Annotated in this window: 47 protein-coding genes and 2 tRNA genes; 15 read left to right on the top strand and 34 right to left on the bottom strand. The window is 35.5% G+C overall.

From position 1 onward, the window contains the following. Positions 1-2: 2 nt before the first annotated feature. The 9 genes from LBU54_RS13505 to LBU54_RS13465 form a co-directional block, all read right to left on the bottom strand. Complete coding sequence (locus tag LBU54_RS13505) at positions 3-1,352, bottom strand: HlyD family secretion protein (protein WP_224530879.1); 1,350 nt, start codon at positions 1,350-1,352, stop codon at positions 3-5. Between the two features lie 12 nt (positions 1,353-1,364). Next, complete coding sequence (locus LBU54_RS13500) at positions 1,365-3,026, bottom strand: peptidase domain-containing ABC transporter (RefSeq protein ID WP_224530876.1); 1,662 nt, start codon at positions 3,024-3,026, stop codon at positions 1,365-1,367. Positions 3,027-3,029: 3 nt separating this feature from the next. Then, entirely contained in the window at positions 3,030-3,704 is a 675-nt protein-coding gene (locus LBU54_RS13495; RefSeq protein WP_224530857.1) for a TetR/AcrR family transcriptional regulator, read from the bottom strand. Positions 3,705-3,818: 114 nt separating this feature from the next. Then, on the bottom strand, positions 3,819-4,772 hold the full coding sequence (locus tag LBU54_RS13490) for a tetratricopeptide repeat protein (protein ID WP_224530852.1): 954 nt from the start codon (positions 4,770-4,772) through the stop codon (positions 3,819-3,821). A gap of 18 nt (positions 4,773-4,790) precedes the next feature. Next, the gene (locus tag LBU54_RS13485; protein ID WP_224530849.1) at positions 4,791-5,312 is read right to left on the bottom strand and encodes a DUF4136 domain-containing protein; all 522 of its coding nucleotides are present in this window, start codon (positions 5,310-5,312) and stop codon (positions 4,791-4,793) included. A 48-nt stretch (positions 5,313-5,360) separates the two neighbouring features. Continuing rightward, positions 5,361-6,074 (bottom strand): ion transporter, encoded by a 714-nt coding sequence (locus LBU54_RS13480; RefSeq protein WP_224530846.1) that lies wholly within the window; start codon positions 6,072-6,074, stop codon positions 5,361-5,363. Between the two features lie 8 nt (positions 6,075-6,082). Continuing rightward, complete coding sequence (gene obgE / locus LBU54_RS13475; protein WP_224530843.1) at positions 6,083-7,081, bottom strand: GTPase ObgE; 999 nt, start codon at positions 7,079-7,081, stop codon at positions 6,083-6,085. 50 nt (positions 7,082-7,131) lie between these two features. Beyond that, a complete protein-coding gene (locus LBU54_RS13470) occupies positions 7,132-7,338 on the bottom strand; it encodes a PLDc N-terminal domain-containing protein (RefSeq protein WP_224530840.1) in 207 nt (68 codons plus the stop codon). Positions 7,339-7,348: 10 nt separating this feature from the next. Continuing rightward, positions 7,349-8,458 (bottom strand): adenylate kinase, encoded by a 1,110-nt coding sequence (locus LBU54_RS13465; protein ID WP_224530820.1) that lies wholly within the window; start codon positions 8,456-8,458, stop codon positions 7,349-7,351. Positions 8,459-8,611: 153 nt separating this feature from the next. Between LBU54_RS13465 and LBU54_RS13460 the strand changes: the two genes are divergently transcribed. The 5 genes from LBU54_RS13460 to LBU54_RS13440 all read left to right on the top strand — a co-directional run bounded on the left by LBU54_RS13460 (position 8,612) and on the right by LBU54_RS13440 (position 13,345). After that, the gene (locus LBU54_RS13460) at positions 8,612-9,766 is read left to right on the top strand and encodes a 5-(carboxyamino)imidazole ribonucleotide synthase (RefSeq protein ID WP_224530817.1); all 1,155 of its coding nucleotides are present in this window, start codon (positions 8,612-8,614) and stop codon (positions 9,764-9,766) included. A 3-nt stretch (positions 9,767-9,769) separates the two neighbouring features. Further along, a complete protein-coding gene (gene purE / locus LBU54_RS13455; protein WP_224531175.1) occupies positions 9,770-10,249 on the top strand; it encodes a 5-(carboxyamino)imidazole ribonucleotide mutase in 480 nt (159 codons plus the stop codon). A 182-nt stretch (positions 10,250-10,431) separates the two neighbouring features. Beyond that, positions 10,432-12,462 carry a M3 family metallopeptidase gene (locus LBU54_RS13450; protein WP_224530814.1) on the top strand — a complete coding sequence of 677 codons (2,031 nt, stop codon included), beginning with the start codon at positions 10,432-10,434 and terminating at the stop codon, positions 12,460-12,462. Positions 12,463-12,525: 63 nt separating this feature from the next. Continuing rightward, complete coding sequence (locus LBU54_RS13445; protein WP_224530810.1) at positions 12,526-13,080, top strand: sigma-70 family RNA polymerase sigma factor; 555 nt, start codon at positions 12,526-12,528, stop codon at positions 13,078-13,080. Positions 13,081-13,084: 4 nt separating this feature from the next. Further along, positions 13,085-13,345, top strand: coding sequence for a hypothetical protein (locus tag LBU54_RS13440; RefSeq protein ID WP_224530808.1), 261 nt, complete (start codon positions 13,085-13,087; stop codon positions 13,343-13,345). On the opposite strand, the gene LBU54_RS13435 is transcribed toward LBU54_RS13440, so the two are convergent. Further along, positions 13,325-14,107 (bottom strand): UbiA prenyltransferase family protein, encoded by a 783-nt coding sequence (locus LBU54_RS13435; protein ID WP_224530807.1) that lies wholly within the window; start codon positions 14,105-14,107, stop codon positions 13,325-13,327. The two genes, LBU54_RS13440 and LBU54_RS13435, sit on opposite strands and share 21 nt — an antisense overlap. Positions 14,108-14,277: 170 nt before the next feature. Here LBU54_RS13435 and gcvP point away from each other — a divergent pair, with 170 nt between their 5' ends. From gcvP to LBU54_RS13410, 5 genes are all read left to right on the top strand, one after another. Then, complete coding sequence (gene gcvP, locus LBU54_RS13430) at positions 14,278-17,127, top strand: aminomethyl-transferring glycine dehydrogenase (protein WP_224530803.1); 2,850 nt, start codon at positions 14,278-14,280, stop codon at positions 17,125-17,127. A 172-nt stretch (positions 17,128-17,299) separates the two neighbouring features. Beyond that, positions 17,300-18,358, top strand: a complete 1,059-nt coding sequence (locus LBU54_RS13425) for a 3-oxoacyl-ACP synthase III family protein (RefSeq protein WP_224530800.1) — start codon at positions 17,300-17,302, stop codon at positions 18,356-18,358. Position 18,359: 1 nt separating this feature from the next. Next, positions 18,360-19,145, top strand: coding sequence for a pyrroline-5-carboxylate reductase (gene proC / locus LBU54_RS13420; RefSeq protein ID WP_224530797.1), 786 nt, complete (start codon positions 18,360-18,362; stop codon positions 19,143-19,145). A 3-nt stretch (positions 19,146-19,148) separates the two neighbouring features. Next, on the top strand, positions 19,149-19,670 hold the full coding sequence (locus LBU54_RS13415; protein ID WP_224530796.1) for a class I SAM-dependent methyltransferase: 522 nt from the start codon (positions 19,149-19,151) through the stop codon (positions 19,668-19,670). Between the two features lie 24 nt (positions 19,671-19,694). Beyond that, positions 19,695-20,543: a glycosyltransferase family 2 protein gene (locus tag LBU54_RS13410; RefSeq protein WP_224530795.1), complete on the top strand. Its 849-nt coding sequence runs from the start codon at positions 19,695-19,697 to the stop codon at positions 20,541-20,543. Here LBU54_RS13410 and pafA read toward each other — a convergent pair. Next, positions 20,540-22,189 (bottom strand): alkaline phosphatase PafA, encoded by a 1,650-nt coding sequence (gene pafA / locus LBU54_RS13405; RefSeq protein WP_224530794.1) that lies wholly within the window; start codon positions 22,187-22,189, stop codon positions 20,540-20,542. The two genes, LBU54_RS13410 and pafA, sit on opposite strands and share 4 nt — an antisense overlap. A gap of 113 nt (positions 22,190-22,302) precedes the next feature. On the opposite strand from pafA, the gene LBU54_RS13400 reads away from it, so the two are divergent. Next, positions 22,303-23,040, top strand: a complete 738-nt coding sequence (locus tag LBU54_RS13400) for an MlaE family ABC transporter permease (RefSeq protein ID WP_224530793.1) — start codon at positions 22,303-22,305, stop codon at positions 23,038-23,040. After that, complete coding sequence (locus LBU54_RS13395) at positions 23,040-23,807, top strand: ABC transporter ATP-binding protein (RefSeq protein ID WP_224530792.1); 768 nt, start codon at positions 23,040-23,042, stop codon at positions 23,805-23,807. Before LBU54_RS13400 ends, LBU54_RS13395 begins: the two co-directional genes overlap by 1 nt. Positions 23,808-23,811: 4 nt before the next feature. On the opposite strand, the gene LBU54_RS13390 is transcribed toward LBU54_RS13395, so the two are convergent. From LBU54_RS13390 to porU, 12 genes are all read right to left on the bottom strand, one after another. After that, the gene (locus LBU54_RS13390; protein WP_224530791.1) at positions 23,812-25,287 is read right to left on the bottom strand and encodes a DUF389 domain-containing protein; all 1,476 of its coding nucleotides are present in this window, start codon (positions 25,285-25,287) and stop codon (positions 23,812-23,814) included. A 6-nt stretch (positions 25,288-25,293) separates the two neighbouring features. Then, positions 25,294-26,376: a mannose-1-phosphate guanylyltransferase gene (locus LBU54_RS13385; protein WP_224530790.1), complete on the bottom strand. Its 1,083-nt coding sequence runs from the start codon at positions 26,374-26,376 to the stop codon at positions 25,294-25,296. Next, entirely contained in the window at positions 26,373-26,972 is a 600-nt protein-coding gene (locus LBU54_RS13380; protein WP_224530789.1) for a SprT-like domain-containing protein, read from the bottom strand. The genes LBU54_RS13385 and LBU54_RS13380 overlap by 4 nt, the downstream gene beginning before the upstream one ends. 29 nt (positions 26,973-27,001) lie before the next feature. Beyond that, entirely contained in the window at positions 27,002-31,039 is a 4,038-nt protein-coding gene (locus LBU54_RS13375; RefSeq protein ID WP_224530788.1) for an FG-GAP-like repeat-containing protein, read from the bottom strand. 39 nt (positions 31,040-31,078) lie between these two features. Beyond that, positions 31,079-31,714: an HAD family hydrolase gene (locus LBU54_RS13370; RefSeq protein WP_224530785.1), complete on the bottom strand. Its 636-nt coding sequence runs from the start codon at positions 31,712-31,714 to the stop codon at positions 31,079-31,081. A gap of 1 nt (position 31,715) precedes the next feature. Next, the gene (locus LBU54_RS13365; RefSeq protein WP_224530782.1) at positions 31,716-32,402 is read right to left on the bottom strand and encodes an SDR family NAD(P)-dependent oxidoreductase; all 687 of its coding nucleotides are present in this window, start codon (positions 32,400-32,402) and stop codon (positions 31,716-31,718) included. Next, the gene (locus LBU54_RS13360) at positions 32,392-33,414 is read right to left on the bottom strand and encodes a M28 family peptidase (RefSeq protein ID WP_224530779.1); all 1,023 of its coding nucleotides are present in this window, start codon (positions 33,412-33,414) and stop codon (positions 32,392-32,394) included. The genes LBU54_RS13365 and LBU54_RS13360 overlap by 11 nt, the downstream gene beginning before the upstream one ends. Positions 33,415-33,497: 83 nt before the next feature. After that, positions 33,498-35,126 carry a pyruvate dehydrogenase complex dihydrolipoamide acetyltransferase gene (locus tag LBU54_RS13355; protein ID WP_224530776.1) on the bottom strand — a complete coding sequence of 543 codons (1,629 nt, stop codon included), beginning with the start codon at positions 35,124-35,126 and terminating at the stop codon, positions 33,498-33,500. Between the two features lie 3 nt (positions 35,127-35,129). Continuing rightward, positions 35,130-36,128 carry a pyruvate dehydrogenase (acetyl-transferring) E1 component subunit alpha gene (pdhA, locus tag LBU54_RS13350; RefSeq protein ID WP_224530773.1) on the bottom strand — a complete coding sequence of 333 codons (999 nt, stop codon included), beginning with the start codon at positions 36,126-36,128 and terminating at the stop codon, positions 35,130-35,132. 112 nt (positions 36,129-36,240) lie between these two features. Beyond that, complete coding sequence (gene cdd, locus LBU54_RS13345; protein ID WP_224530770.1) at positions 36,241-36,723, bottom strand: cytidine deaminase; 483 nt, start codon at positions 36,721-36,723, stop codon at positions 36,241-36,243. Between the two features lie 75 nt (positions 36,724-36,798). Beyond that, positions 36,799-38,028: a type IX secretion system outer membrane channel protein PorV gene (porV, locus tag LBU54_RS13340; RefSeq protein ID WP_224530768.1), complete on the bottom strand. Its 1,230-nt coding sequence runs from the start codon at positions 38,026-38,028 to the stop codon at positions 36,799-36,801. A 62-nt stretch (positions 38,029-38,090) separates the two neighbouring features. Then, positions 38,091-41,948, bottom strand: a complete 3,858-nt coding sequence (porU, locus tag LBU54_RS13335; RefSeq protein WP_224530764.1) for a type IX secretion system sortase PorU — start codon at positions 41,946-41,948, stop codon at positions 38,091-38,093. Between the two features lie 302 nt (positions 41,949-42,250). Between porU and gldJ the strand changes: the two genes are divergently transcribed. Both gldJ and LBU54_RS13325 read left to right on the top strand, forming a co-directional pair. Next, the gene (gldJ, locus tag LBU54_RS13330) at positions 42,251-43,933 is read left to right on the top strand and encodes a gliding motility lipoprotein GldJ (protein ID WP_224530760.1); all 1,683 of its coding nucleotides are present in this window, start codon (positions 42,251-42,253) and stop codon (positions 43,931-43,933) included. A gap of 71 nt (positions 43,934-44,004) precedes the next feature. Beyond that, positions 44,005-45,279 (top strand): UDP-N-acetylmuramoyl-tripeptide--D-alanyl-D-alanine ligase, encoded by a 1,275-nt coding sequence (locus LBU54_RS13325; RefSeq protein WP_317196325.1) that lies wholly within the window; start codon positions 44,005-44,007, stop codon positions 45,277-45,279. Between the two features lie 113 nt (positions 45,280-45,392). On the opposite strand, the gene LBU54_RS13320 is transcribed toward LBU54_RS13325, so the two are convergent. The 9 genes from LBU54_RS13320 to LBU54_RS13280 form a co-directional block, all read right to left on the bottom strand. Then, positions 45,393-45,467: transfer RNA gene (locus LBU54_RS13320), tRNA-Val, on the bottom strand. A gap of 188 nt (positions 45,468-45,655) precedes the next feature. Continuing rightward, positions 45,656-45,730: transfer RNA gene (locus LBU54_RS13315), tRNA-Val, on the bottom strand. A 61-nt stretch (positions 45,731-45,791) separates the two neighbouring features. After that, positions 45,792-47,009 carry a bifunctional folylpolyglutamate synthase/dihydrofolate synthase gene (locus LBU54_RS13310; protein ID WP_224530756.1) on the bottom strand — a complete coding sequence of 406 codons (1,218 nt, stop codon included), beginning with the start codon at positions 47,007-47,009 and terminating at the stop codon, positions 45,792-45,794. A 3-nt stretch (positions 47,010-47,012) separates the two neighbouring features. Continuing rightward, complete coding sequence (locus LBU54_RS13305) at positions 47,013-47,858, bottom strand: energy transducer TonB (protein WP_224530753.1); 846 nt, start codon at positions 47,856-47,858, stop codon at positions 47,013-47,015. Between the two features lie 40 nt (positions 47,859-47,898). Continuing rightward, positions 47,899-48,294, bottom strand: coding sequence for an ExbD/TolR family protein (locus LBU54_RS13300; protein ID WP_224530751.1), 396 nt, complete (start codon positions 48,292-48,294; stop codon positions 47,899-47,901). A 1-nt stretch (position 48,295) separates the two neighbouring features. Beyond that, a complete protein-coding gene (locus LBU54_RS13295) occupies positions 48,296-48,991 on the bottom strand; it encodes a MotA/TolQ/ExbB proton channel family protein (protein WP_224530740.1) in 696 nt (231 codons plus the stop codon). Positions 48,992-49,054: 63 nt separating this feature from the next. Next, a complete protein-coding gene (nhaD, locus tag LBU54_RS13290; RefSeq protein ID WP_224530731.1) occupies positions 49,055-50,449 on the bottom strand; it encodes a sodium:proton antiporter NhaD in 1,395 nt (464 codons plus the stop codon). Between the two features lie 12 nt (positions 50,450-50,461). Next, positions 50,462-51,688 carry a Glu/Leu/Phe/Val dehydrogenase dimerization domain-containing protein gene (locus tag LBU54_RS13285; RefSeq protein WP_224531165.1) on the bottom strand — a complete coding sequence of 409 codons (1,227 nt, stop codon included), beginning with the start codon at positions 51,686-51,688 and terminating at the stop codon, positions 50,462-50,464. A gap of 68 nt (positions 51,689-51,756) precedes the next feature. Beyond that, on the bottom strand, positions 51,757-52,830 hold the full coding sequence (locus LBU54_RS13280) for an anhydro-N-acetylmuramic acid kinase (protein WP_224530729.1): 1,074 nt from the start codon (positions 52,828-52,830) through the stop codon (positions 51,757-51,759). Positions 52,831-52,921: 91 nt separating this feature from the next. On the opposite strand from LBU54_RS13280, the gene LBU54_RS13275 reads away from it, so the two are divergent. Further along, positions 52,922-54,064, top strand: a complete 1,143-nt coding sequence (locus tag LBU54_RS13275) for an acyl-CoA dehydrogenase (RefSeq protein WP_224530727.1) — start codon at positions 52,922-52,924, stop codon at positions 54,062-54,064. Between the two features lie 38 nt (positions 54,065-54,102). Here the strand turns inward: LBU54_RS13275 and LBU54_RS13270 are convergent, their stop codons facing one another. After that, complete coding sequence (locus LBU54_RS13270; RefSeq protein WP_224530725.1) at positions 54,103-55,302, bottom strand: acetate/propionate family kinase; 1,200 nt, start codon at positions 55,300-55,302, stop codon at positions 54,103-54,105. Between the two features lie 10 nt (positions 55,303-55,312). Next, the gene (gene pta / locus LBU54_RS13265; protein ID WP_224530723.1) at positions 55,313-57,403 is read right to left on the bottom strand and encodes a phosphate acetyltransferase; all 2,091 of its coding nucleotides are present in this window, start codon (positions 57,401-57,403) and stop codon (positions 55,313-55,315) included. Between the last annotated feature and the right edge of the window lie 268 nt (positions 57,404-57,671).

Raw genomic sequence — 57,671 nt, 5'->3', positions numbered from 1 at the left:
TTTTATTTCATTTTAGATTTTGTATCCTCAACAGGCTGATAATAGTTTGGAGGGAAACCATTTAGTTGTCGCCATAGCTCGAACCAAATTGGTACATCCTCCAGTAAAGCCATGGTAAAAGCCCCTGAGCCAGCTCTAATTTCCTTTGGCCAAGGGTGATCCTCTGGATCTGGCTTTAACAAGACCCTAAATCTTCCATTTGGACTAATAAAGCGCTCCACCGCAACGACCTCAGCGCCATAGGTACCATAGGATACATTTGGCCATCCACTGAAGATAATTGCAGGCCAACCATCAAACTGAACCCGTACTTTCTCTCCCTTATGAATTAGTGGTAAGTCTATCGGGCGGACAAAGGTTTCTACAGCCAATTCTATATTTTCTGGGATAATTCCCACCAATTTCTCTCCTTCCTTGAACGTTTGGCCAACGCCACCGCGAAAAGCCGTATTTATAAAACCATCATATGGTGCTGTAATAAACAGCATGTCTCTTCTGAGAGAATAATTAGAAACCATGTTTTCTAATTTTTGAACATCAGCTTCAGTACTAAATTGGCTGGATTGGGCTGAAAACTTTTCACTACGCGCTTTAGAAATCTTATCTGCAAATTCTTGCTCTACCCTGTTTATTTCTAGCTTGGCATTTGTAACTTCGGTTTTACTCACCAGTAATTTAGCTTCTTGAGACGTTTCTTTTGCTTGAGTCTCCTGTAGCTTAATCGCCGCATCTTCTACATTTTTTCTTGCTGTGAAGCCATCTTGAAAAAGACTGTCTGCTCGGTTATATTTAATTTGTGCTATTTTCAAATTGGTACGTGCAGCAACCAAATCTATACTATCTGCCTTTACTTTCTGCTTCGCCTGCGCCAACTTGTTTTGTGCCTGCTCCAATTTTAAAACACGTTCAGATTGAAGCGCCTTTATTCTTATCTCTTGTGCTTTTACTTTTTCTTGATAAGATCTCGCTGAAAATTCCTTTGAATTACGTTGTTGTTGAGTACGTTCAACAAGATTAGGATCAAAATACTCACTTTTTATCTCGGAAATTTGCATTATGGTATCACCTTTCTTCACTGTTTGCCCTTCTCTCACATACCATTTCTGTATACTACCAGGAATTGGTGACTGTATGGTTTGTGGTCGCTGTCCTGGTGTAAGTGACGTTACTTGTCCTCTACCAGAGATATTTTGTGTCCACGGCAGAAACAAAATTATTATACCAACTATCGCAAATGCTGACAAAAACCTTCTGAAGTATTTATAGTATGTTTTATTAAATACATGAACACTAGACTTATACTTGCCTAAATCTACTGACTTGTTTAATGGATTTCTGGATATATTTAGCATAATCTTTCCTCTTTAAATTATTTCACCTTTCTCAAGTGTAATCACATCTGTACATTGACTAGCCCAATCTGGATTAAAACTTACTACAATTAAAGCCCATGGATTGTTAGCATCAGTTAATAAGGTTATTAATCGTTGTGCTTCTTTCTGCTCAAAGTGCTCTAAAGGTTCCTCTAAAATTAAGACCTTTGGTTTTTTAAGAATAGCACGCGCCAAAATCATTTTCTTAGCCGTCGTAAAGGACATTTGCCTACCTTCTGGATAAATTATGGTTTCTAGGCCTCTTTCTGTTTCTTTTAAATAATCCCTCAAACCTACTTTTTCAATCACATCTTGTATTTCATGGTCTGAAATATTGGCATCAGCTAAGGTTAAATTGTCTCGTATACTTCCTTCAAATGGTGTTTCTTCAGATAAGGTAAGACCTAATAGTGAACGGTAACTATTTAACTGTATATTCTGCAATGCTTCGTCGTTAACAAATATTCGTCCTGATGTAGGTTCTATAATACCAGAAATAATTCTTAATAAACTTGATTTTCCTGAACCACTTGGACCTTGAATTAAAACTCTACTAGCTGGTGTAATCGTCAACGAAATATCCTTTAATATATGGATAGATCTATTAGGAACATGATAACTAACCTTTTCGAGTTCTATTTTAAGGTCTTGTGATTCATCAATTTTAATACCTTCAAGACCCTCTATTTTTTTATCTACGACCTGACCCATTTTTTCTAAAGACGTTAATACATCATAGAATGGCTCTAAACCAAGAATGAGCTTCTCCACCGATCCAATTACCAATAGTATGATTAATTCTGCTGCAACAAATTGACCAATATTCATTTCTTGGCTTAAAACTAGTAACCCACCTATTAATAAAAGGCCTGCAGTAACAATTACCTTAAAACCAACCATCTGGATAAATTGTAAGATCAAAATCTTGAAGTGACTTTCTCTTGCTACGAGATACCCGTCTACTAATTTGTCGTTTTTATCTAGGGCTAATGATGTTTTGCCAGATACTTTAAAACTCGTTATTGCACGCGCAACTTCTTGAATCCAATGTGCCACCATATATTTTTTCTTGGATTCTTGTAGACTTGTCTGCATACCCTTTTGGATGGTAAACTTAAAAACAATGTAAATGAGAATTATTAGCAGAATACCAAAAGCAATGAAAAATGGATGGTAAAATGATAATAAAATTAATGCAAACACAATTTGAAGTACCGCAGTTGGTACATCAATAAGTAGTTTTGCCAAACCTTTTTGTACTGTTAAGACATCAAAAAATCGGTTGGCTAACTCTGGTGGATAGTAGTTACGCAACTCATCCATTCTTATTTTAGGAAAGCGGTATGTAAACTCAAACGATGCACGCATAAATATGCGCTGTTGTACAGTTTCTATGATACGCATTTGCATAACTTGTAAAACACCAACAAAAGCTACACCAAGTGTTACCAATACAACCAATACAATCCAAGATGTGCTTACCTGAGCACCTTGAATTAAGTTTATAATTGCCTGTATTCCAAGTGGCAATGTTAGGCTAATAAGACCAGAAAAAACAGCATAATAAATAACCTGGAGTAAATCCTTCTTTTCTAATCTCAAAATCCCAATGAATCTCTGCCAAGGTGTTAAGATCGTTTTTTTTGTGTTCATCTGTTAAATATTTAAAACTTTTATGGTTAGGTTCGTAAAGAAATCAGTTGGTGTAATATCTTGGTCGCAATCTGTAATTGTCCTAAAATGCGATTTTAAAAAATGCTGATGTAATGCACCCTCAACAATTGTACTGGCTAAACTCAAAGGGTATTCATAAGAGTTATCTACATTTGAGATAATACCGCTTAGTCGTGTTATTAGTCGCTTATAAATTGCAAAATATCCCTCTTCGTTCTCATTATCTACCTCTTTAGTCAGGTAGCTTTTAGAATATTCATTTACAATAATTCTATTTAATACAACCTCGTTTATATGGGAAAAAGCTACATCTTCTTTTATTGATTTAGTTACAACTTCAATTGCCTTAAATAATTGTTCCTTTTTATTTGGGATATTATGCGTTGCAAATACCAATTGATATTCAATCCATGCCCAATACCAAGATGTGAGATAAAGTAATAGTTTATGTTTGCTTTCAAAATAACGATAAATAGAACTTTCGTTAGAACCTATTTTGGCTCCTAACTTTTTAAAAGTGAAATTGTCAAATCCAATTTCTTCAATCAATAAGATACTGTGCTCAATAATACGCTTGCCTAAATCAGAAGACTCTGGATCTTTGATGAAGATTTTATCTGGAACTGATATCTTTAAATTTGATAGTAAATTTATCATACTTAAAATATTTGTCTGCAAATATAATAGTATTACTATCATAAATTCGTTTTTAACAAATAATTAGCAAAATAAAAACACCTAAATAGTGAGGTATGAATTGATAAAAATCTTTTAGAGTTTTAAAATAGCCTCTTGTTCAGAATGAAAGACATCTATATTTGGCAAGCCTGTAATTGCCTTTTCAATCCAAAAAAGCGCGTTGGATTTGTCATTTTTATGTCGATTTATTTGCGCCAAGCGATAATAGGCCCATTCCTTAGGCACACCGTCTTTTGCCGAATAATTCGCCAGATATACCGCTAGAGATTTTTCGCCTTTGTCCAATTGAATATTGTATTCTGCACACACCTTTCCGATTTGGTAATGTATGGCATTGCGCTGATGTTTCTCTTTAGATATTTCTAGAGTACCTAATGCTTTATCTGGTCGTTTTTGTTTATCATAAAAATTAGAAAGTTTCTCATAACAGGTAACTGATCCACCAACTTTAATGGCCAATTTATAATACTTCTCTGCTAACTCTGGTTCATTATCATATTCATAAACGTATCCTTTCGCAAGATAACCGTCCACCTTTGATAATTTTTCAAGTTCTTCAGCGTACTTTAAAGCTTTAGCGTAGCTTCCTCCAACAATTCCTGGCAAAGAGACATACAAATCTACCAAGGCCCAACGTGTGTCTATATGCGATTTGTCTAATGAGGACGCAGTTAAAAAGGATTGCTTTATGTCTCCTATAATTCCTAGTGCTTTAAATTTGCTAATACTTCTTGCTTTCATGCCTAAAGCACCTCCATATTTGTAGTGGTAGTTTGCATTATTAGGATAATTTTCTTTAAGCTTTTTATACTGCTCAATCGCTCTATCCCATTTGCGTTGGTAGGCGTAAGAATCTCCTAACAACTCTATAGCTCTAATACTTTTTGGATTTAGTTCAAGATAGTTTTGTATTTCTTGTTGGGCCATAACATATTTTTTGGCCTCCATAAAACTTTGAGTCTTTTCAATAGCACTTTGACCAAAGCCTATATGTGAGAAGAAAACAAAGCATATTAACTTGTACATAACAATTAGGAATTAATATTAACCCTTGGGTGGATACTTACTAAATATTCTTCCTATTAATTTATTAAAATGTTCGTCTCGCTTTTCAGGTGTATCATTTGGTTTGTAAAGTGACTCGCAGACGGCTTGCCAAACGAGTTTTTCGCCTTCACTCAAATCTACAAAATCTATTGTTATCTCTCTAGACAGTAAATTGCCACCAACAGGCACACCAACAGATATTGCACCTCCTACATTTCCACCAGTGCCTCCCATTCCAATTCCGAAACTAGAATTGGTTGTTGGCTGTATATCTCTGCTACTGATGTCAATATAAAAATCAGCATTGGTTTTACGTTCTATACCAACTTTCTGTAATTCAGCATCTATAGCTCGCATAATGCGCTTTTGGTCTAACACACTAAGTCCAGTCTCCATATCATCAAAATAACTATAAGATTTGTATTGAGTAAAATCTGTGGTTTCCTCGTAGTCATAATAAATTAAAGGACCACAGGAACTCATAAATGCAAAAAGTAAGATGTATTTTAACGCTTTCATTTTTAATTTAAAGATATTAAAAAAAGAAGGTTTTCAGCTCAATTTTAACTATTCCAGTTCACCCTTGGATTCTACGACTTTAGTCAAAGAGGATGAAATTATTCCTGTTGGTATAGCTACAATACCAAGACCAATTAAGAGTATAAAAAAAGTAAAGATTCTTCCACCTACTGTTATAGGATACACATCTCCATAACCAACCGTAGTTAAGGTTACAATAGACCACCACAAACTATCAAAAATTGATGAAAAGTGTTCTGGTTGTGCTTCATTTTCGAAATAATAAATGCCAACAGCAGCAAAATATATAAGGACAAGTGTAATGGCCATAAACAATATTATCTGCTCCTTGGCCAAAAGCATGGCTTTACTAAAATGACGCATGGCTCTGTTATAGCGTACTAATTTTAAAAGTCTAAATAACCTAAACATTCTTAAAACCCTCAACGATCTGAGGTCTACGCCAAAAGACAAATAGAATGGCAGGATTGCCAATAGGTCAATTATTCCAAAAAAGCTAAAAATGAATCTCAATTTTTGGTCTGCCACATAAATTCTTGCCAAATATTCTAAGGTAAATACCACTACACAAAAGATTTCAATAGATTGCAAAACAACTTTCGTTCGTGGTTCTAAACTTGGTAATGTTTCTAAAGAAAATGTTATAACAGATAGGACAATTAAAAACTGAATAAAAAAAGCAAAGCCCCTACTAAGTCTGTTATCGTTGTATTCTACAATACTCTTTAAGTATGCCTTCATAGCTTACACTATTGGTTTAACATTGCCCAAAGTTTATCTTTTAATTCAGTTAAACCCTCCTGTGCTACTGAGGAAATAAACATATAATCAGCTTCAAGATCTCTATCTAAAATAGTTGATATTTCAGACTTTAATTCTTCATCTAACATATCCGATTTTGAAATTACTACGAATCTCTCTTTGTCTAGCATTTCGGGATTATAGCGTCTCAATTCGTCAATTAGGATTTCATATTGCTCAACAATATCTTTTGAATCAGCCGGAATAAGAAATAGTAATATTGAATTTCGTTCTATATGCCTTAAAAAATAGTGGCCAAGACCCTTTCCTTCTGCTGCACCTTCAATAATACCTGGTATATCTGCCATTACAAACGACTGATAATCCCGATATTTCACAATTCCCAAATTAGGTTTTAAGGTTGTAAATTCGTAGTCTGCTATTTTGGGTTTTGCTGAAGTTAATACAGATAGCAATGTAGATTTTCCTGCATTAGGAAAACCAACAAGACCAACATCTGCAAGGACTTTTAACTCTAGTGTAATATTTTTTTCTTCAAGTGGAATACCTGGTTGGGCATAACGAGGTGTTTGGTTGGTGGCACTTTTGAAATGCCAATTACCTCGGCCACCTTTACCTCCTTCTGCTACTATTTTTTCCTCTCCATCTTCGGTAATTTCAAATAGTATCTTATTTGTATCAGTATCCCTAACAACAGTTCCTAACGGAACCTCAATAATGGCATCTTGCCCATCAGCACCTGTACTTCTGCCTGAACTGCCGTGCTCACCGTGACCCGCTTTTATATGACGCTTAAACTTTAGATGAATTAGTGTCCAAAGATTAGAATTTCCTCTCAGAATAACATGGCCTCCACGGCCACCGTCGCCACCGTCTGGACCACCTTTTTGGATATATTTTTCGCGGTGTAAATGCGCAGATCCCTTTCCTCCATTACCTGAAGCCACATGCATCTTTACGTAATCTACAAAATTTCCTTCTGTCATGTCAGTATCCCACGAAAGTGGAAATTTTAATCAATTTTTGGTGTTAATTTTCACGAGAGTCTTTTCTTCCGACCTATGATGAAATATATGATAGATCCAAAATAAGGAAGTAATAAGACCACTATTACCCAAATTAACTTGTCATTGTCTTCAAATTTATTTCTTAAAATGCTAATGAGAGCCAAAATTGGCAAGAGAAAAAATAAAACAGACAACACTATTATGATTAAGGCTCCTAAAGGATTAATAAAAAACATGCGTTGTTATTTATAATTTATCTATAACCCCACTCAAGCGTACCGTGATTTCCTCAATGCTACCAACACCATCAACACCATAATATTTATCCTGATTTGAGTAGTAGTCTTTAAGGATGGCGGTTTTATCGTAGTATTCCTTAATTCTATTTCGAATGATGCTCTCATCTGCGTCGTCTGCCCTACCACTTGTTTTACCACGCTCTAACAAGCGTTGTACTAAAACCTCATCATCCACCTCTAAGGCTACCATTGCATTAATCTGCGAATCTTTTGACTCCATTAATTGATCTAAGGCTTTAGCTTGCGCATTTGTTCTGGGAAAACCATCGAAAATAAATCCTTTTGCATCAGAATTTTTCTCAACTTCTTTATTCAACATATCAATAGTGACCTGATCAGGGACTAATTCTCCTTTGTCCATATAGGATTTAGCTAACATACCTAAGGCTGTTTCGTTTTTAATGTTGTACCTAAAGACATCTCCTGTAGAAATGTGTACTAAATCATATTTTTCCTTTAAAAAATTAGCTTGTGTTCCTTTGCCTGCGCCTGGAGGGCCAAATAAAACAAGATTAGTCATATATTGCGTTGTTTTTAATTGATATACAGCTGGCATGTCTCTCCCTAATCCTTTGTAATCCAAACCATAGCCTACTATAAATTTATTCGGTATTTCCATTCCAATATAATGGAGTTTGTAGTCTTTATCGTAAGCTTCTGGTTTATAGAAAAGCGTTGCTATTAAAAGCTGTTTTACGTTTTCATTTCTAAATATTCTATGAACCTCTTCTAACGTATTTCCAGAATCAATAATATCTTCCAAAATCACTACTGTCCTGCCTGTAAGATCTTGTGTTAAACCTATTAAACGTTGAATGTCTTCTGTTGATTTAACCCCTTCGTAAGAGGCGAGTTTAATAAAAGTAACTTCACAAGGTTTGGGGTACAACTTCACAAAGTCACTAACCAACATAAATGATCCATTGAGTATCCCAACAAAAACCGGCATTTCATCTCCCAGATCATCAACAATTTCATCCACCATTTTTTGTATGGCCTCTTGAATTTCCTCTTCAGAAATAAAAGGCTTGAAATATAAATCGTGAAGCTTAATCAAGTTGTATTAAATTTTAGAAAAACAAAGATAATCATTTGATTAACGTTAGACTATTTTTGAATTGTGATTTTAAAAAAATGTAGCATAATTAGTGTATTTTTGCCACAAACTTGATAATTTAATTATAGAACTCCATCAAAGTAGAATTAGCAGATGAACTACTTTTCTTCAAAATTTAAACTTGGGATTTTAGGCGGTGGCCAATTAGGCAAAATGGTGTTGTACACTACTCGTAAATTTGATGTTTATACCTGCGTTATAGACCCAAATAAAGATGCTCCGGCAAGATTAGCATGCGATGAATTTATGGTTGGTGACTTAATGGATTTTGAAACGGTTGTTGCGTTTGGCAAAAAGGTTGATGTTCTCACTATTGAAATTGAAAATGTTAATGTAGATGCCCTTGAAGCTCTAGAAAATGAAGGCATAAAAGTATATCCATCTTCAAAAACACTTAAAACCATACAAAACAAGGCGCATCAAAAATTATTCTATGTCGATCATAACATTCCAACGGCAGATTTTTCACGTTTTGCATATACCTCAGAAATTGATGAAGCAGTAGAAAACGGAGGCCTGAGTTATCCTTTTGTTTGGAAAAGTACACGATTTGGGTATGACGGACAGGGTGTAAAAATTGTTAAACGCTACACTGATCTTTTGGACCTACCTAATGTAGAATGTATTGCCGAAAAAATGATACCTTTTAAAAATGAACTGGCAGTAATTGTTGCTAGAAATACCTGTGGTGATCTAAAAACATATCCTGTAGTTGAGATGGAATTTCATCCCGAAGCCAACCAGGTAGAATATGTAATTTGTCCTGCCAGAATCCCTGATGAAATTGCAAAAAAGGCAGAGTTGGTTGCTTTGAAAACCGCAGCTGCCTTTGAACATGTTGGCTTATTGGCCGTTGAAATGTTTCAAACAGAGGACGACGAAATATTGGTCAACGAAGTAGCTCCTAGACCACATAACTCGGGCCATTACAGCATCGAGGCAAGCTATACATGTCAATTTGAACAGCACCTTAGAGCCATATTAGGATTACCTCTAGGAAGAACAGACAGCAAGGTCGCTGGTGTAATGGTTAATCTTGTCGGTGCCGAAGAACATACCGGTAATGTTGTCTATAAACATATCGAAAAAATAATGGCGATGGATGGTGTGACACCACATATTTATGGCAAAAAACAAACACGCCCGTTCAGAAAAATGGGACATGTAACCATTGTAGATAAGAACATTGAAAAGGCGCGGGAAATTGCAGAAAAAGTTAAACGAACAATACAAGTAATAAGCGAATAAATGATGAGTAAAGTTGGTGTAATAATGGGTAGTAAAAGTGATCTACCAGTAATGCAAGATGCAATTGATATTTTAAAGGAATTCGATATTGAAGTGGAAGTAGATATTGTTTCCGCACATAGAACGCCAGACAAATTATTTAATTATGGTACAAATGCGCACACGCGAGGAATAAAAGTAATAATCGCTGGTGCAGGTGGCGCCGCCCATTTACCTGGAATGGTTGCTTCGCTTTCTCCACTTCCTGTGATTGGAGTACCAGTAAAAAGTAGTAATTCAATTGATGGATGGGATTCGGTCTTGTCAATATTACAAATGCCAGGCGGTGTCCCTGTGGCAACTGTAGCTCTTAATGGTGCTAAAAACGCTGGTATTTTGGCTGCACAAATTCTTGGTAGTGCAGACCAAAGTATTCTAGATAAAATTTTAGGTTACAAGGAAGGTTTAAAGGCTAAGGTGTTAGACTCAGCAAAGGACCTATAAAAAAAGCCTCGACAACTGTCAAGGCTTCTCGCTATTAACCAATCCTTTTTGAACAAAAGTCTTTGCTCTAAAAGAGTTACAAAAATAAACAAAAGATAAATACTAAAAAGAATTAAACGGTATTAAAAAACCGTTAAAGTTCAGATTATCAACAATATAGTAAGAAAATTAAGACGTAACACATGACAATCCTAAATAAACCCTTTGATACCCAACATAATACAGCACCATTTTCAAAAATAAGAAATGAAGATTTTTTACCTGCTTTTAAATTTGCGATTGGAAAAGCGAAATCAGAAATAGCTGCAATAGTAAAAAACACTGAATCACCAACATTTGAAAATACTATTGTGGCATTGGATTATTCTGGAGAAGAATTGGATAGAATTTCAAGTATCTTTTTTAATCTTAATTCTGCTGAAACCAATGATGAAATTCAGAAAATTGCTCAAGAAGTTTCACCATTACTTTCTGAATTTAGTAATGATATTACTTTAAATCAGGATTTATTTAAGCGTGTTAAAAGTGTTTACGATTCAAAATCTAAACTTGATCTTAATACTGAACAAACAACACTTCTTGATAAAAAATATAAAAGTTTTGCACGCAATGGAGCAAACCTTTCTGAAGATCAAAAAGTCAAACTAAGAGCAATTGATAAGGAGCTCAGCCAGCTAAAACTTAAGTTTGGCGAACACATTTTAGCAGAAACCAACAAGTTTGAGATGCTAATTACAGACGAAAAGGACACGGAAGGACTACCCGAAGGCGCCAAAGAAGCGGCTAAACAGTTAGCGGAAAGCAAAGGACTTGAAGGCTGGTTAATAACATTAGACTACCCGAGTTATATCCCATTTATGACCTATGCGAAAAATAGAGAGCTAAGAAAACAACTATCTATTGCGTTTGGTAGCAAAGGTTTCAACAACAATGAACTTGATAATAAAAATATTGTACTAAAGATTGCCAATCTAAGATACGAACGTGCCCAACTTTTAGGATATAAAACTCATGCGCATTTCGTTTTGGAGGAGCGCATGGCCGAGACGCCAGAAAAGGTAACTAATTTTTTAAACGAACTGTTAGAAAAAGCCAAACCAGCAGCAAAAGCAGAATTTGAAAGGCTCCAAAAATTTGCACATGATCTTGATGGCCTCGAGAAAATTCAAAAATGGGATGGTGCTTTTTATTCAGAAAAGCTAAAACAAAAGTTGTTCGATCTGGACGATGAGCAATTAAAACCTTATTTCAAACTAGAGAACGTAATCAATGGGGCATTCACTGTCGCTAATAAACTCTTTGGCCTTAATTTCAATAAAATTGACACTATAGATACGTATCACGACGATGTCATGACCTATGAAGTGGTTGATGCCGAAGGTGAATTGGTTTCAATATTCTACGCCGACTTTTTCCCAAGAGCTGGTAAACGAAATGGTGCATGGATGACCTCCTTTAAACCTCAAATGATTAAGAATGGCTTAAATGAAAGACCACACATATCTATCGTTTGTAACTTTACTAAACCTACAAAGAGCAAACCCTCTTTACTGACTTTTAATGAAGTTACCACCTTGTTTCATGAGTTTGGACATGCCTTACATGGTATGCTTGCCAATACAACTTATCCAAGTCTCTCTGGCACTAGTGTCTTTTGGGATTTTGTTGAATTACCAAGTCAGATTTTAGAAAACTGGTGTTATGAAGAGGAAACCTTAAAATTATTTGCCACGCATTATGAAACTGGTGAGATTATTCCAATGGAGCTAATTGAAAAAATAAAGGCTTCAGCGACATTTAATGAAGGGATGCAAACCTTAAGACAATTAAGCTTCGGACTGTTGGATATGGCTTGGCATGGTGTTGATCCATCAAATATCAATGATGTCAAATCTTATGAAAAAGAAGCTTTTGGCGATACGCAACTTTATCCGGAAGTTAAAGAAAATTGCATGAGCACAGCTTTTGCTCATATTTTCCAAGGTGGATATTCATCAGGTTATTACAGCTATAAATGGGCGGAAGTCCTAGATGCAGATGCGTTTGAATACTTTAAAGAAGAAGGTATTTTTAACAAAACGGTTGCCAATAAGTTTAAAACTTATGTATTATCGCAAGGTGGTACTGAAAACCCAATGACCTTATATATAAAGTTTAGAGGGCAAGAACCAAAGCCTGAGGCCTTGTTGAAGCGTGCAGGGTTGATAAAATAAAATACTATTCATTATGGATTTAATTTTTTAAATTAGTAATGAAAAAAGCAATGAAAAACGAGAATGCCGAAGCAGCAGTTAGATCCAAATAAATGGGTTTCCAAATATTCAGATTACCTTTTTAACTATACAATAAGTCGTGTGAGTGATAGGGCAATTGCACAAGATTTAGTTTCGGAGACATTTCTAGCAGGCTTAAAATCAATGGCAAATTTTAAGGGTGATGCCAGTGAACGAACGTGGTTAGTTTCGATTTTAAAACGTAAAATAATCGATTATTACCGAAGAATAAATTCGAACAAAGGAAAAGCAGAGGTGAGAATGAATTATGGCACTAGTTCCGAAGCTGAGGGTGATTGGTTAGAAGAGCGCATAGCTGACCCCTTTGATAAAACAGCTGAAGACAAGATGGAAAACACTGAACTGGGTGAGGCTATATTAAGTTGTTTGGATCAACTGCCACAGAAACAGGCAGAAGTATTTAAAATGAAAACAATTCTTGGTTATGACACAGAAACTATTTGTAAAGAATTGGATATAACTGCGTCTAATCTTTGGGTAATCATCCATAGAGCTCGTGCAGCTTTAACTGATTGCTTAGAAAAAAACTGGTTTTAATTAAATGAAAAAAAGTTTTTTATTTATTAGTTGTGATGAGGCAAAACATATTTGTGACAAAGCTCAATATGGTGAAGCTTCATCTTGGGAACGCTTAAAATTAAAATTAAGAATCTCTTGGTGTCACATTACAAAATCCTATACCAAAAAGAACACAAAACTTACCGATGTCATGCAAAAAGCAGAGGTTAATTGTTTAAAAAATGATGAACGTGCCAACATTCAAAAGAAATTCAAAAAACAATTAGCGAAACACCAAAACTAAAACAAGCCAAAATAAAGGTAAAGCCTCTACCCAAAATGCACTATAATATTTTGACTGCTCCTTATTTGAAAAAACTAAAAACAGAGCAGTAATAAAAGTGATTATTAAATTGATGATTATTTGATTAGCCTTTAATTCATCCTTAAAATACTCCAGAAAAAAGAAAGGGATTAACATTAAAATACCTATAATTTTAGTCTTCTTTATACCTATTCGTTGTGGAATTGTACCCAATTTTATACTATCATAATTCAAATCTCTAATCTCAAAGGGCATCATTAAAACAAATACATATAAAAACCTCTGAATAACAGTAATTAGTACATCGTTATTAACTATTATTTCATTTTGAAGGGTTGGTAATAATACAGTGGCAAGCGACCATACCAGTGCAATAACATATACCTTCAAACCACTAATCTGCCTAAGATTACTATTGTCATCAACAAAATAGGTTCTGGGTAAAAGGGGTATGGCGTATAAGAAGGTGATTATTCCAAGTATTGCAATTAAAAACTTGGTATTTAGAATAAGGTAGTAAGCATAATATGCTAATCCAAAAAAAGAGAAAAGTGAAAAAACTTGTATTGCTTTTAACCAATTAGCCAGTCTACGATGATGAAATTTTGCTATGCCGAAATACTTTACAAAATTATACCCAGTAATGGTAGCAAAAAACACAAAGTAAAGACTGATTTGGTCGTAGTCTAAATCAAATTGCAATAATGTAATCCAGGTCAGCGAATATGTTGCTAAGGCCACATGTATGCTGCTATTAATATAAAAATGAAAAATTTGCTTATACCAACTCACCTTACAAAAATAGCCATTGTGTTAATAAACCAATTAATCCGTTAAAAACTTTAGTTTTCGTTAACTTTTAAAAGAGTGTATTTCCGTATTTTTGCATATCAAAAAAAGCATTAAAAAGAATGGATACGACCTCTTTCGCACTTAGACACATAGGCCCGAGTTCTAAAGATCAGAAAGCCATGTTAAACACCATTGGTGTGACAAGCATAGAGCAACTAGTTTCAGAGACAATTCCTGCTGGAATTAGGTTAAAAAAGGATTTAGAATTAGAGCCTGCGATGAGCGAGCAAGAATACCTGAATCACATTTATAAACTTTCACAACTCAACAAAGTTTTTAAATCTTATATAGGCTTAGGATATCACCCAGCAAATTTACCTGCGGTAATACAGCGTAATATATTGGAAAATCCTGGCTGGTATACAGCTTACACACCATATCAGGCAGAAATTGCTCAAGGCCGCTTAGAGGCGCTTTTAAATTTCCAGACAATGGTTATCGATTTGACTGGAATGGAAATTGCCAACGCATCACTACTAGATGAAAGTACTGCAGCTGCGGAAGCAATGGGATTGTTATTTGCTGTGAGAGATAGGGCTCAGAAAAAAGCAGGTGTGTCTAAATTTTTTGTTTCAGATTTAGTATTGCCACAAACCATAGCATTGCTTGAAACTAGAGCTACGCCAATTGGAATCGAACTGGTAATTGGTAATGAAGCTGATTTCAATCTAAGTAATGAGTTCTTTGGAGCGCTTTTACAGTATCCTGGCAAAAATGGCCAGATAACAGATATCAAATCATTTATTGAAAAGGCAAATGCTTCAAATATTAAAGTCGCTGTCGCTGCCGATATTTTAAGTCTTGTTACGCTTGAAGCTCCAGGAAATTTCGGAGCAGATGTCGTAGTGGGTTCCACGCAACGTTTTGGTATTCCGATGGGTTATGGTGGTCCTCATGCTGCATTTTTTGCAACCAAAGAAGCCTATAAACGCGATGTTCCAGGAAGAATTATTGGCGTAACTAAAGACACCAACGGTAATCGTGCACTACGTATGGCACTTCAAACACGTGAGCAACATATCAAGCGCGATAAAGCAACATCGAACATATGTACGGCACAGGTTTTATTAGCAGTAATGGCAGGTATGTATGCTGTTTATCATGGTCCTGAAGGCTTAAAATTTATTGCGGCCAAAGTAAAGAACTCAACTTCTACACTTTCAAATTCCCTCAAAAATTTGGGATTGGAACAAATTAATACACACTATTTTGATACGCTTCAAATAAAAGCCGATCCCGTTAAGGTTAAATATGAAGCAGAAAAGAAACAAGTTAATTTCTATTACCCAGATAACAATACTGTAACCATATCAATTAATGAAACAACAACTATTGAAGATTTAAACGAAATAGTTTCAATATTTGAAAAAGTAACAGGAAAAACAACAGATAAGATTACTGTTATTTCAGAAGAAAATACAATACAAGATCAGTTAAAGCGTCGTTCGGAATTCTTAACCTATGACGTGTTTAATTCCTACCATTCTGAAACAGAATTAATGCGCTATATCAAAAGGCTAGAGCGTAAAGATTTGGCTTTAAACCATTCTATGATTTCTTTAGGTTCGTGCACCATGAAGCTAAACGCAGCTTCAGAAATGCTACCGCTTAGTTGGGGTAGTTGGGGCAATATGCATCCGTTTGTTCCAAAAGAACAGGCTGCAGGCTACAATCTTATGCTCAATACCTTGGAAAATCAACTAACTGAAATAACAGGATTTGCCGCAACTTCCTTGCAACCAAATTCTGGTGCTCAAGGAGAATTTGCTGGTTTAATGGTTATTAAAGCCTATCACGAGTCTCGTGGCGACCACCACAGAAATATCTGTTTAATTCCATCGTCTGCTCACGGAACAAATCCGGCAAGTGCAGTCATGGCTGGAATGAAAGTTGTGGTTACTAAGGCATCTGAAGATGGGAATATTGATGTTGATGACTTGAGACAAAAAGCAGAGATGCACAAAGATAATTTGTCCGCATTAATGGTCACTTATCCATCAACTCATGGTGTATACGAATCTGCTATTAAAGAAATAACTCAGATCATTCACGATAACGGTGGGCAGGTTTATATGGATGGCGCCAATATGAATGCTCAGGTAGGTTTAACAAATCCAGGAAATATTGGGGCAGATGTTTGTCATTTGAATTTGCACAAAACATTTGCTATACCTCATGGTGGTGGTGGACCTGGAGTTGGACCAATTTGTGTTGCAAAGCAGTTGGTACCGTTTTTGCCTGGAAATCCTATCATCAAAACTGGAGGCCATCAAGCTATCTCAGCCATTTCCGCTGCACCTTTTGGTTCGTCTTTAGCGTGCATCATTTCATATGGATATATAAAAATGCTTGGTGCACAAGGATTAAAAGAGTCTACTGAGGTAGCAATCTTAAATGCAAATTACATTAAAGAGCGATTAGAAGGTTATTTCGATACCTTGTACACAGGTGAACATGGTAGAGCAGCACACGAAATGATTATTGACTGTCGCGATTTTAAATCTAGAGGAATTGAAGTTGTTGATATTGCAAAACGCCTTATGGATTATGGATTCCACGCACCGACAGTGTCTTTCCCAGTTGCAGGTACAATGATGATTGAACCAACTGAAAGTGAAAGTAAAGCTGAAATGGATCGTTTTTGCGACGCTATGATTTCAATTCGAAAAGAAATTGATGAAACAAGTATTGAAGAACCAAATAATATTTTAAAAAACGCACCACACACACTTGAAATGTTAACAGCAAATGAATGGCTACTGCCTTATTCTCGAGAAAAAGCGGCATTTCCATTAGACTTTGTTAGAGACAATAAGTTCTGGCCAACTGTAAGACGTGTGGATGAAGCTTATGGCGATCGTAATTTGGTATGCAGCTGTGCTCCTATTGAAGAATACGTCGAAGCTTAATATTTTAAAATTTTTAAATAATCAAAAAAGCACTTAATTAAGTGCTTTTTTGCATTTTATATAGTAATTCTAATTTTTTTTAAGAAATCCCTAAAAATTTATGTAATCAATACCAAAACCAAAAATTACTCTTTAATATTGGTTAGTTTCGTAAATGTGAAAATGAATACTTATGGCAATTAGAATAACAGGAACAGGTAGTTATATCCCAAAAAATATTGAGAAAAACGAAGATTTTCATCAACATAAATTTCTAAACGCAGATGGAAGTTCCATCAACCATCCAAATGAAGTGATTGTAGAAAAATTTAAAGCAATTACTGGTATTGTTGAACGTAGATATGCAGATGATAATCTAACCGCTTCTGACCTAGGATTTTTAGCGGCTCAAAAAGCGATAGATGACGCGAATATTGACCAAGAAGAAATAGACTATATAATTTGTGCTCATAATTTTGGCGATGTAAAGGCAAATGCCATACAAAGTGATATTTTACCTTGTCTAGCTTCAAGAATTAAACATAGATTAAAGATAAAAAATCCAAAATGCGTTGCATATGATATCTTATTTGGTTGTCCTGGATGGATTGAAGGTGTTATCCAAGCCCATGCATTTATAAAAGCCGGAATGGCTAAAAAATGTCTTGTTATAGGTACTGAAACCCTCTCAAGAGTTGTTGATAAACATGACAGAGATTCAATGATATACTCAGACGGTGCAGGTGCTGGTATTGTAGAGGCAACAGATGAAGAAGGTGGCATATTAGCACACGAGTCGGCGTCATTTACTTATGATGAAGCCTATTACCTATATTTTGGCAACTCTAACAATAAAGACCTGTGCAAGGATACACGTTATATAAAAATGCACGGTCGAAAAATTTATGAATTTGCACTTACCAATGTTGCACAAGCCATGAAATACTGCCTGGATAAAAGCGGTGTGGATATAGCTGACGTAAAAAAGGTATTGATTCATCAAGCAAATGAAAAAATGGATGAAGCCATCATTAAACGTTTCTATAGACTTTACAAAGCAAAAGCACCTGAGGGCATTATGCCTATGAGCATCCATAAGCTTGGAAATAGTTCTGTTGCTACTGTACCAACACTTTTTGATTTAATCCGAAACAACAAACTTGAAGAGCATCAAATTAATAAAGGCGATGTAATTATTTTCGCAAGTGTAGGTGCTGGTATGCATATTAATGCGGTTGTTTACAAGTACTAGTATGGCAAAAACCATAGCAATAATTGGTGGAGGAAATCTGGGAAAATCAATTGCCGATGGTTTATTATCCAATGATTTTGAGGCTTCAAAACTGACCATTACCCGAAATCGAATTGATTTTCTTAATGCATACAAAGACCAAGGTGTTGCCGTTACTAAAAACAACAAGGAAGCGGTAATTAATTCGGATATCATCATTATTGCCGTAAAACCCTATAAAATTGAAGCAGTCCTTGAGGAGATTTCAGATGAAATAACAACTGATAAAATTTTAGTTTCTGTAGTGAGCGATTTCACAATAGAACAGATTTCAAATTGCCTTAGCGTGCAACCCTCCATAGTAAGGGCTATGCCTAATACTGCTGCTTCGGTTAATGCATCCATGACTTGTATGGCATCAAAAAATGCTTCTCAAAGTGATATGGAAGAAGTCACTTCTATTTTCAATGCATTAGGTGAAACCATCCTTATTGATGAACAACTAATGGATGCCGCAACTGTTTTGGGTGCTTGTGGTATTGCATATGTTTTGCGTTTTATCAGAGCAATGATACAAGGTGGTATTGAAATAGGTTTTGATGCCAAAACTGCAAACAAAATTGCTACACAAACTGTAAAAGGCGCAAGCGAGCTGTTGCTAAAAGGAGGCAACCATCCTGAAGCTGAAATCGATAAAGTCACTACACCAAAAGGTTGCACCATTACTGGACTGAATGAAATGGAACATAATGGTTTTAGCTCGGCATTGATAAAAGGAATCAAGACGTCTTTGGATAAAATTTCATAAGACATGTACGAAAAAACTTTTCCCAACAAACGTTTTAAGCTTACCCTTCTATTTTTAAAAAAACATATTAAAACTTCTGAATCTATCCTAGATCTAGGTGTAAAAAATCCTATGTCTGAAATTATGATAGCCAATGGCTATGAGGTTTCAAATACAAACGGCGAAGATCTTGATGAGGACAGAAGTGCCATTGAAAATTCTAATGCTGATGTCATAACGGCCTTTGAAATTTTTGAACATCTTCTTTCACCTTACGAAGTTTTAAAATCAATAAAGGCTAATAAAATTATCGTTAGTGTCCCTTTAAGACTTTGGTTTGCGTCTGCCTATAAGAGTGAAACAGATGAGAGAGATAGGCACTACCATGAGTTTGAAGATTGGCAATTAGACTGGCTGTTAGAAAAGACTGGCTGGAAAATTAAAGATACAGCAAAATGGACCAACCCTGTAAATAAAATAGGACTAAGACCATTCCTAAGAAGATTTATAAACAGGTATTATATTGTTTATGCCGAAAGAGTTTAACTTTGAATTTTATTATTCGATTAATTGAACTTTTACATTGTCATACCTGCTCATAACGAAGAAGCGTTTCTAGTAAAGACACTAGATTCATTAATTAACCAAACGTTATTACCCAAGCAGGTCATTGTTGTAAATGACAATTCTACTGATGGCACAGAAAACCTTTTGAAATCATACTCAGAAAATTTTTCATTTATAAATTTCATCAATAACCTGTCGAGCGAAGCCCATTTACCCGGTTCAAAAATTATCAAGGCATTCTACAAAGGATTAAATCAGTTAGATGACAAATACGACATAATTTGCAAGTTTGATGCGGACCTCATATTTCCAGAAAACTATCTCGAAAAACTAGCTTATCACTTTGGTACAAGACCTAAAACAGGAATGGTTTCCGGCTTTTGCTATATTGAAGAAAATGGCAAGTGGATTTTAGAAAATCTAACCCGTAAAGACCATATACGAGGTGCATTAAAAGCTTATAGAAAAGAATGCTTCGAACAAATTGGGAGATTAAAGCCTTCAATGGGATGGGACACTGTAGATGAACTCTTAGCCAAGTATCATGGTTGGAACGTCATTACTGATGAATCGCTTCATGTAAAACATCTCAAACCAACAGGTCAATCCTACGATAAAGCCGCAAAATACTTGCAAGGTGAAGCCATGTATAAAATGCGTTATGGTTTTTTGATAACATTAATATCAGCTATTAAACTAGCCTTTAAAAAAGGTGGTTTTAGTCTGTTTAACGATTATATGAATGGTTATTTTAGAGCAAAATCAAATAAATCTGATTACCTAGTTTCAGAAGATGAAGGCAAGTTCATAAGACGGATAAGGTGGGAGGGTATTTTAAAAAAAATCTCCTAATCCAAAAGAAAACCTAAGGGCTGTCCTGTTGCACCATTTGGAAAACTTATACCCAGTAATGCCGAAATAGTAGGCGCAATATCAGGTATTACCGTCTTTTCTAATGTTTCTCCGTGCCGTATACCCTTTCCCATAAATAATAATGGTACATGGGTGTCATAATTTAATCCACTTCCGTGTGTAGAGCCAGTACGGCCATAGGCAATATGGGCAATATCGTCTACCACAATAACATCACCTGAGCGCTTTTGATTGAATCCGTTTTGTAATAAGGACTCTATTCCAGTAGTGAAATTTGTACTATTCATAGTAGTAGCCGTGTAGACTTTAGCAATATTCGGATAACTAATTTGCTCGTCTACCAAGGCTTGTTCAACATCATGAATATTCAAGCCCAACTCGTTCAGTTTTGCTTTGTTGAAAAATATCTGGTTGTTACTTACATTTTCCACAATTTCAGTTGTACCATATGTGTCATTCAAGAACTTTTGAAATCGTTGCTTCCTATCATTATAATTCAAATATCCCGCAGGAATATTTACCGATTGTAAATATGCAGGCACCTCAACCGCCCCATGGTCTGAGGTCAGAAATACAGTATACTCACCTTTACCAACTTTTAAATCCAAAAAGATAAAGAGTCGCTCTAAATCCTTATCCAATCGTACATAAGTATCTTGTACCTCTTTTGAGTTTACACCGAAGTTGTGACCTACATAATCAGTGCTTGAATAACTCACAGTAAGTACATCGGTTATATTGTCTTCGCCTAAATCTTCCCCCTCAATCGCTGCTAAAGCAAAATCCGTGGTTAAACTATTGCCAAAAGGAGTTGGCTTTAAGATATCAAAGCCTCCGTTTTTGTCCTTTAAGCTATCCAAGTCATATGGAAATGTAGCCATCTCCTTACCCTCAAAACCGCCTTCAAAAGTGTTTTGGTCTGGCCCACTTTCAGTATAAATATTAATGTCATAAAAAGTGTCCCAAACCTTAAAGTAAGATTCGGCTTGTTTAGATGAATTAAACTTTTTCACCCAATTTGGTAAGTCTTCCATGTAAAACGAGCTCGAAATCCAAACACCCTCTTCTTTTCCATGAAACCAGTATGCTGCATCTGCTGTATGACCTGCAGGCAAAATTGCGCCACGGTCTTTTATTGCGATACCAATAGTTTTACCTCTATGTTGTGTAAACAATTTGTTTTCATCTCCAAAAGTAGTGGTAAGCATTCTATGTGGTGACATTTTACCTGAGTTGCTTTCAGTCCCAATAGAATTTACGGATTCATCGCCAGCACAATACACTACGCTTTTAATCTCTTTGTCATACCAATTATTACTAATTATACCATGATATTTTGGCGTCGTACCCGTATATACCGACGCATGACCAGGCCCTGTATAGGTTGGCACATAATTAAAATGATTATTCTTACAGTTGAATCCTTCATTTATCATTCGTTTAAATCCACCCTCACCAAATTTCGATTCAAATCGCGTTAAATAATCATAGCGCATTTGGTCTACAACAATACCAACAATTAACTTTGGCCTTGAATTTTCTGGTGTTGTAATTACCGATTTACTTTGAGCTAAACATGAAGCCAAAATTAGAAAACAAATGAGTAATGGTAAGATTCTCTTCATGATAATTTATGTCATTAAAACCTTTTCAAAAATACAGTTTTTAAGTCATCTTCGATTAAATTAACATTAATAAACTAATCATTTTTTATACTTTAGCGTTAAGAATTTCTTACATGAAGTACCTTCATAATATTGGCACTTACTTTATAATGATTAAAGACATGTTTCGCAAACCAACGAAGTGGTCTGTTATGAAAACGCTAATATTAAAAGATATTGACGATCTTATCATTAGTAGTCTCGGTATTGTAGCATTTATTTCGTTTTTTGTTGGTGGCGTTGTCGCGATTCAGACCTCATTAAATATCAGCAATCCATTAATTCCTAAGTATCTCGTTGGATTTGCCACCCGACAATCTATTATTCTTGAGTTTGCACCAACCTTTATATCCATAATTATGGCTGGTAAAGTTGGATCATTTATTACCTCGAGTATTGGAACCATGCGTGTTACCGAACAGATAGATGCCTTAGAAGTGATGGGTATAAATGCAATAAACTATTTAGTATTTCCAAAATTCATAGCCCTTACATTATATCCTTTTATTATATCGATTGCGATGTTTTTAGGCATACTTGGTGGATTGGCCGCTTGTGTTTACGGAGGATATGGTACTCTAGAGGATTATATCGAAGGGGTTCAGAATGATTTTATCCCATTTCATATGGCCTATGCCTTTATAAAAACAATGTTATTTGCTTTTATACTAGCGACCATTCCTTCCTTTTATGGTTATTTCATGAAAGGGGGCGCACTAGAGGTAGGCAAGGCCAGTACAACCTCATTTGTCTGGACTAGTGTTGTGATTATTCTTGTAAATTATTTAATAACCAGTTTACTCCTTGGCTAATGATAGAGGTAAAAGATTTACATAAATCGTTTGGGGATGCTCACATTTTAAAGGGTATTACAACCTCCTTTGAAAAGGGTAAAACCAATCTCATTATTGGGCAAAGTGGCTCTGGAAAAACAGTTTTCTTAAAATGCCTTTTAGGTCTATTTACGTTTGAACAGGGTTTCATTTCCTACGACGGTAAAATTCTTAGCGAATTAAGCCACGACGAGCGACGCGATCTGCGATCTAAAATGGGTATGGTGTTTCAAGGAAGTGCACTTTTTGATTCTATGACTATCGCTGAGAATGTCATGTTTCCATTACGTATGTTTACAAAACAAAGCAAAGGGGAAATGGAAGATAGGGTAAATGAAGTTTTACAGCGCGTTAACCTGCCCAATGCACATAATAAAATGCCCAGCGAAGCTTCTGGTGGTATGCAAAAACGAGTTGCCATTGCAAGGGCTATTGTAAACAATCCTAAATATCTTTTTTGTGACGAGCCAAATTCGGGCCTTGATCCTAAAACAGCCATCGTAATTGACAATCTTATACAGGAAATCACAGATGAATATCAAATCATCACAGTAATAAATTCTCATGATATGAACTCCGTAATGGAAATTGGAGAAAAAATAGTCTTTCTAAAAGATGGTTATAAGGAATGGGAAGGTTCTAAAGAAACCATATTTAAAACAGATAATAAGGCTGTTACCGATTTTGTATATTCCTCTGAACTATTCAAAAAAGTAAGGAGAATGTATATTGAGGAAAATGAGTAACTTACTAATCCCTTGCGATTAAGACAGTATCAACGTCTAATTTAAATCTTAGCCATTTCTCTAATCTTCTTTCCTCTTTAATGATAACATCTGAACTAAGTGAATCTTTCCACTTAACCCGAAACATAAGCGTGGTGTCAAGTTTTTTAAAGTCTGAAGAAACTACATTGGCAAGCGCAAGCCTCTCTATGTTCTCATAGTTTAGCTTCACTTCCTCAGAAATACTCGCAAATGGTATCTGGTTTTTTTCAAAAATTTCCAGCGCTTTGACTCTACTTTGTAAATAATTTATTCTTTCATCTTTCGATAAAAGATCGAGAGAATCGCGCAAACGCAATTCCTTCATATATTTAAATCCCTCCACATCAGAGTTCTTTATGGGATCATAAAAAAGTTGCGTTTCATTTCTTACTAGTGCTGGGTAATCATTAATACGACTTCTTAACAATGCAATAGTAGACTCAGGTATTTCGTCTAACCCAAATGAATTTAATTCTAAAAATGAGCCACGATCACTATTATACCTAAACACAAAGTTTCTTTTAATATAATCTGCATGTGGTAAACCACTTAATTCTGAATCACGGAATGATTCTGCCTCCATATTAAAATTACTTTCTTTATAAACATCCCAAAAAGTAATACCAGCAGGTATCATTACTATTATTGCTACCAAGGTTGCTAATCTGGCAATCCTTTTTCTCTTGGCCGAGTTGGCATATTTTAGCATTGGGAAGCGCAATAGCTTTAAAACAATAAATGTAGCTAAAGCAATAAAAATACTGTTAATAGTAAAGAGGTACATGGCGCCAATAAATGCAGACCAGTCGTTAGCTAATCCATAACCAGCAACACACAAAGGAGGCATTAAAGCTGTTGCAATTGCTACGCCAAATATTACTGAAGCAATTGTTCCTTTTTTGGTACGAGCAATGATTAACGCTAAGCCACCAAAAAATGCTATGAGAACATCTCTAAAGTCTGGTTTTGTTCTACCAAAAATTTCACTGTTACCTACATCTGCGGTTGGAAAAAACTTAAAAAATAAAAAAGCAGTTAATAAACTCAGTACTATCATTGTTACTAGGTTTATTAATGACTTTCTAAGCGTATCAATATCATTTATGGCAATAGACATACCAACTCCAAGGATAGGACCCATTAATGGAGAAATAAGCATGGCACCAATTACAACCGCTGTACTATTTGCATTTAGCCCGACAGAGGCCACCATAATAGAACATATTAATATCCAGGCAGTTGCTCCTTTAAAAGAGATATCACCTTTAATAGCATCGATTGTGGCATCTCTATCTGTGTCTTCACGAAAATCAAGAAGTTCACTCAGGAAAGATTTTATACTCGCAAATAGCCCTTTGGCATCCTTTTTAATGGCTTCTTTTTGCTCTTCAACAGCTTTGTCTTTGTCTATTTGTTTTCTTTCTTCCTCGTCGGAAAAATTAAATTTATTCTCCTCCATGAAATTTTAACCATAGTTTTCTCCAAAATTGGCTTTCACATTTTGAAGAACTTTTTTAATGTCTTGTTCTTTAGCCTTAGGAAAGATAAGTAAAACTTCGTCTTTATCAACAATTATATAATCATTTAATCCGTCTACCACCACTACTTTATCCTTTTTTGTACGAATCATATTTCCGCTTGATTGCTCCAAGAGAACTTTGGAATTAACCACGGCATTGTCGTTATCATCCTTCTTTAATTTATCGTATAAACTTCCCCAAGTTCCGAGGTCATTCCAATCAAAAGTTGCGGGTATTACATATACATTTTTGCTCTTCTCCATTATAGCATAATCAACAGAAATATTTTCTGCCTTGGCATAATTTTCTTTAATAAAGTCATCTTCAAACTCTGTATTGTAAACGCTATAGCCATTGTTAAATAGCTCAAATAACACGGGTTGATTCGATTTAAAAGCATTCACTACCGTTTTTACTCTCCACATAAAAATCCCTGCATTCCAAAGGAAATTTCCTTGCTCTAGAAAAGACTTGGCCGTCTCATAATCTGGCTTTTCTCTAAATTGATCAACAGACTTTATTTCATCATTTGTTGATTTATTGTATTCTATATAACCATAACCAGTGTTTGGAAATGTTGGTGTTATTCCCAATGTCATCAAAGCGTTATTTGATTGGCAGAAATCAAATGCCGTTTTTACGTTTTTTGAAAAAGCACCTTCATCTTCTATCCAATGATCACTCGGAGCAACAATCATTACTGCGTTTTCGTTTTCTTTTTGGATTTTTAATGATGCGTACAATATACATGGCGCTGTGTTACGCATTGCAGGTTCTAAGACCACTTGTCTCTTAGTAATACCTGGTAATTGTTCATAAACTAAATCATTATAACGTTCATTAGTTAATATGAAAATATTTTCTTCTGGTATAAGTTTGGCCAGTCTTTTAAATGTTTTTTGAATCAAGGTCTCTCCCGTTCCTAGCATATCATGAAATTGCTTAGGGAAATTCTGTGTGCTCACTGGCCAAAATCTAGATCCAACTCCGCCAGCCATTAATATGGCGTAATAATTTTTATTTTTCATGCATCAATAATTTCTACTTCAGCATTGGGATTAAAAAGGTACAGTTTGCCTGTTTTAACCTCAACACATTCAATACGTTTTCGTCTTAATTGTCCTTTTTTAAAAACCCTTCCATTGTAGAGCTTAAAATTATACCCCAAAGGTACTTCAAATACATAGGTTTTTGGTTTGCCTTCGTCGAACAGCTTTAAGGCTAAGGCGAGTTGCGTATCTGTGTCGCTGGATGCTTTTGGATTCTTAAAGTGTTTGGCCAATAAGGGTAATAGCTCATTTGGAAATATCGATGGCCTTAAAAATGGTAACATTAAATACTGAAACGTCTTTTTCCATTCTTTACCATGTGGTTTTATAGTTCTTCCATAATTCTCATAAGCTTCAAAATGGGCAATTTCATGAATTAAGGTTATGAGAAATCGATACGGATTGAGATTAGAATTAATGGTTATTTGATGTTTCCCATTTGGCAATTCTCGGTAATCCCCATGCTTTGTCTTTCTTTCATTTTTAATTTTTACAAATAATTTATCATTTGAGAGAATAGTATCAACCAAAGAAATTGCTTCGTTTGGTAAGAAATCAGACAAGGTTTTTTGCATAATTTAATAGTAGACGTGATATCCTTCAACTAGTTCTTTACCACTATCATCTTTGAATTATTGTTTATACTAAGCATATAAAGACCTGGTGTTGCCGAATTTACTCGGATAGAAGTAATATTGTTTATTGCATCATAACTCGTATTGTCAATACTTATTTTACGACCTCTAATATCAAATAATTCAATGGTTTCAGTGCTATTTGTGTTTGTAATATTAATCTCTTTATTGGTAGTAGGATTTGGATAAATTGAATAATCGATAGATTCTACTTGCTCTATATCCAGAGAACCTTGGAAATAAGGTACTGCAAATGTAAAAGCATCCTCAGCAACTTCTTGGCCAATAAATCTTCCAGGTATATCGTCTGCCGGAGGATGAATACCACCCCAAATCCTACTTAAACTAGTTTGATCAGAAGCATCTCTGTATGTTGCCCATTGTAATACAACATCTACTGAAGGACCTTCTTCAAATACCAAGAACTCATTGGCCTTGGCGACAAACTCACCGAGTCCTCCTGGAAAATATTCGCTACCTGTCATCATTGTTAACAGTTCTGCCGCCGCACGAGAATAAGTTGAATGTCCTGAAACATAACCAGCAAATGGTGGTGTAACAAAAGTTGGCCTTTGGTATGGATACCAATCTGAAGCCCTTATCCAACCAACTCCCGCTTGGTCTATCTCTGTATCTTCGATGAAATCGTGACCTTTCCAAGTGTAGAGTTTAATTTGCCCAACGTATTGATTTACGAAGCCAGCCAAAGGATCACCTTCCTCAATAACTTCAATATAACCATCTATTAATGGGATCCCTGAAACATCGTAATTGTCTAATGTAGGATCAGTACTCTGACCACGTTCTGCCATGGATCGAATTGCAGATATTGGGCGTATGTAATCATACCATCCTTTAACACTCCATGCGGAGATTGCAGCATCATGCATACCACCTCCCAGAATAAAGTATGCTTTGACGTCCCATTCGAGCGCATCTAACACTTCTCCTTCCCCTTGAAAACGTTTTTCAAAATTAGGATGATCATTTACATAATTCAAAATGGTAAACCAATGACCAGGTGGTGTTTCCGAATCAGGACCGTCTGCCCAGAACTCTGCAAGCACTCTTCCATAATCACCCCGTGGCACCATGTTGATTTCGTATGGATTTCCTGTAAACGGATTTACAGTGTGGCCTGCACTGACACTTCCTCCTTCAAAGAAATCATAAAAATCCGGATAATCTGTATACTCAGTTGGAAATGTACTAATATCAACATTTCCAATTGAATTTGGAGATATATCCCACATTACGCCATCACTCGGATCTAAATGTGCTTGCCATACAGATACCATTGTAAAGCCCCATTTGTAAGCATCGCTCATTACGTTATTTTCCGTTAAACTTATATATGGTGGATCCGAGGGATCATGGAACACATGATATTGGTTGCCATCTCTTTCGTATGTAACCTTGTCCTCTTCTTTTAAAGCAAATGAAAAGACATTTCCCCATTCTGGACTTAAAAAAGGAGGTACATTGCCATCTACTAGATTACCACCTTGGTCAATAAAAGTATCTAATCCAAGAGGTTGCCATCTATTAGGGTCATTAATTGGTGGGTTATCATTAGAATCTAATGCATAAGGTGCATTTACTGGTTCATAATATGCATTATCATAACCTGTTGCCTCTCTTGAACCATCTTGTAAACCATAATCTATTATAGTCTGGGCAACATAGTTACCCAATGCTGCAGCATTACCAAATTCATAAAGCAATGATGTATAACTTGTATCATAGCCTAATTTGTTCATTAATAAATCAAAACGTGCTTGAGTTGTTTCTGCACTTGGAGAATTTTGGAATCGGTGCGTTAATATGCGATACATTGCATAGCTTATGGCTTGTTTTAAAGATTCCTCTTTACTGTCAATTAAAATAAAATCTTCGAGTTCACTGTTAAAATCATTAACAGTGTTACCAATTAAATAAGGTTCTGCAACCTCATCATAAATAGCCCAGATATCGTACATGGCAACACTTGTATGAAATAGGTTTCTTGCATGAACAGTTGGCCTTGCAAAATCCCCTCTTATAGCATCTAACAAAACTTCATTCCATAATCTTGCAATAGATATATTCTCTGGTAATTCATCTGTATTCAATTCCACATTTATCGAAGCTTGTAAACTTGAACACTGGCTATCGGATTCAATAACAGAAACGAAACCTGCCTCTTCTATTCCCCAGCTTACAGTTATAGTGCTTGTGCCTTGACCATTAAGAATTTCACCACCAACCACTTGCCATTGCGCTGTTGATTCATTGGCTATAGCATAGCTATAAGTCTCAGTTTTTAAAAACGAAGATACTGTTGGCCCAACAATACTTTGAGCCTCTAAATAGGTGCATGAACCATCATCTAAAGTTGCATCCGGATTGTAGTTGCAAGAAACAGGATCTGTACACCCATAGACCTTTTGACTTGGTTCTACATCTAGAATCTCATAACCTTGGCCTTCAGTTACTTTAATTGTAATATTGGTTGAAATAGAATTAAAGGTTTCGATAAGCCCAGAAGGCCATTTAATTTCTAATTCGGTAATATTAGTTGCATCGCCTAGACCAAAGTGAACACCTTGTAGACTTTGACTCATAAAACCGACACCGGAGTAATAGCGCTTTAATGTGCCCGTTGAAGTTGTTAATGTAATTGTGGTACCAATTGCATCACGATTGGAAACCGTACCCTCAAGCTGAATTTTAAACCAGTTTGAAGCTGGAGAAACATCATCAAAATTAAGGATTTTGTTTTCATAGAATAAAACTGAGCCATCACCATTGGTAACTATTAAGTCTAAATCACCATCATTGTCATAATCAAAATCTAATGCTTCAACACTTTCAGTTTGATCGTTTAATCCAGAAATTACTGATGCATCTTCAAAGACAGTTTGTCCTTGACTGTGCAAATTCCTGAAATACTTATTTGCCTCAGCTCCTCTAGTCTCAAATTCATAACCATTGGCCACAAACAAATCCTCATCACCGTCCAAATCAAAATCAGCAAATCGAGCTCCCCAGGCCCAACCAGTTTGTTCTATTCCATAGTTGGTAGCTGTATCGGTAAAGCTATTTGATCCGTTGTTTTCTAACAAAGAATTTTCATCAATTCCCGTTACAAAAAAATCGAAATCCTGATCTAAATCAAAATCACTTATTGCCACAGCCATATCATCAATCATATTATTAAGACCGTACGTGGCTGCATCTTCAACAAAACCAGTGCCGGATTGATTAATATAAAGGTAGTTAGCATCTTCAAAATCATTGGTAACAATCAAATCAATCCACCCATCATTATTAACATCAAATGGTAGTGTAGTATAACTATAGTTAGAATCAACTTCAGTAAGACCAAGTTCTGCCGTGGTATTAGTAAATGTACCATTGCCATTATTTCTATAAAACGAATTAGAATTACACTCATTCCAGTCAGTAAAATAAATATCTAGGAACCCGTCATTGTTATAATCTAACCATGTTGCACCAGTATTAATACAATCATTTGACGTTTGAAAACCAGATATTCCAGTAACATTTGCAAAAGTTCCATTCCCTAAATTCCTCCAAAGTTCTACTTTAAGTGAATAGGTTAAAAATAGATCCGGAAAACCGTCATTGTTATAATCACCCCAAGATGCGCCAAACCTATAACCTCGTTGAGCAAACGTTTCTTGTATTTCATCTTCTGAAGTCAATAAATCGGTCAAACCAGCAAATTCTGTAACATCGGTAAATGAACCATCATTATTATTTCTAAACAAGCGACTAAAAGTGGACAGATCATCTTGGTTTTCAACCGCATTTGCAACAACAAAAATATCGAGATCATTGTCTCCGTCATAGTCAGCCACGGCAACTCCATTATTTTCTCTAAGGATACCCAAACCTACTGTATTCTCAACTCTGTCAAAAGTCTGCCCACATATAATACCGGTTGAGAAGCACACTATAGTGAAAATGAAAGAAGATATTTTTAGGGGTAAAATTCTTCCCATAATTTGAATTTTATATAAATATAAAAATTAGGTTTAAAACTAGAGTAGCTCCGGAAGAATTAACATTTCTGAGAATGTTTTTGTCGCTTTTTTAGGCAGTTGGTCTAGGTAATCGTGAGCTGTATAACCAAAGACATCAAAACCTCCTCGTATTGCGGCCTCTACACCAATTATGCTGTCTTCAATGACAAGGCATTCTTTTGGTTCAAAACCCATAGTGTTGGCTGCCCAAATAAAGACAGAAGGATCAGGCTTCCATTTTCCTATCTTATAACAACTAAAAATATTATCTGTAAAATATTTAATTAGACCTGTTGCCTCTAGATTAAGTTTTATTTTAGTTTCAGGACCACTTGATGCAACACAAAATGGTATTCTTAAAACCTCTAGAACCTCCTTAACACCGCTTATAGGCTGAATTTCTTCCTTAAATTTTGTGTAGGAGCGTTGACGATATATTGTTTCAAAATCGTTAGGCACATCTTTCCCAATAAGTTTAGCGATGTGATTTACACAATTACGAAAAGAGTTACCCTTAAAATTCTCAAAAGCATACTCAAGGTTAATATTTGCTCCTAACTCGTTTGCAAGATCAACCAATACCTGATTACCTATTGGCTCACTATCTACAAGTACGCCATCGCAATCAAAAATTATACACTTGTATTTATTCATTTTACGGTGTGGAGTTAGATACTTGTAACACCTTGCCATTGTAATATTTATTCCCAGATAGAGCAAAATCCTTGATATAATTTGCCATTTCTAAAGCTGTTGTTGGGGCTGTGTAATCTGGAAATGCTTCCTTAAGCATTTCTGTTTGCACAGCACCTAACGCTAAAACATTGAATTGTGGGCCTGTCTCTTTATACTCCTCTGCTAACAATTCACTCAGAGTAATAACTGCCCCTTTACTGGAACTATAAGCGGCTAGACCAGGAAATTTCATACTTCCTTGAATACCACCCATTGAGCTTATAGTTATAACATGACCATCTCTTGGCATAAAAGGCAAAACAATCCTTGTTAATTCTGAAACGCCAAATACATTTGTTTCATAAACTTTAGTGAAGTCACTAAAGGTCGTTTCAGAGAATGGTTTGTTCAGTAACAACCCAGCGTTGTTTATTAGAATATCTACATGATTCCATTTAGTTGAAATGAAATTTTCGACATTTTTATAGTCATCGAGATTACATAAATCACAAGGGAATGCATTGATATTTTTATGTTTTAAATCTTCAATTGGTTTAGCATTTCTTGACAAAGCCAATACGTTGTGGCCTGCATCTGCAAAAAGTTTTGCCAATTCATACCCAATACCTCGACTTGTACCTGTAATAATAATATTTTTATTCATCATTCAAATATAATTCTTTGGTAGGAGCATTTAGTATGCCCTCAAAAGCTTTTATCATTTTGTTAGTAAAGTCTGCCATGTGCTCGTAGTTCATTTTTTCCGCTTCATCATCAACATGGTGATAGTACTCATAGTTTGAAAAATCAAAGGTCGATATGGCATGGGCAGGTTTGGTGAATTCTTTAAAGAAAGGATAATTATCAGATCTAAAAAACAACTGAAACTCCTTTGCTTTGGGGAAAAATCCGACTACTTCTTCACCCACATAATCGTTTAATTTAGATGCTAAATTAGATTTGTTATAACCACTCATATAAGACATTGATTTTCCTTCTGCTCTAGGTACACCAACCATTTCAAAGTTTACCATTGTGTACAAATCCAATCCTTGGTTTTTTAACCGAAATGCCAGATGGCTTGACCCTCTAAGCCCCAATTCTTCCGCATCATACAAGGTAATTAAAAGACTTCTTTTGTTGGTTTTTGTACCTGCAAAATATCTGCCAATTTCCATAGCAGCAACCGTACCAGAAGCATCATCATTAGCTCCGTTTGCGATACTATCATTATTGATTAATCGCCCAAAACCTATATGATCATAATGACCGCCTAAAATAACATATTCATTTTTAAGAGCTGGATCATTACCTTCAACTATTCCTACAATATTATAGCCTTGAATTTTTGGGAATTGATTATTTACTTTTTTACCGCTTTTATTTTCAATTTCAAAACTATCGCGATACGTCTCAAAAAAGGGTTTGATTCCGTTGTCTTTTAAATACTTTTCTATAAAAATTGCTGCTTTTTCGATGCCAACAGTCCCAGTTCCTCTTCCTTCTAATTCATCCGAGGATAAATACTCCATGCTGTTTTTTATCGTTTCAGGGGTAATTTTTACTTCAGTAAGTGCTGAATCCTTGCCAGCTTTAACGTCTGCCCCTTTCTGTTTTACAGAACAAGACACAAAAAAAAGTAATAGTAACAGATTCAGTAGTAACAGCAATCTTTTCATTCTCACTATATTTAAAAAAATAAATCCTGCTTCAAAATCAGGAAACAGGATTTATTGATTCTATAATCTTTGTTTCTTCTTTATTAGACCAGCATAGTCACTGGATTCTCAATATAACCTTTTAAAGTTTGCAGGAATTGAGCACCAGTAGCACCATCTACAGTTCTGTGATCGCAAGCCATTGTTAATTTCATGGTATTGCCAGGAACTACTTGTCCGTTTTTCACAACAGGCTTGGATACAATTGCACCCACTGATAAAATTGCAGAGTTTGGTTGATTAATGATAGACGTGAAACTTTCAATACCAAACATACCTAGGTTTGAAATTGTAAATGTACTACCCTCCATTTCATCTAAGGATAGTTTCTTGTTTCTTGCCTTGCCTGCGTATTCTTTAACGGCCGCTCCAATCTGTGTTAGATTCTGTTCATTTGCAAACTTTACAACGGGAACTACTAAGCCATCTGGCACAGCAACTGCAACGCCAATATGAACGTGGTTGTTCAACACCATTTTGTCATCAAACCATTGCGAATTAACTTGAGGATGCTGCTTCAATGCCAAAGCACATGCCTTAACTAACATATCATTAAATGATATTTTTGTGTCTGGAATTGAGTTATATTGCTCTCTAAAAGCGATAGCGTTATCCATATCAAACTCTACATTCAAATAATAGTGCGGCGCCGTAAACTTAGATTTGGCTAAGTTTTTGGCAATTGCTTTGCGCATATTTGAATTTGGCACTTCATCAAAATCTTCTTGCCCCATTGGTACAAATTTACCAACTGATGCCCCTTGGGTGACCGGTTTGAAATTCTCAATATCACGTTTAATAATTCTTCCGCTTTCTCCAGTCCCGGCCACTTGAGATAGGTCAATTCCTTTCTCTTCAGCCATTTTCTTTGCAAGAGGTGAAGCAAAGACTCTACCACCAGCCGATACTGAAGACTGCGCAGTTTGAACTGCTTTTACTTCTTCTTTTTTAGTTTCAGTTGGTTTTGCCGATTTTGATTCCTCCTTTTTAGCTTCTTCTTGTTTTGATTCCTCTTTTGTTTCGGAACCACTTACTTTAAAATTTTTAGCAATGTTCGAAACGTCAGTACCTGCAGGTCCAATTATAGCCAAAAGTGCATCTACCTTCGCTGACTGACCTTCTTCTAAACCAACATGAAGCAACGTTCCAGATTGAAACGACTCAAACTCCATTGTTGCTTTGTCAGTTTCTATCTCTGCCAAAATATCGCCTTCTTCTACCTCGTCGCCAATTTTCTTTAACCACGCTGCAACTGTACCTTCTTCCATTGTGTCACTTAATCTAGGCATAGTAACCACTGTGACACCTTCAGGAATTTCAGTGCTACCAGAATCTGGAGTGTCATTACTTTCCTCTTCTACAACTTCAGTGCTCGATTCAGTTGATTCTTCCTTTTTATCCTCTTTTCCGTTTAACAATCCAGAAATATCTTCACCCTCTTCACCAATAATGGCCAATAGTTCATCAACTTTTGTAGTCTGACCCTCTTGAACTCCAATATGGAGTAATGTACCTTCATGAAAAGACTCAAACTCCATTGTGGCCTTGTCAGTTTCTATTTCAGCTAGTATATCACCTTCTTCAACTTTGTCACCAACTTTTTTCAACCAAGCAGCAACAGTTCCTTCTTCCATTGTATCGCTTAAACGCGGCATATTTATAACTTCTGCCATGACCTATAATTTATGTGGTATAAATGGATATTCTTCTTGCTCGTATACAGCATCATACATTACATTTACCTCCGGATATGGTGATTCTTCAGCGAATTTTTCACATTCAGAAACTCTTGCTTTGACCCGTTTATCAATTTCTTTTATTTCCGCTTCTGAGGCATATTTCTTTTCCAGAATTATATCCTTAACTTGAGTTATTGGATCAATCTTTTTGTATTCTTCTACCTCCTCCTTTGTTCTGTAATGCTGTGCGTCAGACATAGAGTGACCTCTGTATCTGTAGGTTTTAACCTCCAAGAAAGACGGTCCGCCACCTTTTCTTGCGCGTTGTATAGCTTCATCAAATGCTTCAGCAACTTTTACCGGATTCATTCCGTCAACTGGGCCAGAAGGCATCTCATAACCAAGTCCAAGTTTCCAAATATCAGGATGATTGGCGGTACGTGATACAGAAGTACCCATGGCATAACCGTTATTTTCGCAAACAAAAACTACCGGCAAATTCCAAAGCATAGCAAGATTAAACGTTTCGTGAAGTGAACCTTGTCTTGCAGCTCCATCTCCAAAACAACAGATCGTAACAGCATCACTCCCATGATACTTATCCCCAAACGCAATACCTGCCCCTAAGGGTATTTGGCCACCTACAATACCATGACCTCCATAAAAGCGATGTTCTTTAGAAAAAATATGCATTGAACCTCCAAGGCCTTGAGACGTGCCTGTTGCCTTGCCAAAAAGCTCAGCCATTACACGTTTTGGATCTTCACCCATACCAATAGGCTGGACGTGATTACGATAAGCCGTAATCATTTTATCCTTTGTTAAGTCCATAGCATGTAAGGCACCTGCTAATATAGCTTCTTGCCCATTATAGAGATGTAAAAATCCTCTAACTTTTTGTTGAATATAAACTGCTGCTAACTTGTCTTCAAACTTTCTCCAAAACAGCATGTCCTCATACCATTTTAGATAAACCTCCTTAGTTATTTTACGCATTATATGATGAATTCTTTTAAACGAAAAACAAAAATAACACTTTAGATAAGAATTGAGAAAAAGTAATCCTTAAAAAATAGTTGATAAAAACAGAAAATTACTAACGAAAAGGTTATAGTACAGAGCTGTCGAAAAGAAAAGGTAATAAATTTACGAGTGAATTGGATTTGGCAACTTTTCCCGTAGCACCCATGAAATAGATTTCAATATGGTGGTCTTGTTTAATCTCATACTCCGCAATAGCTTGCCGGCATGCACCGCATGGTGGTATTGGCTTGTCTGTAACTTTATTTTCAGAAGATGCAGTTAAGGCTATCTTTAATATTTTGGCATCTGGAAAATTTGCACCAGCATAATAAATTGCTGTACGCTCGGCACATAAACCTGAAGGATAGGAGGCGTTTTCCTGATTACTGCCGGTTATAACCTCATCATTATCCAATAAAATTGCCGCACCAACTTTAAATTTCGAATAGGGTGCATATGCTTTTTCCCTGACCTTAACAGCATGTGACATCAGAGATTGAACATCCTTAGGAAGCGCATTATAACTGTCAAATACCTGTAATATGGATTCAATTTTTACTTCCTTCATTTTACTAGTTCTATTAGATAAAAAAACTATTGACTTTTACAAGACAATAGTTTCAATTTAAAAATTTACAAACTTCTAATATTCGTTATACTCACCATCTCCAAAATTAAATGTTAGTGAGAATCTCAAAGTGTTTTCAAGAGGGCTCTGCACACGCGAAGCGGAGAACAAATATGAAAGATCTATATTGATAGTTGTATACTTAAAGCCAGCTCCAAGAGCAAAAAACTTACGTGCGCCTTTGTCATCGGCCTCATTAAAGTAACCTGCTCTAAATGCAAAACTATCCTGATATGTATATTCTGCGCCAAGAGACCAAACAAACTCTCTTAGCTCTTCGCTAAAACCTCCTGGTGCGTCTCCGAAGGATTGAAAAATACCATTTATAAAACTTACGTTATTATCTTGCCCTTCGGTAATAATTGTTGGTTCACCTTCATCAATATCTGGAGTACTTGGGTCGTCCACAGTTTGTTCACCATCTCCGTTTGTATCCACAAATCCGAATTTTGGTGGAGTTGGCACTAAATATTTGGAAACTTCAGCTGTTAAACCAAGTTTATTGTATTCATCAAATATAAAATCGAATCCTGCACCCAACCTCAAATTTGTTGGCTGAAACACTTCTTCTCCACCATCATCATACCTAAACTTTGGACCTAAATTTTGAATGGCAAAGCCCATTCTCCATCTTCCATTAAAATCATTGTATGCTTCTTCCTCACTTTGGTAATAGCCTGTGATGTCTGCACCAAATGTACTTCCTGGATTGGCATTTGGATCTACAGTATCTATTCGCAAGGCAGATCGTAAATATCTAAGAGCGACTGCCATTGAAAACTGCTCCCCAAGTCTTAATGCATAGGCAACATCAATTGCATATTCGTTTGGTTTAACAGCAACGCCTGGATCGTTGGCATCTTGCGTTAGGACAATCTCTCCTAAGGAAAAATACTTAACACTTGCAGAAACTGCACTGTACTCGTTGATTCTATTAAAGTAGGTAGCATAACTTAACGATATATCATTAACTAATCGTGTTAAATATGGTGTAAAACTAACACTTAAACCAGATTTTGCCTCTGAAAAGGCATATTTGGCAGGATTGTATTGTTGTGAGAAGCCATCTACCGAAGTAGCTACTCCCATATCTCCCATGGATGCCGATCTCGCGTCTGGAGCTACAAGCATAAAAGGAAGACCGGTTGTTATTACAGAAGATTGATCTGGAAACGTTATTGTTTCTTGACCAAATGTTAGGTTAAGTGTTGCAAAAGCAATTAGGGTTAGTACGTAATTCTTCATGGTCGTTTTGGTTATTAGTACTGATAAACAGGGACTAAATCGTTAACAAATATAATTTTTTATTAGAGTATAACAAGTTTTTGAATTTTTTCAACTTGCTTATTTAAACGGTTAGATTTCACTTTTAGTTTATAAACGTATACACCTTTTCCAATTTTATCGCCAAAATCGTCTCTTCCATCCCACACAATATCCTTTGATAGTGAGCTTACGCCTTTGTTGCCGCTGGAGGTTTGTCCGTTTAATGTTCTAACTAATTTTCCTGATACAGTAAAAATCTGAACAGAAATATCCAGTGGTTCCGCACTGTTATGATTAAACCAAAATTCCGTGTAGTTCACGAACGGATTTGGATAATTGAGTACATTATCAATTACAAGCTCTTCATCTTTATCAAATACATTAAAAAGAATTTCTGCAGTTGATGAATTGTTATAGACATCCCAAGCTTTTAAGGTTAAAGTATGAATTCCAGGTTCTAAATCGCGAAAGGCGTAGGATACAACACCATTAGTGTAGTCATCTACATTTGCTTGGTAATAATCATTTAAAACAAACGGATTGGTTTCATCACCATCTAGGATCGCCGTTATGTCATGACCTATTCCACTGGCAGTATTAATCCCATTTTCGTCCTGTAGCTTAACTAGTAACGTGGGAGATTCGTTGGTGATACCTCCTGAAACAAAATTTTCGTCATTCATGAATAGATTTATAACTGGGCCAACATTATCCTCTGGTGCATTTTCGTTGATACCTCCTATACTGATATCAAAATTAGAGCCTGCCTTATCTGTCGTGGAATTGGTATTTTGAGCATAGAAGCTAACTTTTCCGTTTCCAACTGGGATTCCGATATCTCTTGGAACAATAAAATCAAATTCAAACTGGCCATTTTCTATACTTGCCTGACCTTTGAATAAGACTTCTCCTAGTGTCGTAAAGTCTAGTTTTATCTGTTGTCCGTTCTCAGTTATACCGTCGTTAGCTAATGTTTGTCTTTCAATTGGCTTGTCAAAAACCGTAGCTGTTAATGTGCCATTGAAATTGGTCACCACATTGCCATTAGTATCTACGACTTCTCCAGCTAACTTAGCATAGCTCAGTGCTTTTAAGGTATCGATTGGTTGTGAAATAGGCACATCATTAACTTGTGTTAACCTTATGTCGGGTTTTGGAAAGGCAAGTTTCATAGCAGGGTCACCGATAAGAAAAACAAGACGTTTCTGGCTAATTCCAGATATATTATCATCTGTTTTTGTTAATCTCAAGGCTTCTCCAATACTTGGGTAGTCATTAGATCCAAAAGCAAAAAGGTAATCATCTAATACCTCATTGTATGAAACACCAACTGTCACAAATATTTGTCTTGTTGTTGTAATCAGTGCTGTAGCACCACCATTCTTATTCCAAAAGGTGTATTCCCCAGCGGTAGGCCTACCTGGATCATCAAATTTTGTGTATTCACAAGTAACCGTTACAAATAGGTTAAACTTACAAATGTTATTTATCTCTTGTGCGTCATTCTTATCAAATATTCGCTCCTTGGCCAAACCATCTTCACCGCCATGTCCAAAATAATTTACAACCAAGGCTCCGACTTCAATAGCATCTTTAATCGCTTCATTTACTTGTGGATATCTATTCCCTGCAGACGATGCCTCTTGCTGAAATGCATCAGTGTGAATTTTCACAACATTCATAAATGGTTTTTCTGCTTCAACTGTCGTACCAATGCCATCTGTTGTTTCTTGAAGAATCTTCTCCCAAGCAATATCAACGTCGTCACTTATTAACAATAGATTATTCCTCCAACTACCGAAGGCATCAGGCTGATAGTATGATTCAATTTTATCTACCATTTCCTTGGCACGTTGCACGTCTTCTGCCAAAATTCTACCTACTGCAATATCCATTCTGTCACCACCACCCATTGTACCTTCGTTGTCATCCATCATACAATAAAAATCATCTGAAACGAAAGAACTTGTTAGGCTAAAACTACTATTGGTATACCATGAAGGTACGAGATTGGTATTGTTATTTAATCTGTCTTTGTAATCATAAGATCCATCCCCGAATAGACACAAGTACTTTAACTGCCTTTCATAACCGTTATTAGGATTTAGGGAAACATCATAAACGTATTTTACAAAATTTCTCAGCGCTGCAATATCCTGACTTCCAGTGCTAAATTCATTATATATAGCCTGTAGATCAACTACCTTTACAACCAGTCCATTTTGATCTCTATTAATTTGAGCAAGACGTTCTGCTTGGGAAACAAATTGTGTAGGTGCCAAAATTATGTAATCTATACCCTGTGAAGCACCATTAAAAATAGTTCCTTTTAAATCTTGATTAGCAACAGTAGAAATTGCGTCCTTTTTTGGTTGATGTACGTCTGAGTATGCAAAAGCAATGTAATTTCTTAATTCTCCAGCTGGCGCTTTAAAACTAATGGTGCTTGAAGCTTCAGTATTAATTAAATTTTGAACATTAAATCGGTCTGTAATATCCCAAACCTCACGAATCGAAGCTGTGTTCGAAATGTTATATTGTGCTATACCTGGCGAATTTGCAACATTTCGATTCATAAACCTGAGTTGATCGCCTACATAAGACAACTGTCTTGTTGCCTCTATATTAATATAATCAAGATAACCATTAGCGGAAGGATTTCCGTTATTTATATAGTCAAGAACTACAGTAACATTATCTGAAGAGATGTTTATATCGTCTACAAAACTAGCAGATGACCCAAGTATAGACCCCTCTGTTATGGCATTTAAGTTTAAGGTTGATACTTGATTACCATTTACAGTTACAATCATTGAGGTTTCTGTTTCAGACACAGCACCTACTGCCACATTGAATCTTGCAGGTTCACTTGCAACATGATTTGGAAAATTAAAATTGTAGGTTTTCTGGTTTTCTATATCAAACCGATCTCCAAACCATCTTCTCCCAAGCTTAGCCAGATTATATTCGTCAATTTCATAGAACTGATAATCCTGAAATGTAGTAACTTCAACATCAGCAGGCTGATTTATTACTGGCATTGATTGTATACGTTTGCCGTTACCAGAACTTATATTGACATAATAATAAGTCTTGTCCACATATAGGTTTAAATTGGTATTGCTTTCCTCACTATAGGTTGTAGGACCTTCGCCATAAAAAAGTATAAAGTCCCCATTGTCAAAGCTTCCATCCTCCTCGCCGACAAATTTTATAGTATTCTCTACAACATCAAATGGATAGTTTTCTGCATTGGAAAGTGGTAACATCCTACCACCGTTACCATAAATTTTTATGGTGCGTGGATCTACTGCATTAGTATTGATACCCAAACTGCTTAAAAAGCTTTTTGTAAGCTGAAATATTCCGGATTTATCTATATAAAAACGATACCATTCTCCACTGCTCAAAACGGAGCTAGTAATTTCACTTAACCTTTTTCCTCTAAAACTAGTCGATCCCGTATTTGATGAATAACTAATAGAAAAAGAAGTAATTTTTTTATAAACCCCATTTTGATTTACTATAGGAGATATTTCAATATAGGCCCCTCTTTTACCTCTAGCACTTGTGTTATATATCTTTAATATTGGTTCTTTTGGAATTAGATTTTTGTTTAGATCAAAAAGCTCACTTGGTGTTATGCTGCTGTAATTTACATTGGACAACACAACAGACTTTTCGTTAATACGCCCTGCATTATTATTCCATTGTGCAAAAAATACCAATCCCTTTTCTGTTGTGTAACTAAAATGCTTTTCGTCAAATCCAGGCACTTTAATTTTTCCAAAGTCATTCTCTAAAAATTTAGAATTTTCCCAAAGGATTTGGAAGTCCTTTTGTTGTCCGAATGCAAAAACAAAAAGGTTAAAAATTAGAAGCGTAAAGATATATTTCATTAATCTGTTTCTTTTAAGTCCAGACCAAACCCAGTCTTTTGTAGCAATTTTAGTAAAATAACGCCTTGATTTTTGACTTATTATGATGTGCAAATTTTTATTTCAAAAATACAACAATATTTTATTTTTAGGCTCGTTATTAGAGAGCAATAAACACTCGAAAAACGGCCAAAAATCCGTTATATTGTTAAAAAAAAGGGATGAAATGCACATTTTTTAGCATTTTGTCTGAAAAAAAAGTTGTCAGTTTACCTTTAATTGTTATATTGCGAATCTAAATTAAAACGAGCTTACTTAAATATATGGATATGAAAAATGTCTTAAACCTCAAATTTATCATTGCTTTGATGCTTTTTGCCTCAATCGTTGGTTGTAAAAGATCATCTGGTTCTGGCAATGTAGACACCGCTACAGGTTGGAAAATTAATGCCAAGCAAGGTGGTTTTCAGTACAACACAAGTTACAAAGAACAAGAAACACCTCCAGGGACAGCATTCATAGAAGGTGGTACTTTTACCATGGGTAAAGTACAAGATGATCCTTTGCATGATTGGAACAACTCTCCAAATCAGCAACATGTTCAATCCTTTTACATGGATGAAACTGAGGTAACAAACCTTAACTATTTATTCTATTTAGATTACTTGAAAGGGGTTTATCCACCAGACGATCCAAATTACGCATTAATTTATAAGGGTGCTTTACCAGATACTCTTGTTTGGAGAAATCGTTTGGGTTATAATGAGATGATGACAGAAAACTATTTACGCCACCCGGGTTATGCAAATTATCCTGTAGTTGGTGTTAGCTGGATACAAGCAGTAGAATATGCAAATTGGAGATCTAATAGAGTAGCAGAACTTGCATTACAAGAAGCAGGTTATTTAAAAAGAGACGCTCAGTATACAGACTTAAGTGCAGAAAGCACATTTGATGTAGATACCTATATTAATGCTCCATCACAGACTTATGGCGGTAACGAAGACGTTATTAAGGGAGGAAGACGTAAGCCGCAAACTGATGCAGATGGTAATGAAATAAATGTATTTGCAAATAGAGAAACTGGTTTAATTCCAGTTAAATATAGACTCCCAACTGAGGCAGAATGGGAATATGCTGCTCTTGGTATGAGTGAGTTAAGAAGTTACAATGTTTATCGAGGACGTAAAAAATATCCTTGGGACGGACAATATACCCGCTCAGGTAGACGCGTTAATCGTGGTGATCAGCTAGCAAACTTTAAGCAAGGGAAAGGAGATTACGGTGGAATAGCAGGTTGGTCTGACGATGGCGCTGATATTACTGCTGAAGTAAAATCATACGAACCAAATGATTACGGCCTTTATGACATGGCTGGAAATGTTGCTGAATGGGTTGCTGACGTATATAGACCTATAGTAGATGATGAGTTTAATGACTTTAACTATTATAGAGGTAATGTTTATACTAAAAATGCGCTTAACGAAGACGGAACTGTTAAAATTGTAACGGTTGAAGAGATTGTATACGATACGTTAAGCAATGGTAAAATTATTGCCAGAAATTTACCAGGTGAAATTGCTAAGATTCCTGTTGATGATGAAGAAACGTATTTAAGAACTCAGTTTGATAAAAGTGACAATAGAAACTTTAGAGATGGGGACAGACGTTCTTCGCGTTATTACAGAGAGAATTTTGAAGAAGAAAGAGATGAGAATGCAGATCTTACAAGAAAAATGTATAACTCTCCTAAGCACAAAGTAGAAATCGACTCTGCAGAAGGTAGATTGTTAAGAGAGTATGATAAATCTAGTAGCAGAACATCCTTAATTAATGATGAAGTAAGAGTTTATAAAGGAGGTTCCTGGAGAGATAGAGCTTATTGGATAGACCCTGCTCAGCGTAGGTACTTCCCTCAAGACATGGCTACCGACTACATTGGTTTTAGATGTGCAGTTTCTAGAGTTGGATCTAAATCAGTAAAGAGTAGTAAGAAAAGAAACTAATCTTAAGAAATATTTAAGTAAAAGTCCTGATGAAATTCATCAGGACTTTTTTTATTTTTAGCCTCATGGAAATGGTAGAACTATACAACAAATTTAAGGGCTGCATCAATGTATCAACGGATACGAGAAAACTTAAAAATGGCTCAATGTATTTTGCACTTAAGGGAGACAACTTTAATGGAAACAACTTTGTTGAAGATGCTTTTAACAAAGGCGCAAAATATTGTGTTGTTGATGAACCTTCTGCGGTAGTAAATAAAAATTGCATCTTGGTTAATGATGCCTTAAAAACGCTTCAAGAATTGGCTAAATTCCACAGGGCCAAAATAAAATATCCAATCATTGGACTTACCGGCAGTAATGGTAAGACCACAACCAAAGAACTAATTTATTCTGTACTATCAGCATCATTTAAGGTAAAGGCAACAAGTGGAAATCTCAATAATCATATTGGTGTTCCTCTTACCCTCTTAGAGTTTCAAGATGATTTAGATTTTGGAATTGTAGAAATGGGTGCTAACCATCAAAAAGAAATAGAATTTTTAAGCAGTATTTCCCAACCTGACTACGGTCTAATTACGAATTTTGGTAAGGCACATTTAGAAGGATTTGGTGGCGTAGAAGGTGTAATAAAAGGGAAATCAGAATTATATGATTACATAAGAGCCAATCAAAAAACTGCAATTATTAATACAGATGATGAAAAGCAAATTAATCAAATTGGAAACTATAAAAATATCATAACCTTTGGCTCAAAAAATGACAATAATTGCCAGATTGAATTTTTGAATGCCGATCCTTTTGTAACCGTTATGTTTAATACTTTAAAAATTCAAAGTCAATTGATAGGTGCGTATAATTTTGGCAATATTGCCGTTGCAATTGCAATTGGAAATCATTTTAATGTTCCTAAAGAGGCAATAAAAAAAGGGATAGAAGACTATCAACCCAAGAACAATCGTTCTGAAATAATCGAAAAGAATTCAACTAAGATCATTTTAGATGCTTATAATGCTAATCCTTCTAGCATGCTTGGCGCTTTAAAAAATTTAAAACAACTTAGCGCAAAGAATAAGATGTTATTCTTAGGAGATATGTTCGAATTGGGTGAAGAGGCCCATGCCGAACATCAAAGTATCGTAGATTTTGCAGAAACTAATTTTGAAAAGAACGTCTATTTGATTGGTGAAAACTTTTATAATTGTGGCACTAAATCCTCTACTAAAAAATTTAAAACTTTTGATGATATCAAATCCATCTTAGGCTCTATAATGCTTGATAATTCAACAATATTAATAAAAGGCTCTCGTGGCATGGCATTAGAACGCATTTTAGAACACATTTAATTCTAGGATTATAAAAATACTTGGGAATAGTATTTAAATTGTAATACGAACTTCGTTCTAATTGTAGTGAAATACAAAAAAATCCAAACTAATGTTTGGATTTTTTTTGCATGTGGGTCATACTGGATTCGAACCAGTGACTTCTACCCTGTCAAGGTAACACTCTGAACCAACTGAGTTAATGACCCTATTATTTTCAAAAATATAAAAACGGGATTACATTTACCTATTGCGAAACCGCCTTTGCAAATACAATTGTTAAATGCCTAAGCATTTACTTTGGTTTTTGTTTTCAACTTAGATTTTGAGCCAAACTCAATCTAATTCAAAAACAAAAAAACCGATTTGAAAAATCAAATCGGAATTGTATTTGAAGTGGGCGCGAAGGGATTCGAACCCCTGACCCCTTGGGTGTAAACCAAGTGCTCTGAACCAACTGAGCTACGCGCCCGATAATTGGACTGCAAATATAGATTAGTTTTTAAAATCTCAAAAGGATTTACTTAAAAAAATTAAATTATTTCAGCGACTACAAATGTACTCCCACCAACAAAAATAAGGTCATTTTTATTGGCGTTTAGTTTTGCTCCATCCAATGCATGACTTACAGAATTAAACGGCTTTGAATCCAGTCCAAACCTATCAAAATAATCCTTTAGTTTATTTACTGACCTCCCTCTAATTACATTGGGCTTACATAAATAATAAACTGCCTCTTTTGGCAATAAAGGCATTATCGTAGATAAGTCCTTATCGTTTACAGTGCCAAATACAATATGTAATTTTTCAAAATCTTCTTTTAACAATTGTTCCACAACGTATTCTAGGCCTTCCTTGTTGTGAGCTGTATCACAGATAATTTTGGGATCAGTACCAAGAATTTGCCAACGCCCTTTTAATCCGGTGTTTTTAGCAACATTTAAAAGGCCTTCTTTAGTTTGGGTTGGCGAAATATGATATTTTTTAGTATTTAAAATTTCAACAACTTGAAGAACTGTTTTTATATTCTTTTTTTGATAAGAGCCCGTCATATCGCTATCGTAGACCTCTACAATATCTTGGTCTGCAAAGTAAATTGGGGAATTATTAATCGTTGCTTTATCAATAAAAACTGGTTTTGTTTCAGATTGGGTTTCTCCTATTACAACAGGAATATTTCGCTTTATAATACCTGCTTTTTCTCCTGCAATGGCTTTAAGTGTGTTGCCTAAAAACTGCATATGATCAAATCCTATATTTGTTATAACAGATATTACTGGAGTAATAATATTTGTAGAGTCCAGTCGACCTCCCATCCCAACTTCTACAACAGCTATATCAACATTCTCTTTTGCAAAATAATCAAATGCCATACCAACGGTCATCTCAAAAAAAGAGAGTTGATTCTTCTCAAAAAACTCCTGGTTTCTTCTAACAAAGCCTATAACAAATTGTTTACTAACGGTCTTACCATTAATTCTTATGCGTTCGCGAAAATCCTTTAAATGTGGTGAGGTATAAAGACCAACTTTATAGCCTGCCACATGCAAAACTGAGGCCAACATGTGGCTTGTGGAACCCTTTCCATTTGTACCTGCAACATGTATAGATTTAAATTTATTTTCGGGATTATTTAGATGCTTGGCTAGTTTTATGGTATTGCTTAAGTCTTTTTTGTAGGCAGATTTACCTTGATTTTGATACATAGGTAACTGCTTAAACATCCATTGAACAGTTTCTAGATAGTTCATTGTTTATTGTCCCAAATCGAAGTTAATACTAACAAAGCCTATTTGTCTTGTCGGAGCATTTGGGTCTGGTGGCCATTTATGCGATTCAGCAATTTTTTTCGCAGGCTCTAATAAACACGGATGTGTATTTGTAGTTCCCTTTATACCAGGTTCTGCCTTAATAACACTTCCTTGTCTATTAACTTCAATTCTAACGACCACTAAACCGTACTCATTACAATCCTGTTTATATATTTTTCGTGAAGGTTTACCTCTGCCACCTAAGCCATAACCAACCCCTCCTTTACCTGGTCCTGAACCACCAAAATAACTAGGCGCATAAGGATTGCCATCTAACTGGCCCTTGTTACCAGGTCTGTCGTCATTACCTTCACCAGCATTATTAGGACCTTCTGAGTTCTTTACCCCTCCTATTAAGTTATCTAATTTTTTCCGCTTCTCCGCCTCCTCCTTGCGTCTACGTTCTTCTTCCTCGTGCTTTTGACGCTCTATACGCTCAGCCTCAGCTTGTGCTCTTGCCTCTGCTTCTTTTTGTTTTCTTAGTGCTATTTCCTCGGCATTATCTTCTGTAATAACTTCTTCTGTTTTAGCTTCAGACTTTGAAGGTTCTACTTTTGATGGTGTGGGCTGAGCTTCTTGAACTTGCTCTTTAATTGCTTTTCTTGGTTGGCTCAATGGTTGGTTACCACTTCCAACATCCGTAGTACCAAAATTAACCGCCACACCATATTCTTCTGGTGGATCTAAATACTGAGGACCAACCACAAAAAGCAACAACAACAAAATAATAGATATTAACGTTGTAATTCGTGCTGCATTACGTTCGTGTTTAGTTTCTAAGTATTTCACCTTTAATTATTTAATGCATTCTATTCAAAAATGGTACCGTTTAATTGGGTTTGACTGCCAAAATAACCTTAAACTTATTACGGTTGGCAATATCCATTACTTTGACGACATTTTCGACAGGTACAGATTTTTCTGCCCTTAAAACTATAGTAGGCTTTTCTAAATCCGATAAGGCAGCCACAAGCTCGTTTTCTAAAATACTTTCTCCAACTCTTTTTTGGTCTATATAATAGGTAAGATCTTTTTTGATACTGACTGCAACAGACTTTTTGTTTTCAGTTTTCCCGCTAGCCTTTGGTAAAATAATATCAATTGCACTAGTTGTTACAAGTGTGGAAGCAATCATAAAAAAGATGAGTAAGAGAAATACAATATCCGTCATGGAGGCCATATTGAATTCTGGAGTAACCTTATTTCTTCTTCCTCTAATATTCATATTAGATTGGTTCGTTTAAGTGGTCTAAAAATTCAACAGAGTTTGCTTCCATTTGGTAAACTACCTTGTTCGTTTTTACAACGATATGATTATATGCTACATATGCAATTATACCCACTATAAGTCCGCCAACTGTCGTTGTCATCGCAGTATACAAACCGCTTGCTAAAACATCCATTTGAATGGTTCCTCCAGCATTGGCAAGTTCAAAAATTGATAAAATCATACCTATTACAGTACCTAAAAACCCAATCATTGGTGCTACACCAGATATTGTTGCTAGCACACTTACGTTTCGCTCCAAACTATATATCTCAAGTCTTCCTGCATTTTCAATAGCAGTATTGATGTCTTCCAACGGCTTTCCAATTCTAGTTATACCTTTTGAAATAAGGCGGGATACAGGCGAGTTAACTTGAGCACAAAGTAGCTGTGCCGAATCAATTTTTCCATTACTAACATGATCTTTAATTTGATTCATGAAATTTGAATCTACTTTTGAAGCGGCTTTAATTGCAAAAATGCGTTCAAAATAAATGTATGTCGCGACAATTAGCAATAGGAATAATATGAGAATTATCACCATTCCAGAGGTACCTCCACTAGTAATAAGTTCTATGATTGAAAGGGTTTTTTCCACTGATTCGCCGTCAACTAACGGTTCAGTGTTATCTTGAATATTACTCAGTAATATCATATGATAAAATTTAAGTTTTAAAGTTCTTGTAAGTAATAACGTTAAGTTTTATACTTAAGTATATTAGAAAATTGCTCTTGTAGCCATAAAGGCAATTGCTCCGGCAATAAATCCAACCAAAGCGAGCCATGATATTTTCTTAAGGTACCAGAAGAAGTCTATTTTCTCCATTCCCATGGCCACAACACCTGCAGCTGAGCCAATTATTAACATACTTCCGCCAGTACCAGCAGAATATGCAATAAAATGCCATAATTGATTATCCAATGGTTCTGAAAACATGCCCAAACTTGCGGCGACTAGCGGAACATTATCTATTACCGCAGAACCTACCCCAAGCAAAAGAACAACTAAATCCGATACCACAGTACCTGTTGGCTCAGTTCCGATTAAGCCTATATTTTCTTTAAGTCCATCGGCAAATCCAAATAAAATGCCTAAAGATTCTAATGCAGCAACGGCCATTAAAATACCTAAGAAAAATAGAATACTAGGTAATTCTATTTTTGACAAGGAATAATGAACAGGACTATGACTTGAATGTTCGAGATGATGATCATCAATATGAGCCGTTGACATAGCAAATTTTGAATTACTGTAAATCTCAGCGAAAACTGCAACAACACCTAAAGACAACATCATGCCAACGTATGGTGGTAGGTGCGTAATAACCTTAAATACCGGAACAAATACAATTGCCCCTAATCCTAAAAATAGCATGGTTGAGCTATATCTATTTTTCGGTTTATTATCATCTGCTTGAAGTTCTAATTCCCCCTTAAAAGTAGGAAGCAAGGATGCAATAAATGTTGGCACAACCATACACAATAAGGACGGAATGAATAAGTAGATAAATAACTTACCTGTAGACACCTTATCTCCAATCCAAAGCATCGTAGTTGTTACATCGCCTATTGGCGACCAAGCACCTCCTGCGTTTGCAGCAATTATAATAAGACCAGCAAACCAAATTCGTATGTTTCGGTCTTTGACAATTTTTTGAAGTATAGATATGAGAACAATAGTAGCAGTTAAATTATCAATTATGGCAGAGAGTAGAAACGCCAGAACGGCAAACATCCAAAGTAATTTTTTTCGACTGTTGAAATTTACGGCAGATTTGATCGTAGAAAACCCATCGAAATAATCAATAATTTCTACAATGGTCATCGCGCCAAGAAGAAATACCAGAATTTCGGCAGTTTTACCCAAATGATGAAGTAATGTCTCCTCCATAAGATGCATCTTCTCTTCATGCCCTAATACTCCAAAATTTTCCATTAGGTTGTGCTTTGTAGAATCAAACCATTGAGAAAAATCATCAATGCCCAATGATATTAAAGCCCAACTAATAGCCATCATTACCAATGCAGGAATTAACTTATCAATTTTGATGCTATGCTCTAATGTTATGGCCAAATAGCCACCTATAAAAACAAGAATTATTACGGTTTCCATACTAAGGGATATTTATATTAATTGCCTTAATGCTATTTCGAAGGCTGTTTTGCTTATTTCAACTCTACCGGAGTTTTTCTTTTTTACCTCTTTGAGGGCCTTTTTTATTACTCGAGAGGTATCTTTAAATATTGCTTGGTCTGTCATTTGTACTCTTCGTTCCATAAAATAAGCAAAAACCCTTGCCATTCCGCAATTAGATATGAAATCTGGTATTAAACTTACTCTTTTGTCGGTATATTCCATAATAGGACCGAAGAAAATTTCTTTATCAGCAAAAGGTACATTTGCGCCACATGTTATTACTTCAAGTCCTGTATTAATCATTTGGTCAACCTGCTCTTTGGTTATTAACCTTGAGGCAGCACATGGAGCAAAAACTTCTGCCTTTAACGACCATATTAAGCTATTAATTTCATTAAAAGGTATTAAATTTTCTGCAACCAAAAAATTACCTGTTTTATTAAGAAAAAGTTGCGTTATTTCTTGAAGCGTAAACCCGTCAGGTTTGATTAAACCACCTGGCCTATCAATAATACCAACTATCTTAGCTCCCATCTGAGCAAAATAAAATGCTGCAGCCGCGCCAACATTTCCAAATCCTTGCACAACTACCCGCTTTCCTTTTATTGACTCCTCATTTAACTCGTAGAAATGCTTTGCTGCTATTGCCACACCATAACCAGTAATCATGTCAGCAACAGTGTACTTTCGTGATACATCAGGTGAATAATTTGGGTTTTCAATAACCTTAATTACGCCATACCTTAACTGTCCAATTCTATTTATTTTATCTGCTTGAGTTGGCTTAAAATGGCCCTCAAAAACACCTTCCTGAGGATGCCAAACACCGCTTTCTTCAGTTATTGGAATTACTTCGTTTATTTCATCAACATTTAAATCGCCTCCTGTTCCATAATAACTCTTGAGCAATGGTGATACGGCTTGATACCAACGTTCTAAAACCCCCTTTTTTCTAGGATCTTTTGGATCAAAATTAATTCCAGATTTTGCACCGCCAATTGAAGGACCTGAAACTGTAAACTTTACTTCCATGGTTTTAGCTAGGGACAACACTTCGTTCATATCCAACCCCTTCCGCATGCGTGTACCACCTCCCGCAGCTCCTCCTCGTAAGGAGTTAATTACGACCCAACCTTCTGCATCGGTTTCTGGATCATTCCAATGAAATACGATTTCAGGTGCTTTATTTTCGTATTTCTGAAGTAATTCCTTTATCAAATTGATTGATTTGTTTAGATGTAACAAATATAAAAAACAATAAAAGCTATCGAGTGAAATAAAAATTAAATTTGAGGTTTTGGATACAATATCCTACCAGACGAATGATCCCTTTTTGCACCAGTAACACTTGCGAGACAATTGGCTTCATTTCTGGCTTTTAAAACACCTAAAAAGGCAAATATTAATGCTTCCTTAAACTCAACAAGATTGTTTTCTGGTATTATAATCTGAGCAGGAACATAATGCTTAATTCTTGAGATTAAGTAAGTATTATAAGCACCTCCTCCAGTAACTAAAACTTTTCTGTCACGAACATTAATTATGTCTGAAATTTGAATTGCAATGTGCTCTACTAGAGTACACTGTACATCTTCAATTCTTAGGATATGACTTTTGATCAATGGAAAGACTTCTTGTTTTACCCACTCTAAACCTAGGGATTTCGGAAAAGTTAGATTATAAAAAGGTAAATTATTTAACTCGCTCAGTAGTTGGCTGTTGACCTTTCCACTAGAAGCCAACTCTCCGTTTTTGTCATAGTCTAATCCAATTTTTGAAACTATGTGGTTAAGGACAATATTTACCGGACAAATGTCAAACGCTATTCTTTGATTGTTTTGCTGAAAGGAAATATTCGCAAAGCCACCAAGATTTAAACAATAATCAAAAACTCCAAACAACAGCTTGTCACCAATAGGAACTAAAGGTGCACCTTGACCTCCCAATGTTACGTCTTGAGTTCTAAAGTCACAAATTATTTTATTCCCTATTATATCGGCCAGTTCTTGATTGTTTCCAATTTGATATGTTAGACCTTGATCTGGCTTATGAAGTGCCGTATGTCCGTGTGATGACACAAAATCGATACCAACTAAATTATTTCTTGCAATAAAATCTTTAATAGTAAAACCCAAATATTTTGTATACGAACTATCTATTTTGTTTAATTCATCTTCAGACAAATCAATTAATGATTTGAGTTTGTTTACCCATTGTTTTGAATACGAAACTGTCTCACAATGTTTTATTTCAAAATTCCATGAATTAGAGAACTCGAATTTCACATAGGCTAAATCTATGCCATCCAAGGAGGTTCCCGACATAACACCAATAACATTATAAGACGAATTTATCATATTAGTAAAATTAGTATTAGTTATTGAAAATACAGCAAATATCAATTATCTTTGCACCAAATTTTTATCAAATTATTAATCATTTAAACATATGGACTTTAGCTTAACCGAAGAGCATTTGATGATACGTGAGGCGGCAAGAGATTTTGCGCGCACAGAATTACTACCAGGAGTTATTGAAAGAGATGAAAACCAAGTATTCCCTGATGAGTTGGTAAAGAAAATGGGAGAACTTGGATTTATGGGAATAATGGTAGATCCAAAATATGGTGGTAGCGGTATGGATACAATTTCCTACGTGTTGATTATGGAAGAACTTTCAAAAATTGATGCTTCTGCTTCTGTTATTGTATCGGTCAATAATTCTTTGGTCTGTTATGGTATTGAGAAATATGGCACTGAAGAACAAAAGCAAAAGTATTTGACTAAGCTGGCGACTGGTGAGTATGTTGGTGCGTTTTGTCTTAGTGAACCAGAAGCAGGTAGTGACGCAACATCTCAAAAAACAACTGCAATAGACAAGGGTGATCATTATGTAATTAACGGCACTAAAAACTGGATTACAAATGGTGGTAGATCTGATGTTTATTTGGTAATTGCTCAGACTGATAGAGAAAAAGGGCACAGAGGTATTAATGCATTTATAGTAGAGAAAGGTACTCCGGGTTTTGATATTGGTCCTAAAGAAGATAAATTAGGTATACGTGGTAGTGATACACATACGCTTCAGTTTAATGATGTTAAAGTACCAAAAGAAAATAGGATTGGTGAAGACGGTTTTGGATTTAAGTTTGCCATGAAAACACTTTCTGGTGGTCGTATAGGTATCGCGGCCCAAGCTTTAGGAATTGCTTCTGGAGCTTATGAATTGGCATTAGAATATTCTAAGGTAAGGAAGGCATTTGGTACTGAAATTTGCAATCACCAAGCTGTAGCATTTAAGCTGGCTGACATGTATACTGAGATTGAAGCTGCACGTCATTTAGTAATGAAAGCAGCTTGGGAAAAAGATCAAGGATTAAATCATGATATGTCAAGTGCAATGGCAAAATTGTATGCATCAAAAGTTGCTATGGAGCAAACTGTTGAAGCTGTTCAGATACACGGTGGTAATGGTTTTGTAAAAGAATATCATGTAGAACGACTAATGCGTGATGCAAAAATTACACAGATTTATGAAGGGACTTCAGAGATACAAAAAATTGTAATCTCTAGGGGTGTAATTAAAGGATAAATTGTATTAGCACAACAATAAGAAAGTCAAGTTCCTACCTACACTTGGCTTTTATTCTTTATAAGTTTATAGGTCTGCATTGCGATTTCGAGCTCTTCGTTTGTTGGTATTACCAATATTCTAACTTGTGCTTCAATGTGACTAATATCCCGAATACCTGATGTCTTTGCTCTGTTCTTTTCAATATCTAGTTTTATACCAAAAGTTTCCATATCAGAACAAACTAATTCTCGTATCATTGCAGAGTTTTCTCCAATTCCTGCCGTAAATATTAAACAATCTAAACCATTCATGGAAGCAATATAGCCACCAATATACTTTTTGATTCTATAAGCATTCATGGCTAAAGCAACTTTACACGCTTTATCTCCTTTTTCAGCTTCAGATTCAATATCTCTCAGATCACTAAAACCTGTTAAACCTAGCATTCCGCTTTCCCTTTGTAAAATATTATCTACTTCGTCTAGATTATAACCTAAAGTATTTACCAAATAAAATATTAATGAGTGATCTATATCACCGGATCGCGTACCCATTATTAAACCGTTAACAGGGGCAAAACCTAAACTGTGATCTATACTTCTTCCATTTTTAATAGCTGTAATGCTACACCCATTACCAAGGTGAATTGAAATGATTTTCGAGTTCTTTTTTCCTAAAAAGTTTACGGCTTTTTCAGAGACATATTTATGGCTTGTTCCATGAAATCCATAGAGACGAATCTTATGGTCATCAAAAAATACATTTGGAATTGCATATTTATGGGCTACCTCAGGTATTGTTTGATGAAATGCAGTGTCAAAAACTGCTACTTGTTTTGCCTTAGAAAATGCGGCCTCGGCAACACTAATTCCTTTTAAGTTTGGTGGATTATGTAAGGGTGCCAAAACAGACAACTCCTCGATAGTATTCTTAACGTTCTTATTTATTTCTATTGTATCTTTAAAATCATTACCGCCATGAACAACTCTATGGCCAACAGCGTCAATTTCTTCGACAGAAGTTATAACACCATTATTATGGTCAAGTAACAATTTAACAATATAATCTAGGGCTTCTTTATGATTGGCAATTTTAATTTGTTCATCAATTTTAAATTCGGTAGAATTAAACTTAATGCTAGAATCTAATTGACCTATTCTATCTATAACACCAGAACAAATAACCTTTTGCTCAGGCATTAAAAATAATTGATACTTTACAGACGAACTCCCTGAATTTAGAACTAAGATTTTCATTATTAATGTTTTAATCTTGTGCTTGAATTGCAGTAATTATTACTGTGTTAAATATATCATCTACAGTACAGCCTCTGCTCAAATCATTAATTGGCTTGTTAAGACCTTGTAACATTGGTCCTATTGCAAGAGCCCCCGTCTCTCTTTGAACTGCTTTATAGGTATTATTACCCGTATTTAAATCAGGGAAAATTAATACACTTGCTTGACCCGCAACTTCTGAATATGGTAATTTTTTTCTGCCTACTTCAGGATCGACAGCTGCATCGTACTGTATCGGACCTTCCACTTTCAGGTCTGGTCGTTTTTCTCTCACAATTGCTGTGGCTCTTTTAACCGTATCTACATCTTCTCCTTGCCCAGAGACTCCTGAAGAATAAGATAGCATAGCTACTTTGGCATCTATTCCAAATGCGATACTAGAGTCTGCAGAAGCTATAGCAATATCTGCTAGCTGTTCGGCCGTAGGATTTGGATTAATTGCACAATCGCCAAAAACACTAACCCTATCTTCTAAACACATAAAAAATATTGATGATACTACAGAAAATCCAGGCTTGGTTTTAATAAATTGAAGTGCAGGTCTAATGGTATGCTGGGTGGTATGAATAGCTCCTGACACCATACCGTCGGCTAGTCCTTTATAAACCATCATCGTACCAAAGTAAGATACGTCCCTTATCAAATCTTCTGCCGTAGCAGGACTAAGTCCTTTATGTTTTCTTAACTCATAGAGTGTACTAGTAAAATCTTCTAAATATTCAGATTCATTGGGATTTATGATAGAAGCCTTATCAAAATCAAAAGGTATATTCAATCGCTCAACAGAAGCCTTTATCTTAGTTTCAACTCCTAAGAGTGTTAAATCAATAATATCTAATTCTTGAAGTTTAGAAGCCGCTATTAAAATCCTATCGTCATTTCCTTCAGGTAACACAATGTGTTTTCTGACTTGCATTGCGCGTTTCACCAAATAATACTGAAACATTCGGGGTGTCATTATCTTACTAACTTCAAAAGACTCTAAATGCTTCATCAATCTGTCCACGTCAATGTGACGTTCAAACACATCAATAGAAATTTTAATTTTATCTGTATTTGTAGAATAGATATGAGATCTGACATTAGCCAATTGGGATGCGATGTTAAACGTTGGTTCTTTTACTCTGACAATTGGAATTATCTTATCCAGTCCATCAATAAGCCTAATTATAGAACCTGACAATTCCATTTTACCACTTAAAATTATTCCTGCTATACTAGGGTAATTCGTAGAAATATTCGCCTGTAGTGTCCCCATAAGAATATCTTCACGATCAGCAGGTGTAACGATTACTGCGTCTTCTGTCAAGTACTCTAAGAAGTGCTGTAATTGCATAGCTCCTATTTCTATTTCACCAGTTGGTCTATCCAGTAATTCGGATCCAAATAAAATATCAGCATTCATATAATCCACTAATTCCTTCATAGTTGGATTTTTCAACTTATGATAAATAGGGATTACATTGGCAATGACGGATTTTGGAAAGAGATCTTTCATTTTCTCTTTCACAGTATCAACTTGATTCTGTTCTACTTTATTAGCGACCGTAGCAATGACATTAACATCTTTTTGTATAAATGAATCATAGGTGAGATGCAAGTTGTCAGCAAAATCATCAAGTCGTTTATCTAGGGCACTTGAAATGATTATGACTGGTATTCCGAGGTTTTTTGCTATAAGTATATTTAAATCAAGTTCTATTATCGAACTAAGATCAGAAAAATCACTACCCTCAACAATAACAAAATCAAATCTTTCTTCAAGTTTTTTATACTTTTTTATTATTGTATTCAAAATAGCTTCTTTCTTGTCATTGTTCCACTTCTTAATGAGCTTCGAAATGGGATAACCATAAGCATCTTCATAGCCAATATCTATTGAAAAGTAGGTTAGTACTGTGTTTATATGATTATCTCTCTTATGTGTTGTATCGTCAATAATCGGTCTAAAATATCCAACACTCGGTTTACTCCTTAATAATGAATTCATTATTCCGATAGTCAAAATTGATTTACCACTATCAGAATCATTTGAAGTTATGTAAATTGCTTTATTCATTAAAACTTAATTGATACTGTCAAATAAAATAAAAGGAATTATCTATATTCTAAATTAAGCCGAAGATAGTAAAATCTAGACCTTATTGATACTAAGTATAATAATATTTCTGTAGCAAAACCTATTAAAAATATGTTTAAATAATACCTGTTGCGGAAGGCTGTTTTAGCACCATAAAAAAAGCCCCTTGCTATTTGCAAGGGGCTTTTCAAAAGAAAGGCGGCGACCTACTCTCCCACAGAAAGCAGTACCATCGGCGCTAACGGGC

The organism is Winogradskyella alexanderae, from assembly GCF_020166335.1.
Taxonomy (GTDB): Bacteria; Bacteroidota; Bacteroidia; order Flavobacteriales; family Flavobacteriaceae; genus Winogradskyella; species Winogradskyella alexanderae.
This window is presented reverse-complemented; position numbering and strand designations above follow the sequence as displayed.

Excerpts from the sequence above, each read along its gene's own strand:
- LBU54_RS13505 (WP_224530879.1), bottom strand. The coding sequence starts at position 1,352 with ATGCTAAATATATCCAGAAATCCATTAAACAAGTCAGTAGATTTAGGC.
- LBU54_RS13500 (WP_224530876.1), bottom strand. The coding sequence starts at position 3,026 with ATGAACACAAAAAAAACGATCTTAACACCTTGGCAGAGATTCATTGGG.
- LBU54_RS13495 (WP_224530857.1), bottom strand. The coding sequence starts at position 3,704 with ATGATAAATTTACTATCAAATTTAAAGATATCAGTTCCAGATAAAATC.
- LBU54_RS13490 (WP_224530852.1), bottom strand. The coding sequence starts at position 4,772 with ATGTACAAGTTAATATGCTTTGTTTTCTTCTCACATATAGGCTTTGGT.
- LBU54_RS13485 (WP_224530849.1), bottom strand. The coding sequence starts at position 5,312 with ATGAAAGCGTTAAAATACATCTTACTTTTTGCATTTATGAGTTCCTGT.
- LBU54_RS13480 (WP_224530846.1), bottom strand. The coding sequence starts at position 6,074 with ATGAAGGCATACTTAAAGAGTATTGTAGAATACAACGATAACAGACTT.
- obgE (WP_224530843.1), bottom strand. The coding sequence starts at position 7,081 with ATGACAGAAGGAAATTTTGTAGATTACGTAAAGATGCATGTGGCTTCA.
- LBU54_RS13470 (WP_224530840.1), bottom strand. The coding sequence starts at position 7,338 with ATGTTTTTTATTAATCCTTTAGGAGCCTTAATCATAATAGTGTTGTCT.
- LBU54_RS13460 (WP_224530817.1), top strand. The coding sequence starts at position 8,612 with ATGAACTACTTTTCTTCAAAATTTAAACTTGGGATTTTAGGCGGTGGC.
- purE (WP_224531175.1), top strand. The coding sequence starts at position 9,770 with ATGAGTAAAGTTGGTGTAATAATGGGTAGTAAAAGTGATCTACCAGTA.
- LBU54_RS13450 (WP_224530814.1), top strand. The coding sequence starts at position 10,432 with ATGACAATCCTAAATAAACCCTTTGATACCCAACATAATACAGCACCA.
- LBU54_RS13445 (WP_224530810.1), top strand. The coding sequence starts at position 12,526 with ATGCCGAAGCAGCAGTTAGATCCAAATAAATGGGTTTCCAAATATTCA.
- LBU54_RS13440 (WP_224530808.1), top strand. The coding sequence starts at position 13,085 with ATGAAAAAAAGTTTTTTATTTATTAGTTGTGATGAGGCAAAACATATT.
- gcvP (WP_224530803.1), top strand. The coding sequence starts at position 14,278 with ATGGATACGACCTCTTTCGCACTTAGACACATAGGCCCGAGTTCTAAA.
- LBU54_RS13425 (WP_224530800.1), top strand. The coding sequence starts at position 17,300 with ATGGCAATTAGAATAACAGGAACAGGTAGTTATATCCCAAAAAATATT.
- proC (WP_224530797.1), top strand. The coding sequence starts at position 18,360 with ATGGCAAAAACCATAGCAATAATTGGTGGAGGAAATCTGGGAAAATCA.
- LBU54_RS13415 (WP_224530796.1), top strand. The coding sequence starts at position 19,149 with ATGTACGAAAAAACTTTTCCCAACAAACGTTTTAAGCTTACCCTTCTA.
- pafA (WP_224530794.1), bottom strand. The coding sequence starts at position 22,189 with ATGAAGAGAATCTTACCATTACTCATTTGTTTTCTAATTTTGGCTTCA.
- LBU54_RS13400 (WP_224530793.1), top strand. The coding sequence starts at position 22,303 with ATGAAGTACCTTCATAATATTGGCACTTACTTTATAATGATTAAAGAC.
- LBU54_RS13395 (WP_224530792.1), top strand. The coding sequence starts at position 23,040 with ATGATAGAGGTAAAAGATTTACATAAATCGTTTGGGGATGCTCACATT.
- LBU54_RS13390 (WP_224530791.1), bottom strand. The coding sequence starts at position 25,287 with ATGGAGGAGAATAAATTTAATTTTTCCGACGAGGAAGAAAGAAAACAA.
- LBU54_RS13385 (WP_224530790.1), bottom strand. The coding sequence starts at position 26,376 with ATGAAAAATAAAAATTATTACGCCATATTAATGGCTGGCGGAGTTGGA.
- LBU54_RS13380 (WP_224530789.1), bottom strand. The coding sequence starts at position 26,972 with ATGCAAAAAACCTTGTCTGATTTCTTACCAAACGAAGCAATTTCTTTG.
- LBU54_RS13375 (WP_224530788.1), bottom strand. The coding sequence starts at position 31,039 with ATGGGAAGAATTTTACCCCTAAAAATATCTTCTTTCATTTTCACTATA.
- LBU54_RS13370 (WP_224530785.1), bottom strand. The coding sequence starts at position 31,714 with ATGAATAAATACAAGTGTATAATTTTTGATTGCGATGGCGTACTTGTA.
- LBU54_RS13365 (WP_224530782.1), bottom strand. The coding sequence starts at position 32,402 with ATGATGAATAAAAATATTATTATTACAGGTACAAGTCGAGGTATTGGG.
- LBU54_RS13360 (WP_224530779.1), bottom strand. The coding sequence starts at position 33,414 with ATGAAAAGATTGCTGTTACTACTGAATCTGTTACTATTACTTTTTTTT.
- LBU54_RS13355 (WP_224530776.1), bottom strand. The coding sequence starts at position 35,126 with ATGGCAGAAGTTATAAATATGCCGCGTTTAAGCGATACAATGGAAGAA.
- pdhA (WP_224530773.1), bottom strand. The coding sequence starts at position 36,128 with ATGCGTAAAATAACTAAGGAGGTTTATCTAAAATGGTATGAGGACATG.
- cdd (WP_224530770.1), bottom strand. The coding sequence starts at position 36,723 with ATGAAGGAAGTAAAAATTGAATCCATATTACAGGTATTTGACAGTTAT.
- porV (WP_224530768.1), bottom strand. The coding sequence starts at position 38,028 with ATGAAGAATTACGTACTAACCCTAATTGCTTTTGCAACACTTAACCTA.
- porU (WP_224530764.1), bottom strand. The coding sequence starts at position 41,948 with ATGAAATATATCTTTACGCTTCTAATTTTTAACCTTTTTGTTTTTGCA.
- gldJ (WP_224530760.1), top strand. The coding sequence starts at position 42,251 with ATGGATATGAAAAATGTCTTAAACCTCAAATTTATCATTGCTTTGATG.
- LBU54_RS13325 (WP_317196325.1), top strand. The coding sequence starts at position 44,005 with ATGGTAGAACTATACAACAAATTTAAGGGCTGCATCAATGTATCAACG.
- LBU54_RS13310 (WP_224530756.1), bottom strand. The coding sequence starts at position 47,009 with ATGAACTATCTAGAAACTGTTCAATGGATGTTTAAGCAGTTACCTATG.
- LBU54_RS13300 (WP_224530751.1), bottom strand. The coding sequence starts at position 48,294 with ATGAATATTAGAGGAAGAAGAAATAAGGTTACTCCAGAATTCAATATG.
- LBU54_RS13295 (WP_224530740.1), bottom strand. The coding sequence starts at position 48,991 with ATGATATTACTGAGTAATATTCAAGATAACACTGAACCGTTAGTTGAC.
- nhaD (WP_224530731.1), bottom strand. The coding sequence starts at position 50,449 with ATGGAAACCGTAATAATTCTTGTTTTTATAGGTGGCTATTTGGCCATA.
- LBU54_RS13280 (WP_224530729.1), bottom strand. The coding sequence starts at position 52,830 with ATGATAAATTCGTCTTATAATGTTATTGGTGTTATGTCGGGAACCTCC.
- LBU54_RS13275 (WP_224530727.1), top strand. The coding sequence starts at position 52,922 with ATGGACTTTAGCTTAACCGAAGAGCATTTGATGATACGTGAGGCGGCA.
- LBU54_RS13270 (WP_224530725.1), bottom strand. The coding sequence starts at position 55,302 with ATGAAAATCTTAGTTCTAAATTCAGGGAGTTCGTCTGTAAAGTATCAA.
- pta (WP_224530723.1), bottom strand. The coding sequence starts at position 57,403 with ATGAATAAAGCAATTTACATAACTTCAAATGATTCTGATAGTGGTAAA.